At 67.3% G+C, this 55,492-nt stretch carries 57 protein-coding genes and 1 tRNA gene (2 of these 58 only partly in view); 33 read left to right on the top strand and 25 right to left on the bottom strand.

From position 1 onward, the window contains the following. Both KZX42_RS15990 and KZX42_RS17275 read left to right on the top strand, forming a co-directional pair. Positions 1-514, top strand: the 3' portion of a protein-coding gene (locus KZX42_RS15990) for an IS481 family transposase (RefSeq protein ID WP_003168747.1). Its footprint begins 446 nt before the window's first position; 514 of the gene's 960 nt are visible here — the last part of the coding sequence; its start codon lies off the left edge, out of view; its stop codon occupies positions 512-514. After that, positions 514-636: a hypothetical protein gene (locus KZX42_RS17275; protein WP_003168748.1), complete on the top strand. Its 123-nt coding sequence runs from the start codon at positions 514-516 to the stop codon at positions 634-636. The genes KZX42_RS15990 and KZX42_RS17275 overlap by 1 nt, the downstream gene beginning before the upstream one ends. A gap of 254 nt (positions 637-890) precedes the next feature. Here KZX42_RS17275 and KZX42_RS15985 read toward each other — a convergent pair whose 3' ends face one another. Both KZX42_RS15985 and KZX42_RS15980 read right to left on the bottom strand, forming a co-directional pair. Then, entirely contained in the window at positions 891-1,079 is a 189-nt protein-coding gene (locus tag KZX42_RS15985; RefSeq protein WP_003168750.1) for a hypothetical protein, read from the bottom strand. A 252-nt stretch (positions 1,080-1,331) separates the two neighbouring features. Further along, complete coding sequence (locus KZX42_RS15980; protein WP_201099695.1) at positions 1,332-2,621, bottom strand: site-specific integrase; 1,290 nt, start codon at positions 2,619-2,621, stop codon at positions 1,332-1,334. 304 nt (positions 2,622-2,925) lie between these two features. Between KZX42_RS15980 and KZX42_RS15975 the strand changes: the two genes are divergently transcribed. Both KZX42_RS15975 and KZX42_RS15970 read left to right on the top strand, forming a co-directional pair. Further along, positions 2,926-4,464 carry a cryptochrome/photolyase family protein gene (locus tag KZX42_RS15975; protein ID WP_248120987.1) on the top strand — a complete coding sequence of 513 codons (1,539 nt, stop codon included), beginning with the start codon at positions 2,926-2,928 and terminating at the stop codon, positions 4,462-4,464. Positions 4,465-4,532: 68 nt separating this feature from the next. Further along, on the top strand, positions 4,533-5,288 hold the full coding sequence (locus KZX42_RS15970) for a M48 family metallopeptidase (protein WP_248120985.1): 756 nt from the start codon (positions 4,533-4,535) through the stop codon (positions 5,286-5,288). Here the strand turns inward: KZX42_RS15970 and KZX42_RS15965 are convergent, their stop codons facing one another. The 6 genes from KZX42_RS15965 to ccmA are packed head-to-tail and all read right to left on the bottom strand — an operon-like array spanning position 5,289 to position 8,478. Then, a complete protein-coding gene (locus KZX42_RS15965; protein ID WP_248120984.1) occupies positions 5,289-5,567 on the bottom strand; it encodes a hypothetical protein in 279 nt (92 codons plus the stop codon). Between the two features lie 45 nt (positions 5,568-5,612). Further along, positions 5,613-6,173 carry a DsbE family thiol:disulfide interchange protein gene (locus tag KZX42_RS15960; RefSeq protein WP_248120982.1) on the bottom strand — a complete coding sequence of 187 codons (561 nt, stop codon included), beginning with the start codon at positions 6,171-6,173 and terminating at the stop codon, positions 5,613-5,615. Further along, positions 6,170-6,385, bottom strand: a complete 216-nt coding sequence (gene ccmD / locus KZX42_RS15955) for a heme exporter protein CcmD (protein ID WP_248120980.1) — start codon at positions 6,383-6,385, stop codon at positions 6,170-6,172. The genes KZX42_RS15960 and ccmD overlap by 4 nt, the downstream gene beginning before the upstream one ends. Before the next feature lie 3 nt (positions 6,386-6,388). Then, entirely contained in the window at positions 6,389-7,108 is a 720-nt protein-coding gene (locus KZX42_RS15950) for a heme ABC transporter permease (RefSeq protein WP_248120979.1), read from the bottom strand. 39 nt (positions 7,109-7,147) lie between these two features. Then, positions 7,148-7,858, bottom strand: a complete 711-nt coding sequence (gene ccmB, locus KZX42_RS15945) for a heme exporter protein CcmB (RefSeq protein WP_248120978.1) — start codon at positions 7,856-7,858, stop codon at positions 7,148-7,150. Continuing rightward, positions 7,855-8,478, bottom strand: coding sequence for a heme ABC exporter ATP-binding protein CcmA (ccmA, locus tag KZX42_RS15940; protein WP_248120976.1), 624 nt, complete (start codon positions 8,476-8,478; stop codon positions 7,855-7,857). The genes ccmB and ccmA overlap by 4 nt, the downstream gene beginning before the upstream one ends. 367 nt (positions 8,479-8,845) lie before the next feature. Between ccmA and acnA the strand changes: the two genes are divergently transcribed. Beyond that, a complete protein-coding gene (gene acnA / locus KZX42_RS15935) occupies positions 8,846-11,572 on the top strand; it encodes an aconitate hydratase AcnA (protein ID WP_248120974.1) in 2,727 nt (908 codons plus the stop codon). Positions 11,573-11,645: 73 nt separating this feature from the next. Here the strand turns inward: acnA and KZX42_RS15930 are convergent, their stop codons facing one another. Together KZX42_RS15930 and KZX42_RS15925 are read right to left on the bottom strand one after the other, a co-directional pair. Continuing rightward, the gene (locus KZX42_RS15930; protein ID WP_248120972.1) at positions 11,646-11,825 is read right to left on the bottom strand and encodes a hypothetical protein; all 180 of its coding nucleotides are present in this window, start codon (positions 11,823-11,825) and stop codon (positions 11,646-11,648) included. A gap of 80 nt (positions 11,826-11,905) precedes the next feature. Then, positions 11,906-12,805 (bottom strand): hydrogen peroxide-inducible genes activator, encoded by a 900-nt coding sequence (locus KZX42_RS15925; RefSeq protein WP_248120971.1) that lies wholly within the window; start codon positions 12,803-12,805, stop codon positions 11,906-11,908. Positions 12,806-12,951: 146 nt separating this feature from the next. Between KZX42_RS15925 and katG the strand changes: the two genes are divergently transcribed. Further along, positions 12,952-15,222: a catalase/peroxidase HPI gene (gene katG / locus KZX42_RS15920; protein ID WP_248120969.1), complete on the top strand. Its 2,271-nt coding sequence runs from the start codon at positions 12,952-12,954 to the stop codon at positions 15,220-15,222. Between the two features lie 64 nt (positions 15,223-15,286). Here katG and KZX42_RS15915 read toward each other — a convergent pair whose 3' ends face one another. Both KZX42_RS15915 and KZX42_RS15910 read right to left on the bottom strand, forming a co-directional pair. Next, on the bottom strand, positions 15,287-16,063 hold the full coding sequence (locus KZX42_RS15915) for a glutaminyl-peptide cyclotransferase (RefSeq protein WP_248120967.1): 777 nt from the start codon (positions 16,061-16,063) through the stop codon (positions 15,287-15,289). 5 nt (positions 16,064-16,068) lie between these two features. Continuing rightward, positions 16,069-16,896 carry a TerC family protein gene (locus KZX42_RS15910; protein ID WP_248120965.1) on the bottom strand — a complete coding sequence of 276 codons (828 nt, stop codon included), beginning with the start codon at positions 16,894-16,896 and terminating at the stop codon, positions 16,069-16,071. A 458-nt stretch (positions 16,897-17,354) separates the two neighbouring features. Here KZX42_RS15910 and KZX42_RS15905 point away from each other — a divergent pair, with 458 nt between their 5' ends. The 7 genes from KZX42_RS15905 to KZX42_RS15875 all read left to right on the top strand — a co-directional run bounded on the left by KZX42_RS15905 (position 17,355) and on the right by KZX42_RS15875 (position 24,355). Further along, a complete protein-coding gene (locus tag KZX42_RS15905) occupies positions 17,355-17,909 on the top strand; it encodes a F0F1 ATP synthase subunit delta (protein ID WP_248120963.1) in 555 nt (184 codons plus the stop codon). Positions 17,910-17,981: 72 nt separating this feature from the next. Continuing rightward, positions 17,982-19,514, top strand: a complete 1,533-nt coding sequence (gene atpA, locus KZX42_RS15900) for a F0F1 ATP synthase subunit alpha (RefSeq protein ID WP_248120961.1) — start codon at positions 17,982-17,984, stop codon at positions 19,512-19,514. A gap of 33 nt (positions 19,515-19,547) precedes the next feature. After that, the gene (locus KZX42_RS15895; protein ID WP_248120959.1) at positions 19,548-20,426 is read left to right on the top strand and encodes a F0F1 ATP synthase subunit gamma; all 879 of its coding nucleotides are present in this window, start codon (positions 19,548-19,550) and stop codon (positions 20,424-20,426) included. A gap of 16 nt (positions 20,427-20,442) precedes the next feature. Further along, positions 20,443-21,999 (top strand): F0F1 ATP synthase subunit beta, encoded by a 1,557-nt coding sequence (atpD, locus tag KZX42_RS15890; protein WP_248121001.1) that lies wholly within the window; start codon positions 20,443-20,445, stop codon positions 21,997-21,999. 2 nt (positions 22,000-22,001) lie between these two features. Next, positions 22,002-22,271 (top strand): ATP synthase F1 subunit epsilon, encoded by a 270-nt coding sequence (locus KZX42_RS15885; protein ID WP_248120957.1) that lies wholly within the window; start codon positions 22,002-22,004, stop codon positions 22,269-22,271. Between the two features lie 83 nt (positions 22,272-22,354). Next, entirely contained in the window at positions 22,355-23,176 is an 822-nt protein-coding gene (locus KZX42_RS15880; protein WP_248120955.1) for a hypothetical protein, read from the top strand. A gap of 45 nt (positions 23,177-23,221) precedes the next feature. Next, positions 23,222-24,355: a serine hydrolase domain-containing protein gene (locus KZX42_RS15875; protein ID WP_248120954.1), complete on the top strand. Its 1,134-nt coding sequence runs from the start codon at positions 23,222-23,224 to the stop codon at positions 24,353-24,355. Here the strand turns inward: KZX42_RS15875 and rarD are convergent. Then, positions 24,352-25,272 carry an EamA family transporter RarD gene (gene rarD, locus KZX42_RS15870; protein WP_248120952.1) on the bottom strand — a complete coding sequence of 307 codons (921 nt, stop codon included), beginning with the start codon at positions 25,270-25,272 and terminating at the stop codon, positions 24,352-24,354. The two genes, KZX42_RS15875 and rarD, sit on opposite strands and share 4 nt — an antisense overlap. A 157-nt stretch (positions 25,273-25,429) precedes the next feature. Then, complete coding sequence (locus tag KZX42_RS15865) at positions 25,430-26,476, bottom strand: aspartate-semialdehyde dehydrogenase (protein WP_248120950.1); 1,047 nt, start codon at positions 26,474-26,476, stop codon at positions 25,430-25,432. Between the two features lie 143 nt (positions 26,477-26,619). Between KZX42_RS15865 and zapE the strand changes: the two genes are divergently transcribed. Further along, positions 26,620-27,711, top strand: a complete 1,092-nt coding sequence (zapE, locus tag KZX42_RS15860; RefSeq protein ID WP_248120948.1) for a cell division protein ZapE — start codon at positions 26,620-26,622, stop codon at positions 27,709-27,711. A gap of 83 nt (positions 27,712-27,794) precedes the next feature. Here the strand turns inward: zapE and mdh are convergent, their stop codons facing one another. Next, positions 27,795-28,757: a malate dehydrogenase gene (gene mdh, locus KZX42_RS15855; RefSeq protein ID WP_248120946.1), complete on the bottom strand. Its 963-nt coding sequence runs from the start codon at positions 28,755-28,757 to the stop codon at positions 27,795-27,797. A 139-nt stretch (positions 28,758-28,896) separates the two neighbouring features. Between mdh and KZX42_RS15850 the strand changes: the two genes are divergently transcribed. Together KZX42_RS15850 and KZX42_RS15845 are read left to right on the top strand one after the other, a co-directional pair. After that, positions 28,897-29,793: an SIMPL domain-containing protein gene (locus KZX42_RS15850; protein ID WP_248120944.1), complete on the top strand. Its 897-nt coding sequence runs from the start codon at positions 28,897-28,899 to the stop codon at positions 29,791-29,793. Next, entirely contained in the window at positions 29,793-30,194 is a 402-nt protein-coding gene (locus tag KZX42_RS15845) for an HIT family protein (protein ID WP_248120941.1), read from the top strand. The genes KZX42_RS15850 and KZX42_RS15845 overlap by 1 nt, the downstream gene beginning before the upstream one ends. Before the next feature lie 30 nt (positions 30,195-30,224). Here the strand turns inward: KZX42_RS15845 and KZX42_RS15840 are convergent, their stop codons facing one another. Next, positions 30,225-31,061 carry an aldo/keto reductase gene (locus KZX42_RS15840; RefSeq protein ID WP_248120940.1) on the bottom strand — a complete coding sequence of 279 codons (837 nt, stop codon included), beginning with the start codon at positions 31,059-31,061 and terminating at the stop codon, positions 30,225-30,227. A gap of 47 nt (positions 31,062-31,108) precedes the next feature. Between KZX42_RS15840 and KZX42_RS15835 the strand changes: the two genes are divergently transcribed. Further along, positions 31,109-32,086: an alpha/beta hydrolase gene (locus tag KZX42_RS15835; RefSeq protein ID WP_248120938.1), complete on the top strand. Its 978-nt coding sequence runs from the start codon at positions 31,109-31,111 to the stop codon at positions 32,084-32,086. Here the strand turns inward: KZX42_RS15835 and KZX42_RS15830 are convergent. Beyond that, entirely contained in the window at positions 32,083-33,087 is a 1,005-nt protein-coding gene (locus tag KZX42_RS15830; RefSeq protein ID WP_248120935.1) for an LLM class flavin-dependent oxidoreductase, read from the bottom strand. The genes KZX42_RS15835 and KZX42_RS15830 overlap by 4 nt on opposite strands. A gap of 103 nt (positions 33,088-33,190) precedes the next feature. Here KZX42_RS15830 and KZX42_RS15825 point away from each other — a divergent pair, with 103 nt between their 5' ends. The 6 genes from KZX42_RS15825 to recA all read left to right on the top strand — a co-directional run bounded on the left by KZX42_RS15825 (position 33,191) and on the right by recA (position 39,069). Continuing rightward, entirely contained in the window at positions 33,191-33,556 is a 366-nt protein-coding gene (locus KZX42_RS15825; RefSeq protein ID WP_248120932.1) for a ribonuclease, read from the top strand. Between the two features lie 77 nt (positions 33,557-33,633). After that, the gene (locus KZX42_RS15820; RefSeq protein WP_248120930.1) at positions 33,634-34,134 is read left to right on the top strand and encodes a hypothetical protein; all 501 of its coding nucleotides are present in this window, start codon (positions 33,634-33,636) and stop codon (positions 34,132-34,134) included. Further along, entirely contained in the window at positions 34,131-34,934 is an 804-nt protein-coding gene (locus tag KZX42_RS15815) for a phosphatase PAP2 family protein (RefSeq protein WP_248120928.1), read from the top strand. Before KZX42_RS15820 ends, KZX42_RS15815 begins: the two co-directional genes overlap by 4 nt. A 1-nt stretch (position 34,935) precedes the next feature. Next, complete coding sequence (locus KZX42_RS15810) at positions 34,936-35,895, top strand: right-handed parallel beta-helix repeat-containing protein (RefSeq protein WP_248120925.1); 960 nt, start codon at positions 34,936-34,938, stop codon at positions 35,893-35,895. Between the two features lie 70 nt (positions 35,896-35,965). Further along, positions 35,966-37,813, top strand: coding sequence for a M20/M25/M40 family metallo-hydrolase (locus KZX42_RS15805; RefSeq protein WP_248120923.1), 1,848 nt, complete (start codon positions 35,966-35,968; stop codon positions 37,811-37,813). Between the two features lie 173 nt (positions 37,814-37,986). Beyond that, complete coding sequence (recA, locus tag KZX42_RS15800) at positions 37,987-39,069, top strand: recombinase RecA (protein WP_248120921.1); 1,083 nt, start codon at positions 37,987-37,989, stop codon at positions 39,067-39,069. Positions 39,070-39,486: 417 nt separating this feature from the next. Here the strand turns inward: recA and KZX42_RS15795 are convergent, their stop codons facing one another. The 4 genes from KZX42_RS15795 to KZX42_RS15780 all read right to left on the bottom strand — a co-directional run bounded on the left by KZX42_RS15795 (position 39,487) and on the right by KZX42_RS15780 (position 44,596). Next, on the bottom strand, positions 39,487-41,679 hold the full coding sequence (locus KZX42_RS15795; protein ID WP_248120919.1) for a 3-hydroxyacyl-CoA dehydrogenase NAD-binding domain-containing protein: 2,193 nt from the start codon (positions 41,677-41,679) through the stop codon (positions 39,487-39,489). 17 nt (positions 41,680-41,696) lie between these two features. Next, a complete protein-coding gene (locus tag KZX42_RS15790) occupies positions 41,697-42,902 on the bottom strand; it encodes an acetyl-CoA C-acetyltransferase (protein WP_248120917.1) in 1,206 nt (401 codons plus the stop codon). A 167-nt stretch (positions 42,903-43,069) separates the two neighbouring features. Beyond that, entirely contained in the window at positions 43,070-43,294 is a 225-nt protein-coding gene (locus tag KZX42_RS15785) for a hypothetical protein (protein ID WP_248120916.1), read from the bottom strand. Between the two features lie 60 nt (positions 43,295-43,354). Further along, a complete protein-coding gene (locus KZX42_RS15780) occupies positions 43,355-44,596 on the bottom strand; it encodes a PQQ-dependent sugar dehydrogenase (protein WP_248120914.1) in 1,242 nt (413 codons plus the stop codon). On the opposite strand from KZX42_RS15780, the gene KZX42_RS17270 reads away from it, so the two are divergent. From KZX42_RS17270 to KZX42_RS15770, 3 genes are all read left to right on the top strand, one after another. Continuing rightward, positions 44,595-44,717 (top strand): hypothetical protein, encoded by a 123-nt coding sequence (locus tag KZX42_RS17270; protein ID WP_282438975.1) that lies wholly within the window; start codon positions 44,595-44,597, stop codon positions 44,715-44,717. The genes KZX42_RS15780 and KZX42_RS17270 overlap by 2 nt on opposite strands. Positions 44,718-44,783: 66 nt before the next feature. Next, positions 44,784-44,860, top strand: a tRNA-Met gene (locus KZX42_RS15775). Between the two features lie 72 nt (positions 44,861-44,932). Then, positions 44,933-45,238 carry a hypothetical protein gene (locus KZX42_RS15770; RefSeq protein WP_248120910.1) on the top strand — a complete coding sequence of 102 codons (306 nt, stop codon included), beginning with the start codon at positions 44,933-44,935 and terminating at the stop codon, positions 45,236-45,238. Positions 45,239-45,265: 27 nt separating this feature from the next. On the opposite strand, the gene KZX42_RS15765 is transcribed toward KZX42_RS15770, so the two are convergent. After that, positions 45,266-45,925: a TlpA disulfide reductase family protein gene (locus tag KZX42_RS15765; protein WP_248120908.1), complete on the bottom strand. Its 660-nt coding sequence runs from the start codon at positions 45,923-45,925 to the stop codon at positions 45,266-45,268. A 73-nt stretch (positions 45,926-45,998) separates the two neighbouring features. Between KZX42_RS15765 and argH the strand changes: the two genes are divergently transcribed. The 5 genes from argH (at position 45,999) to KZX42_RS15740 (ending at position 50,649) form a co-directional block, all read left to right on the top strand. Continuing rightward, on the top strand, positions 45,999-47,363 hold the full coding sequence (gene argH / locus KZX42_RS15760) for an argininosuccinate lyase (RefSeq protein WP_248120999.1): 1,365 nt from the start codon (positions 45,999-46,001) through the stop codon (positions 47,361-47,363). Then, entirely contained in the window at positions 47,360-47,590 is a 231-nt protein-coding gene (locus KZX42_RS15755) for a hypothetical protein (RefSeq protein WP_248120906.1), read from the top strand. The genes argH and KZX42_RS15755 overlap by 4 nt, the downstream gene beginning before the upstream one ends. A gap of 3 nt (positions 47,591-47,593) precedes the next feature. Continuing rightward, the gene (gene lysA / locus KZX42_RS15750; RefSeq protein WP_248120904.1) at positions 47,594-48,868 is read left to right on the top strand and encodes a diaminopimelate decarboxylase; all 1,275 of its coding nucleotides are present in this window, start codon (positions 47,594-47,596) and stop codon (positions 48,866-48,868) included. Between the two features lie 51 nt (positions 48,869-48,919). Then, a complete protein-coding gene (locus KZX42_RS15745; protein ID WP_248120902.1) occupies positions 48,920-49,576 on the top strand; it encodes a hypothetical protein in 657 nt (218 codons plus the stop codon). A 74-nt stretch (positions 49,577-49,650) separates the two neighbouring features. After that, positions 49,651-50,649 (top strand): cation diffusion facilitator family transporter, encoded by a 999-nt coding sequence (locus KZX42_RS15740; protein ID WP_248120900.1) that lies wholly within the window; start codon positions 49,651-49,653, stop codon positions 50,647-50,649. Between the two features lie 33 nt (positions 50,650-50,682). Here the strand turns inward: KZX42_RS15740 and KZX42_RS15735 are convergent, their stop codons facing one another. Beyond that, positions 50,683-51,540 carry an aspartate/glutamate racemase family protein gene (locus KZX42_RS15735; protein ID WP_248120898.1) on the bottom strand — a complete coding sequence of 286 codons (858 nt, stop codon included), beginning with the start codon at positions 51,538-51,540 and terminating at the stop codon, positions 50,683-50,685. Positions 51,541-51,670: 130 nt separating this feature from the next. On the opposite strand from KZX42_RS15735, the gene KZX42_RS15730 reads away from it, so the two are divergent. Then, positions 51,671-53,866, top strand: coding sequence for a M3 family metallopeptidase (locus tag KZX42_RS15730; RefSeq protein ID WP_248120896.1), 2,196 nt, complete (start codon positions 51,671-51,673; stop codon positions 53,864-53,866). 81 nt (positions 53,867-53,947) lie between these two features. Here KZX42_RS15730 and KZX42_RS15725 read toward each other — a convergent pair whose 3' ends face one another. After that, positions 53,948-54,235, bottom strand: coding sequence for a UrcA family protein (locus KZX42_RS15725; protein ID WP_248120895.1), 288 nt, complete (start codon positions 54,233-54,235; stop codon positions 53,948-53,950). Positions 54,236-54,464: 229 nt separating this feature from the next. Here KZX42_RS15725 and KZX42_RS15720 point away from each other — a divergent pair, with 229 nt between their 5' ends. Further along, complete coding sequence (locus tag KZX42_RS15720; RefSeq protein ID WP_248120893.1) at positions 54,465-55,430, top strand: magnesium and cobalt transport protein CorA; 966 nt, start codon at positions 54,465-54,467, stop codon at positions 55,428-55,430. A gap of 61 nt (positions 55,431-55,491) precedes the next feature. Here the strand turns inward: KZX42_RS15720 and ppc are convergent, their stop codons facing one another. After that, a protein-coding gene (gene ppc / locus KZX42_RS15715; RefSeq protein ID WP_348983643.1) for a phosphoenolpyruvate carboxylase crosses the window boundary here: on the bottom strand, position 55,492 shows a 1-nt sliver of it. The gene runs 2,699 nt beyond the window's last position; just 1 of its 2,700 coding nucleotides falls inside the window; the start codon falls outside the window, past its right edge — the gene reads right to left on this strand; only part of the stop codon is in view: it crosses the right edge, with 1 base visible at position 55,492.

The following is a 55,492-nucleotide window of genomic DNA, read 5'->3' as shown; positions in this document are numbered from 1 at the left end:
CTATCTGTTCGTCGCCATTGATCGCACCAGCAAGTTCGCTGTCACCCAGCTGGTCGACAAGGCCGACAGACGAACCGCCTGGGAGTTCCTCGAACAGTTGTTGGAGGCCGTGCCGTACAAGATCCACACGATCCTGACCGACAACGGCATCCAGTTCGCCGAGCAGCCTCGCAACCGCAACACCGCCTTCTCGCGACAGATGCGCTTCGACATGATCTGCGAAGCCAACGACATCGAGCACCGGCTGACCAAGCCGAACCATCCGTGGACCAATGGCCAGGTCGAGCGGATGAACCGCACCATCAAGGACGCCACCGTCAAACGCTTCCACTACGACAGCCACGACGAACTGCGTACGCACCTCGCCGACTTTATGGCCGCCTACAACTTCGCCCGAAGGCTCAAGACCCTCAACGGTCTCACGCCTTACGAATACATCGCCAGAATCTGGACGTCAGAGCCTGACCGGTTCATCGTCAATCCGATCCACCAGATGCCTGGACTGAACACCTAGTGCCGCTACACGTCATCGACGAGGTGGTGGAGCGGATCACCAACCAGACTATCACCGCCTATGAGTATGACCCGGCGACCGCATCCTTGGTCCAGCACGCGGATGGAGTCGGTCAGTCCTGAGGGTCTTCGGGCATAGCCAGGCGTCGACCGAGGTCGCGCATAGTTTTACGCGACGGACGCGGAAGCTTGGCCTTCAAAGCCTCCAGTTCCTTCGCCTCATCCCGCGTCAGCGGGTGATCGTGATCCACCAAGATTCTGCGGATCGCACGCGCGACGTCAGCGGCGACCGCATCGTCGTCTTCGTCCAAAGGAGGACGGCTCACGAGGGTTCTCGGGTTGGTGACAGCATCTGGCGCAAGTTTAGCACGAGAGGACTAGTAGGGCACGTTCGACGCCGCGCGCCGCAGCAGCGCCTGCACAGCGGCCTCCTTGGTGGGCCAGGTGCCGCAGTCGATGCCGTTCAGGGAACCGACGAACTGGAGGCGGTCTCCGGCCGTCACGCGCCGGACGCCGAAAAGCTGACGGCCACGACGGAAGTGGATATAATGGGGGCGGCTGCGCATGGGCGAACTCCGTTGATCACCCTCCAGCGCTGAAGGCCGCCCAGCGCCTTATCAACCGCCCGAAAACATCTACGTCACCACCCCTTTTAGACGCCGATTGACATTCCTATCATTTGAACACTCATAGTGTCCTAATATGAAGATTGTCAAACATGTTGGTTTGACATTCGGCATATTGGAACACCGCGAGCGTCTTACTACGCTCAAAGTCAAACCATGGCTCCGGATTGATATCGGCCCGTGGACCCGAGTTCAGGCCTTGGGACTGAAACGCTCACCGATCCGCTCTGCAAGCGCGCGAACAGGATCGTCGCTCAGATGGGCATACCGTTCCGTGGCGCGACTGTTGGCGTGTCCCAGCGCCTTGCCGATCATCGGGAGGCTGGCCCCGTCGGCTAGGGCGAAGCTTGCGAAACTGTGGCGCAGGTCGTGGATGCGGACGCCTTCCAGCTTGGCTTTGGGGAGCACCTTGTCCCGCCAGATCTTGGACTCGGAGGTCGCATATCCGTTGTCGCCCTTGGCGGCCGGGAAGACGAATTGGCTTCGACCGCGGGTCTTGTAGAGACGGTGCAGGATTCCGAAGGCCATGTCGTTGAGCGAGATCCGACGATCCCCCGTGCGGCCACCGGCCTTGGTGCGGCTCGGCGGCAGCACGAGCCGACGCCGATCAAAATCGACCTCCGTCCAGCGCAGGCCCGCGATCTCGTTGCGCCTTGCGCCCGTCAGAAGCAGAAGCCGATAGACAGCGCCCTGCCGTTCGGAGATCGTCGCACCCGCTTCCAGGGCGTCCAGCGCTGCGATCAAATCCTGAGCCTGGGACTCGGACAGGAAGCGCTCGACCGCCGGCCTAATCTTGCGTTCGACTTTGGCGCAGGGGTTCGGGCCGGCGAAATGGCCCTTGTCGATCGCCCAGTTGAAGGTCGCCCGCAGGGTGGAATAGGTCCGGTCAGCGATGCCTGCCCCGCCCTTTACGATGGATCGACCACGAAGTTTGGTCTTCACATCCTTGGCGGTCTTCCCGGCCGTGATCGATCGGATCATCCCGGTGATGTGGTCGCGAGTGACCGTATCAAGCGCCATCTTCCCGAGCAGGGGCACGACGTGGCGCTCGAGGTTCGTCCGGTCCATGGCCCATGACGAATCCCGTTTGGTCGGTTTGTCGTCCGGCCCCCTCTCCAGATAGAGCTCAACCAAGCCTTTGACGGTAAGGCCCTCGATGCGCCTGCGGGCTTCGCCGGGATCGATGCCGCGCCGTGCGTCGACCACCACCGATGCGGCCTCCTTGCGAGCGCGGTCCGCGGTGAGCTTGTCCGGACCGTCCCCATGCTCGCCAAGCGTCAGCCAGCGTTGGATCCCGCGGACCCGGTACTTGATGGCGAAGATTCTTCGGACCGGCTTGGCTGCATGGCCCTGTCGGGTCTCGGTCCCTGGATAGATCCGAAGGCAGAAGCCTGCGATCTCGCTGTCCCAGATTCGACCCTCGCCGGTCTCCGGAACGGGCGCGCTCTCAACCACGCGCTTGGTGAGTTTTTGCTTCGTCATGGCGATAGAAATATACGCTCATTTCCGAGCCACCGCTACCACTCCGCTACCAACTCAAGTGAAACCGGCCGAAACGCTCCGCAACCGGATAAACAAGAAACTCTATGCAAAACAACATACAAAGCTGATTTTTGGAACGTCCTGAAAAGCCCGGAAATGCTGATCCCCAACATTGCCAAGGTTGGGGTCGGGCGTTCGAATCGCCTCGCCCGCTCCATGTCGGGACGCAAATAAAAACGGGTCTGGCCAGTCGGTCAGGCCCGTTTTTGCGTTTGGCCCGCACGCGATGACGACGGAGACGGGCGTGGCGGTTCTGAGATTGGTGCTGGGCGACCAGCTGTCGGACGATCTGAGCGCGCTGGACGGGCTGGACCCGGCCGCCGACACCCTTCTGATGGCCGAGGTGCGCGACGAGGCGACCTATGTCCGCCACCACAAGCAGAAGATCGCCCTGATCTTCGCCGCCATGCGAAACCACGCCGAGCGTCTGAGGGCCAGGGGGCTGACGGTGCGATACGTCGCCATCGACGATCCCGACAACACCGGCTCCATCACCGGCGAACTGGCCCGCGCGCTGGACGGCGGGAGTTTCGACGCCGTGGCCATGACCGAATGCGGCGAGTGGCGGCTGGCCGAGCATCTGGCCGCCTTCGCCCGAGGGGCGGGGCTGCCGGTCGAAATCCGGCCCGACAGCCGCTTCCTCTGCTCACACGACAGGTTCCGGCGCTGGGCCTCGGGCAAGTCGCAGCTGCGGATGGAGTTCTTCTATCGCGAGATGCGCCGGGCGACCGGGCTTCTGATGAACGGCGATCGGCCTGAGGGCGGGCGCTGGAACTATGACGCCGAGAACCGCAAAAAGCTGGCGCGCGGTGTGACGCCGCCCGACCGTCTGCGCACCCCGCCCAACGCCGTGGCGCGCCAGGCGATGGCGGATGTGGAGCGGCTGTTTCCCGACCATTTCGGCGCGCTGGACGGCTTCGGCTGGCCCACCACGGTCGAGGAGGCGCAGACGGTTCTGAACGACTTCCTGCGCACCGTCCTGCCCGGCTTCGGCGACTGGCAGGATGCGATGGCGGAGGGCCAGCCGTGGATGTGGCACGGGCTCATCTCGACCTCGATCAACCTGGGCCTGCTGGACCCCCTGGACGTTTGTAGCCGAGCGGAAGGCGTCTATCGCGCGGGCGCCGCGCCGCTGAACGCTGTGGAGGGCTTCATCCGTCAAATCCTGGGGTGGCGCGAGTTCGTGCGCGGCGTCTACTGGCTGAAGGCGCCGGAATATCGGGTGCGGAACTTCCTGGACGCGGATCGCGAACTGCCTTGGTTCTACTGGTCGGGCGAGACGGACATGGCCTGCGTCGCCGATGTGGTGAAGACCACGCGCGACAACGCCTACGCCCACCATATCCAGCGGCTGATGGTGGCGGGCAACCTGGCCCTGCTGCTGGGGGTGCATCCCGACGCCGTCGACGACTGGTATCTGTGCGTCTACGCCGACGCCTACGAATGGGTGGAGATGCCCAATACGCGGGGCATGGCCCTGTTCGCGGACGGCGGGATCGTGGGGTCCAAACCCTATGCGGCGTCCGGCGCCTATATCGACCGGATGAGCGACTATTGCGGGGTCTGCCGCTATGACGTGAAGAGCAAGAGCGGCGACGCCGCCTGTCCGTTCAACCGGCTGTACTGGGGCTTTCTCGAGCGCAACCGCCACCGGCTGCGCGACAATATCCGCTTGGCCATGCCCTACAAGGCGCTGGACGGCTTCGGCGAGGCCAAGCGCGCGGCCCTGGCGGCCGAGGCGGAGGCCTGCCGCACCCTGCTGGGCGCGACGCCGATCGGGTGAGATCGGAACCTGGACCGGGGGGACGGGATTTGCTTGGCTGTTGCGCCAACCGTCCAAGAGGCCGTCTCGTGTTCCTGCCCCGTCGTTCCGCTCTGATCCTGACCGCCGCCGTGGCGGCCTCGGCCCTGTCGGCCTGCGCCTATAACGAGGCGTTGGGGCGCAATCAGTTTCTGCTGGTGGACAATGCCGCCCTGTCGCAGCAGTCGACGCAGGCGTGGCGCGAGGCCATCGCCAAGCCCGGCGTGATGACCACGGGCGCCCAGGTGGACCGGATCCGGCGCGTGGGCGACCGGCTGGTGCAGGCGGCGGGTCTGGGGAACCGGACCTGGGACTATGCGGTCTTCACCGAGGCCAGCCCCAACGCCTTCGTCCTGCCGTCAGGCCAGATCGGGGTGACGACCAGCCTGCTGTCCCTGGTCCAGAACGACGATCAGCTGGCCAGCGTGATCGGTCATGAAATCGGCCACGTCGTCGCCAACCACGCCGCAGAACGGGCGTCCAGCCAGACCGCCACCAGCATCGGCCTGGCGGCGGTCGGGGGCGCGGCGGGACGCTATGGCGATGCGGTCAACGCCTATGGCGGGCTGGCGGCGCAGTATGGTCTGCTGCTGCCCTATTCGCGTCGGGACGAGTTGGAGGCGGACCGGCTGGGCGTCGATTATATGGCCGGGGCGGGGTTCCGGCCCTCGCAGGCCGTGGCCCTGTGGCGGCTGATGGCGGCGCAGCGACAGACCCAGACGCCGCAGTTCGCCTCGACCCATCCGTCGGACGCGACCCGGATCGAGATGCTGCAGCAATATATCGCCAGCCGCGGCTGGAACTGATCAGACGCGGATGTCGAGGTAGGAGCCGGGACGCAGGATGCGCGGCTCCTCGCGCTGAGGTGCTGCAGGCGGCGCCTCCACCGGGCGCGCCGGGTTGGCGGTGCGGATCGCGGACATGACGGCGGCGGCAGGTGTCGGGGCCGGGGCTGGGGCGGGCTGAGGCGCGGAGGCCTGGCTCATGGCGGCGCGGAAGAAGGCCGCCTGGGCGTTTCGCGCGCTGGGCAGATCGAGGCCCTGGGCGGGCGTGTTCAACGGCAGATCGGGGCGAATCGCGCTCATGCCGACATGGTTAACGCATAGGGTCGAAAAAGGGTTAACGCAGCCTCATCGCCGGGTCGGCGCGGGGCGCGCGGGAGCCTGCATGGAGGCGACCAGCCTGTCGATGTCGGCGTCGTCCAGCAGGGGGCCGGACTGTTTGGCGGTGATGCGGCCCAGGGCGTCGACGGCGAAGGTCTCGGGCACGCCGGAAATGCCAAGGTCCAGACCCGCGCGGCCCTCCCGGTCCACCAGAACCATCGCATAGGGATCGCCCATCTCGTCCAGGAAGGCGCGGGTGGCGACCGGCTCGTCCTTGTAGGCGACGCCGACGACGGCGACGCCTCGCGCCTTCAGCGCCAGAAGCTTGGGATGTTCGATTCGGCAGGGGGCGCACCAGGAGGCGAAAACATTGACCAGCATGGGCTTGCCCACCCCGGCGGTCCTCAGGTCCAGGTTGCCCGGACCTGCCTGATCGCCCGACAGCAGGGGCAGGACGGTCTCAGGCACGGCTTGGCCGACCAGGGCGTCGGGCTTGAAGGCGGGGTCGCGCTTCAGCGACCAGCCGATGAACAGGACCGCCAGCGCCGCCAGCACCGCCAGCGGGATCAGGGCCAGCCAGCGGTTCACGGGCGAAGCCCTGTTTCTTTTGGCCCTATCGCGCTTGGCGCTACTTGAGGGCGAGCCGCCTCATCGGCGGCTATATCCAGGCTTTGGAGTTCGCGCTTCCATTTGCGCGAGGCGGTCACGGCGCGGACGGTCAGGGCGCTCAGGACCAGGGCGCTGATCCCCCAGGCGGGCCAGACGAAGGCGGCGTAGGGGGCCATGTCGAGGTCGAGCATCGGTTAAGCCTCCTGGGCCAGACGGGCGCGCAGGGTCATGACGCGGCGGCGGCGAATCTCGGTGCGGATCGCCGTCAGCCACAGGGCCAGGAACAGCACCCCATAGGCCGCCAGCATGGTCAGGAAGGGCGGCAGATAGACGGGATCGAGGCCCGACGATCCGGGGGTCAGGAAGCTGGCGGGCTGATGCAGGGTGTTCCACCAGTCGACCGAAAACTTCACGATCGGCAGGTTGATCAGGCCGACCAGACCGAGGACGGCCGCGGCGCGGCCGGCCTTATGCTCGTCATCGATGGAGGCCCTCAGCGCCATATAGCCGAGGTAGAAGAGGAACAGCACCAGAACGCTGGTCAGTCGGGCATCCCACACCCACCAGGTTCCCCACATCGGCTGGCCCCACAGTGAGCCGGTAATCAGGGCCAGCGCCGTGAAGGCCGCGCCCGGCAGGGCGGCGGCGCGAGCGGCGGCGTCGGCCAGGGCGTGCCGAAAGACCAGGGCGAAAAAGCTGGACACGCCCAGGGCCGCATAGGCGCCCAGGCCGAGGGTCGCGGCGGGGACGTGGACGAACATGATCCGCACCGTGTCGCCCTGCTGATAATCGGCCGGGACGGAGAAGCTGAGCCAGGCGCCGACGCCCAGCAGCACGGCGGCGAGCCCCCACAGGACGGGTGTCAAAGGGCCGGTGAAGGCCATGAAGCGCTGCGGATTGGACAGGCCGAACATCGGTTCAGCGCTTACGCGGCGAAGGGACGACGGGCAAGCTCACCCTTGCGCGTTCCGAACGGCGGCCGCCCCTGCGAAGGGCGCGACGACGGCGGCGAACAGGACGTAGGCGCAGAGCAGGGCGAGGGCCGGTCCGACAGACTGGCCCGAAGCCGCGCGTTCCAGCGCTCCGGCGCCGAAGACGACCGGCGGGATGAACAGCGGCAGGACCACCACGGCGATCAGCAGGCCGCCGCGCCTGGCGCCCAGGGCGAGGGCGGCGCCCAGGGCCCCGGTGAAGGCGAAGCCTGCTCCTCCGATCAGAGCGGTCAGGGCGACGAGCGGCGTCAGCGACACGGGCAGGCCAAGGGCCAGGGCGGCGACGGGGGCGGTCAGGGCCAGGGGCAGGCCGACCGCGATCCATTGGGCCAGGGCCTTGGTCAACACGACCTGCTCCAGCGCCAGATGGCCGAGCGCGAGCAGGTCCAGCGCACCGTCCTCCAGATCGCGCTCGAACAGCCGCTCCAGCGACAGAAGGGAGGCCAAGGCCAGGGCCAACCAGGCGACGCCGCCCGCGACAGGGCCGAGGGTGCGCGGATCGCCGCCGGCCGCAAGCGGCAGGATGGCGGTCAGACAGGCGAAGAAGCCGCAGGCCAGGAGCGGCCCGCCGCCCCCGCCCCAGGCCAGGTCCAGTTCGCGTTCCAGCAGGACGCGGGTTGCGCCCCGCAGGCCGGGCGGGCGGGGTTCGTGATCGTCGGTCGGGCGGCTCATGCCAGCCCCCCCAGGTCCAGGCTGCGCGAGGGCAGGGGCAGGGGGTCGTGGACGGCGGCGACGATCAGACCGTCGGCGTCCAGGTGGCGCTGCATCTGTTCGGCGAAGGCCGTGCGCCAGCGGGCGTCCAGCGGCGCCATGGGCTCGTCCAGCAGCCACAGGGCGCGCGGCGATCCGACCAGGCGGCCCATGGCCAGACGGCGGCGCTGGCCGGCGGACAGGCGGCGGACCTCGAGGTCCAGCAGGGGCGAAAGGCCGAACGCCTGCGCGGCGTGATCGACGCCGTACTGGGTGTGGCCCAGCCAGTCGCACTGGAAGCCCAGTTCCTGGCGCGCCGTGCGCCCCCCTTTCAGCCCGTCCAGATGGCCGAGAAAATGGGTCTCGCGGCCTCGCGCCTGTCGCTCGTCCAGCGAATTGCCGTCGCCGTCGTGGAAGGCGACGGTTCCGGCGTCGGGGCGCAGCAGGCCGGCGATGGCGCGAAGCAGGCTGGTCTTTCCCGCCCCGTTGGCGCCCGTCAGGGCCAGCACTTCGCCGGCGCGCAGGGTGAGATCGAGCCCGTGGAACAGCCGCCGCTCGCCGCGCGAGACGGTCAGGCCGGAAAGGGTGAGGGTGTGGATCATGGCGGGCCCTTCCTCCTCGCGCCGGGAAGGGTGGTCGCGCAGCGACCGGGTGGGGGCGACCCGGCAGGGGCGCACTCCCAGACGCGAGGCGGATCGGCCATGCGGCGGGCCGCCGCCCCCATCCGACCTCGCTGGGCTCCGCCACCCTCCGTGGCGCGGGGAGGGTGGCGGAGGCGCGCGAATCTGCGAACCTTTCTCAATGTCCTCGTCGTGGGTGTGGACACATGGACGGTCGGTTCAGGCGGGGCTATAGGCACGGTCGCCGCAGCAGGCTTTCGCCGCGCGCGCAGGGGCCCTGTGAGCCGCTGCGTCTGTCGCGCGAAGGCGCAACCGGATTGTCGGGCGGCGCTGACCAGAGGAACTCTCCATGCCGTCGATCGACAGCTTCAAGACCCGCCAGGACCTTTCCGTCGGGCGTAAGAAATACGCCTATTACAGCCTTCCCGCCGCCGAGGAAGCAGGGCTTTCCGGGATTTCCCGCCTGCCGCGCTCGATGAAGGTGCTGCTGGAGAACCTGCTGCGCAACGAGGACGGGGTCTCCGTCACCGAGGACGACCTGAAGGCCGTCGCCGCCTGGGTCGAGAACAAGGGCTCGGTCGAGCACGAAATCGCCTTCCGTCCGGCCCGCGTGCTGATGCAGGACTTCACCGGCGTTCCCGCCGTGGTCGACCTGGCCGCCATGCGCGACGCCATGAGCGCCCTGGGCGCCGACGCCGCCAAGATCAACCCGCTGGTGCCGGTCGATCTGGTCATCGACCACTCGGTCATGGTCGACAACTTCGGCACGTCGAAAGCCTTCGGTCAGAACGTCGAGCGTGAATACGAGCGCAACATCGAGCGCTACAACTTCCTGCGCTGGGGCTCTTCGGCCTTCAACAACTTCCGCGTCGTGCCCCCCGGCACCGGCATCTGCCACCAGGTGAACCTGGAGAACCTGGCCCAGACCGTCTGGACCCTGGACGAAGGCAAGAAGACCGTCGCCTATCCCGACACCGTCGTCGGCACCGACAGCCACACCACCATGATCAACGGTCTGGCCGTCCTGGGCTGGGGCGTCGGCGGCATCGAGGCCGAGGCCGCCATGCTGGGCCAGCCGATCCCGATGCTGATCCCCGAGGTCATCGGCTTCAAGCTGACCGGCCGTCTGCCGGAAGGCGCGACCGCCACCGACCTGGTGCTGACCGTCACCCAGATGCTGCGCAAGAAGGGCGTGGTCGGCAAGTTCGTCGAGTTCTTCGGCGACGCCCTGCCGAACATGACGATCGAGGACCAAGCGACCATCGCCAACATGGCCCCGGAATACGGCGCCACCTGTGGCTTCTTCCCCGTCTCGGCCGCCACCATCGGCTATCTGACCGCCACGGGCCGCGACAAGGCGCGTGTCGCCCTGGTCGAAGCCTACGCCAAGGCGCAAGGCCTGTGGATCGACGAGACGAGCGAAGACCCGGTCTTCTCCGACGTGCTGGAACTGGACATCTCGACCGTCGTGCCGTCGCTGGCGGGTCCGAAGCGTCCGCAGGATCGCGTCGAGCTGACCACCGCCGCCTCTTCGTTCGAAACCGCCCTGAGCGAGGTGTTCAACCGCCCGTCCGACGCCCCCCGCGCCGACGTGGAAGGCGAGAAGTTCTCGGTCGGCGACGGCGACGTGGTCATCGCGGCCATCACCTCCTGCACCAACACCTCCAACCCGTCGGTGCTGATCGCCGCCGGCCTGGTGGCGCGCAAGGCCAATGCGCTGGGCCTGAAGGCCAAGCCGTGGGTCAAGACCTCGCTGGCGCCGGGATCGCAGGTGGTCACCGACTATCTGACCGACGCCGGTCTGCAGAAGGACCTGGACGCCCTGGGCTTCAACCTGGTCGGCTATGGCTGCACCACCTGCATCGGCAACTCGGGCCCGCTGGACCCGGCGATTTCCAAGGCGATCAACGACAACGCCCTGGTCGCCACCAGCGTCCTGTCGGGCAACCGCAACTTCGAAGGTCGCGTGAACCCGGACGTCCAGGCCAACTATCTGGCCTCGCCGCCGCTGGTCGTGGCCTATGCCATCGCCGGTTCGATGCGGATCGACATCACCAAGGACCCGATCGGTCAGGACAAGAAGGGCAATGACGTCTTCCTGAAGGACGTCTGGCCGACCGCGCAGGAAATCTCGGACATCCAGCGCAAGTCCGTCACCCCGGCCATGTTCGCCAAACGCTACAAGGACGTGTTCAAGGGCGACAAGCACTGGCAGGCGATCAAGGTCACCGGCGGCCAGACCTATGAGTGGGACGACAAGTCGACCTATGTCGCCAACCCGCCCTATTTCGAAGGTCTGTCGATGGAGCTGACGCCGGTTCAGGACATCGTGGAAGCGCGCGTCCTGGCCATCTTCGGCGACTCGATCACCACCGACCACATCAGCCCGGCCGGTTCGATCAAGAAGACCTCGCCCGCCGGCGTCTATCTGACCAACCACGGCGTCGAGGCGGCCGAGTTCAACAGCTACGGCGCCCGTCGCGGCAACCACGAAGTCATGATGCGCGGCACCTTCGCCAACATCCGCATCAAGAACCGCATCACGCCCGACATCGAAGGCGGCGTGACCAAACACTTCCCGTCGGGCGACACCATGTCGATCTATGACGCGGCCATGCGTTACCAGTCGGAAGGCCGTCCTCTGGTCGTCTTCGCCGGCAAGGAATACGGCACCGGCTCGTCGCGCGACTGGGCGGCCAAGGGCACCAACCTGCTGGGCGTCCGCGCCGTCATCGCCGAAAGCTTCGAGCGCATCCACCGTTCGAATCTGGTCGGCATGGGCGTGGTGCCGCTGCAGTTCAAGCAGGACGGCTGGCAGAAGCTGGGCCTGACGGGCGAAGAGATCGTCACCATCCGCGGACTGACCGACGCCAACATCGGCAAGCTGAAGCCGCGTCAGGACCTGTGGGTCGAACTGTTCCGTCCGTCGGACGGCAAGATGGCCCGCTTCCCGGTTCGTTGCCGCATCGATAACCAGACCGAGCTGGACTATCTGCGCGCAGGCGGCGTCATGCCCTACGTCCTGCGCAACCTGGCCCGCGGCCCCGAAACCGAAGCGCCGATCGCCGCCGAGTAATCGACACGCCGATCTGGCGTAGAAGATCGCCTGTCGTCACCCGAAGGTCGCAAGACCTTCGGGTGATTGCGTTTCAGGCGCGCGCATCGCACGGCTGCTGCGTGGAAATTCGGTCGAGACGTGCGGAGAAGTCAGCCATGGCGTGGCAAAGGGCCGCCATCTGCACGCAGGCCTCGCTCAGCGCGGGCGACGGCTCGTCAAACGATCGCGCCAGCCATTCAGCGGCCAGAGACTCGAAATTCTTCCGATCCATGTCTGCCTGATCCGTTTGGAATACCAATGTCGTCTAACATGCACGGGTTGTGCCATCGACGCATTTCCCTTGCCAGTTGTTTAATCCAGCGTCAGGGCCTCGGCCAGAAGTCGGGCCTCGGCCGCGCGGCTGGAGCCGGCGCGCCAGGCGACCACGATCTCGCGGCGGGGCGGGGCCCCGTCGGCCTGATTCTCGAAGGCGCGGATGGCGACGGACGGGTTGTCGGCGAGACCCGCCTGCACCGCCATCTTGGGCAGGAAGGAGACGCCCAGCCCTGATCCGACCATCTGGACCAGGGTATGCAGGCTGGTGGCGGCGAAGACGTCGTCGCCGCGCGGCGCCTCGATGTCCAGCGCCGCCAGGGCGTGGTCGCGCAGGCAATGGCCGTCTTCCAGCAGGATCAGGTCCTCAGCCCGCAGCGAGCCGGGGCCGATGGGGCCGGGCGCGGCCAGGGCGTGGTCGGCGGGGGCGGCGGCCATGATCTCATCGTCGCCGATACGGGCGTGGGCGATGCCGGGGGCGTCATAGGGCAGGGCGATGACGGCGGCGTCGATCTGACCGGCCTTCAGCGCCGCGATCAGGCGGGGCGTCAGGTCTTCGCGGATGAAAAGCTTCAGGCTGGGGTAGGCGGCCTTCACCGACGGCAGTTTGGCGGGCAACAGGAAGGGCGCGACAGTCGGGATGACGCCAAGCCGGAAGCGGCCGGACAGCAGCCGGCCAGCGTTCTTGGCCGCTTCGACCAGGTCCTCGGTGCGGGCCAGCACGTCCTCGGCCCGGCGCACGGCCTCGGCCCCCACGGCTGTCATGATGACCGCCCCGCGCGCCCGCTCGACCACCGGCGCGCCCAGAATACGCTCCAGTTCCTGGACCCCGGCGCTGAGGGCGGGCTGGCTGACGTGGGCGGCCTCGGCGGCGCGCGAGAAACTACCGTGTTCGGCCAAAAGCTCGAGATACTGAAGCTGTCGCAGGGTGGGGAGCATAGGTGCGACATAGGGTCAGTCTATGAACAAATCAAAGATAATCGATTTGATCTATTTTCTGGCCTGGCCCCAAATGCCCCTGGGATCACCAGGGGCAATGCCGCGCAACGCCGCGCCGCCGTCCCGTCCACTCCGGAGAGACGACCATGAGCGACGAAGCCAAATGCCCCTTCTCGGGCCGCACGACAGAATCCGTCGCAGGCGGCGGGACGCAGAACCGCGACTGGTGGCCCGGGCATCTGCGCACCGATCTGCTGAACCAGCATTCGTCGCGGTCCAACCCGCTGGGGCAGGACTTCAGCTATGCCGAGGCGTTCAAGACGCTGGATTATGAGGCGCTGAAGGCCGATCTGCGCAAGCTGATGACGGATTCGCAGGACTGGTGGCCCGCCGACTTCGGTCATTACGGGCCGCAGTTCATCCGCATGGCCTGGCATAGCGCCGGCACCTATCGCGTCGGCGACGGCCGCGGCGGCGGCGGACGCGGCCAGCAGCGGTTCGCGCCGCTGAACTCCTGGCCCGACAACGTCAACATCGACAAGTCGCGCCGCCTGCTGTGGCCGATCAAGCAGAAATACGGCCAGGCCATTTCCTGGGCCGACCTGTTGATCCTGACCGGCAATGTGGCGCTGGAGACCATGGGTTTCCGCACCTTCGGCTTCGCCGGCGGACGCGAGGATGTCTGGGAGCCCGATCAGGACGTCTATTGGGGGCGCGAGACCACCTGGCTGGGCGGCGACCTGCGCTACGCCCACGGTTCGCATGGGGTGGACAAGCCGGCCGACGAGGCCGTGCTGGTCTTGGACGACGACGCGGACGGCCATGAGCATTCGCGCGATCTGGAGAACCCGCTGGCGGCTGTGCAGATGGGGCTGATCTACGTCAACCCGGAAGGACCGGACGGCAATCCCGACCCGCTGGCGGCGGCGCACGACATTCGCGACACCTTCAAGCGGATGGCCATGGACGACGAGGAGACGGTGGCCCTGATTGCGGGCGGCCATACCTTCGGCAAAACGCACGGCGCCGGGCCGGCCGATCATGTCGGACCCGAACCGGAGGCGGACGGTCTGGAGGCGCAAGGGCTGGGCTGGACCTCCAGCTTCGGCTCGGGCAAGGCCGGCGACGCCATCACCAGCGGGCTGGAAGTCACCTGGACCCAGACGCCGGCCCAGTGGAGCAACTTCTTCTTCGAGAACCTTTTCGGCTTCGAATGGGAGCTGGAGAAGTCGCCGGCCGGGGCGCACCAGTGGGTGGCCAAGGATGCGGGCGAGATCATTCCCGACGCCCACGATCCATCGAAAAAGAAGCGGCCGACCATGCTGACGACCGATCTGTCGCTGCGGTTCGACCCCGAATACGAAAAGATCTCGCGCCGCTTCCTGCACAATCCGCAAGCCTTCGCCGAAGCCTTCGCGCGGGCCTGGTTCAAGCTGACGCACCGCGATCTGGGGCCGCGCTCGCGTTATATGGGGCCGGAAATCCCGCGCGAGGAGCTGATCTGGCAGGACCCGATCCCGGCGGTGGATCATCCGCTGATCGATGCGGCGGACGCGGCCGATCTGAAGGCGCGGATCGCCGAGACGGACCTCAGCCCGGCTGAACTGGTCGCGACCGCCTGGGCCTCGGCCTCGACCTTCCGGGGCGGGGACAAGCGCGGCGGAGCGAACGGGGCGCGCATCCGCCTGGCCCCGCAAAAGGACTGGGCCGTCAACCAGCCCGAACTGCTGGACCGGGTGCTGAAGACGCTGGAGAGGGTGCGGTTCGCCTTCAACCAGGACCAGACGGGCGGCAAGGCCGTGTCCCTGGCCGATCTGATCGTGCTGGCCGGCAATCTGGGCGTCGAACAGGCGGCCAAGGCGGCGGGGCAGGAGGTGTCCGTGCCCTTTAATCCGGGGCGCGCCGACGCCAGTCAGGCGCAGACCGACGTCGAATCCTTCTCCTATCTGGAGCCGGCCGCCGATGGGTTCCGGAACTATCAGAAGGCGCGCTACAGCGTGCCGGCCGAGGCCCTGCTGATCGATCAGGCCCAGCGCCTGACCCTGACGGCGCCGGAGATGACGGTGCTGATCGGCGGCTTGCGCGCCATCAACATCAATACGGGTGGCGCGACGCATGGCGTGCTGACCGACCGGCCGGGCGTGCTGTCGAACGACGTCTTCGTCAACCTGCTGGACATGGACGTGAAGTGGACGGCGACCTCGGACGCCAGGGATGTGTTCGAAGGCCGCGACCGCCGCACGGGCGAGGCGAAATGGACCGGGACGCGGGTCGATCTGGTGTTCGGTTCCAACGCCGTGCTGCGCGCCCTGGCCGAGGTCTATGCCGGGGCGGACGCCCAGGCCAGGTTCACGACAGACTTCGTGGCGGCCTGGACCAAGGTGATGGAGCTGGATCGGTTCGACCTGCTCGGGTGAGCGTGATCCGGTTGCCATCGTCATTCCGGGTTCGTCCTGCGGACGCCCCCGGAATGACGGCAGATTATTTCAGCCTGATCTCGAACAGTTGCGGCCAGCGTTTGCCGGTGACGAACAGGCGTTTGCCCGCAGCGTCCCAGGCGATGCCGTTGGCGACATCGTCGTTGGGATCCAGCCCGGCGTCCTTGGGGACCAGGGCGGCAAGGTCTATGAAGGCCTTGACCACGCCGGTCTCGGGATCGATGCGCGCGATGCGGCTGTCCTGCCAAATGTTGGCGAACACCTCGCCATCGATCCATTCCAGTTCGTTGATCTGATCCAGCGGCCGGCCGTCGGCGGTCACGGAAACGCGGCCGGTCTCGGCCAAGGTGTCCGGATCGAGGAAGCGAATCTGGTCTGTGCCGTCGCTCATGATCAGCCGGCGGCCGTCGGTGGTCAGGGCCCAGCCCTCGCCCGGATAGGAGAAGCCGCCCAGGGGCGAGAAGTCGTCCAGCTTCCAGATGAAGCCAATGTGGTTGCGCCACGTCAGGCTGTAGAGCTTGCCGTTCAGCGTGGTCATGCCCTCGCCGAAATAGATGGTCGGCAGGTCGCGCTGGCGCTGCACCGCGCCCGTCTCCAGATCCACCTTGCGGATGAAGGACGGATACAGGCCGGTGCTCTCGTAAAGGGCGCCATCGTGAAAGAAGAGGCCCTCGGTGAAGGCTGTGCGGTCGTGCGGATAGGCGCGCACGACCTCATAGGACTGGACCGGAACCTCGGCGGCGGCGGGACCGAACAGACCGCCCGCCGCCAGCAGCAGGCCGGCGAAAAGACCGGCGAGGCGGGACGACGGACCGATCATGATCCTCAGCTCCGCTCGGCGGCGGCTTCGGCCTCGGCCTTGCGGGCGCGGGCTTCCGCAGCGTTCGCCTCGCTGCGGGCCAACTCGGCCTTTTCCTTCTTGGACGCGGATCGCCGACCCAGCATGTTCAACGCCTCCACCCCGGCCGAGAAGGCCATGGCGGCGTAGATGTAGCCCTTGGGAACATGGAAGCCAAAGCCGTCCGCGATCAGAACCATGCCGATCATCAGCAGGAAGCCCAGGGCCAGCATGACGACAGTCGGGTTCTTGTTGATGAAGTTGGCCAGGGGATCGGCGGCCAGCAGCATCACGGTCACGGCGACCAGAACCGCCACCACCATGATGGGCAGATGTTCGGTCATGCCCACGGCGGTCAGGATCGAGTCGATCGAGAAGACGATGTCCAGGATGATGATCTGGACGATCGCGGCCCCGGCGTTGGTGATCATGACGTCCTTCTTGTCCAGGACGTCGGGCGTGGGCGTCGGGTCCACCGTGTGGTGAATTTCCTTGGTCGCCTTCCAAACCAGGAACAGGCCGCCCGCGATCAGGATCAGATCCTTCCACGAGAATTCGTTGCCCATGACGGTGAAGACCGGCTGAACCAGTCCGACCAGCCAGGCGATGATCGACAGCAGGGCCAGACGCATGACCAGGGCCAGGCCGATGCCGATGCGCCGCACCTTGGAGCGCTGATGCTCTGGCAATTTGTTCGACAGGATGGAGATGAAGATCAGGTTGTCGATCCCGAGCACCACCTCCATCACGATGAGGGTCACCAATGCGGCCCAGGCGGCCGGATCGGAGAGAAGCGGGGTTATGCTGTCGAGCATCGGGGTTCCTGAGGGGGGTAAAAGCTTGAGCGGAAAGCGCTAGGGCCGACGCAGGTTCCGATCAAGCGGACGGGTGCGGCGTCATGGTCGCACCCCCTGCCTGCGCCTGCTGGGTCGCAGCAAATGCTAAGGCGCTGTCTCCTCCCTGCGGAGCAGAGACACGGAGGGGCTTCCGCCGCATCACAGGCGTTTGTGGGACTTCAAGAGCGCCTCCACCGCTTTGCGGTCCCTCCTCCCCATTGCATGGGAAGGAGACTTTGATCCGGCCTGCGGCATCGACGCGCCTTCACGGAATGTTGCGACTGGCGAAACCCCGTGCTATCAGGCGCCCGGCTTGAAGGGGGCGTGTTCACGGATACGGCCTCTGTCGTGCTTTCCCTAAGCATTTCAAGCTTTTGACCGTTGTGAACCTTCGCAGTCGGTCGCGACCCTGACACAACGACCTCGGACCCTAATCAGTGGCTGATGATTTCAGAACGACGGAAGTCGGCGATCGCTATGCACAGGCGCTGTTTGACCTGGCGTTGGAAACCGGCCGCCTGGACGCCGTTCGGGTCGATGTCGTCTCGCTGAAGACCGCCTGGACCGAGAGCGCCGACCTGCGCCGTCTGGCGACGTCGCCGGTCATTTCGACCGCCGATCAGGCCAAGGGTCTGGTCGCGGTGGCGACCCAGGCCAGGTTCGAGAAGAACACCGTCAACTTCCTGGGTCTGCTGGCCCAGAACGGCCGCGCCAGAGACCTGGGCGCCGTGGTCGCCGGCTTCGAGCGCCTTTACGCCAAACACGCCGGGATCGTCGCCGCAGAGGTGGTGTCGGCCCAGCCGCTGGACGCCAAGCAACTGGCCGCCATCAAGACCGCCCTGAACGCCAGCCTGGGCAAGGCGCCGGAGCTGACCACGCGGGTCGATCCGTCGATCCTGGGCGGCCTGAAGGTCAAGGTGGGGTCGAAGTTGTTCGACGCCTCGCTGAAGACCAAGCTCGACCAGATGAAATTCGCCCTCAAGCGCGCCTGAGCGTTCTGAGCCCCAAAGACTGCAGCGGGTCCGAACGGCTCGCCCCGAAGAAGACCTAGACAGAGAGATCCCATGGACATCCGCGCCGCTGAAATCTCGGCCATCCTGAAGTCGCAGATCGCCAACTTCGGCGTCGAAGCCGACGTTTCCGACGTCGGCAGCGTGCTGTCCGTCGGGGACGGCATCGCCCGCATTCACGGTCTGGACAATGTCCAGGCCGGCGAAATGGTCGAGTTCACCAAGGCCGGCGTCAAGGGCATGGCCCTGAACCTGGAACGCGACAACGTGGGCGCCGTGATCTTCGGCGCCGACGCCGCCATCGCCGAGGGCGACGACGTGCGCCGCCTGGGCGAGATCGTGGACGTGCCGGTCGGCAAGGGCCTCTTGGGCCGCGTCGTCAACCCGCTGGGCGAGCCGATCGACGGCAAGGGCCCGATCCAGTTCACCGAGCGCCGCCGCGTCGACGTCAAGGCGCCGGGCATCATCCCGCGCAAGTCGGTGCACGAGCCGATGCAGACCGGCCTGAAGGCCATCGACACCCTGATCCCCGTCGGCCGCGGCCAGCGCGAGCTGATCATCGGCGACCGTCAGGTCGGCAAGACGGCCGTCGCCGTCGACACCATCCTGAACCAGAAGAACGTCAACAAGACCGACAACGAGAGCGCCAAGCTCTACTGCATCTACGTCGCTGTCGGTCAGAAGCGTTCGACCGTGGCCCAGATCGTCAAGACGCTCGAAGAGTCCGACGCGCTGGAATACACCATCGTCGTCGCCGCCACCGCGTCCGAGCCGGCCCCGCTGCAGTTCTTGGCCCCGTTCGCCGGCACCGCCATGGGCGAGTTCTTCCGCGACAACGGCATGCACGCCCTGATCGTCTATGACGACCTGTCTAAACAGGCCGTGGCCTATCGCCAAATGTCGCTGCTGCTGCGCCGTCCGCCCGGCCGTGAAGCCTATCCGGGCGACGTCTTCTATCTGCACAGCCGCCTCCTGGAGCGTTCGGCCAAGCTGAACGAGGACTATGGTTCGGGCTCCATGACCGCCCTGCCGATCATCGAGACCCAGGCCAACGACGTGTCGGCCTACATCCCGACCAATGTGATCTCGATCACCGACGGCCAGATCTTCCTGGAATCGGACCTGTTCTATCAGGGCATCCGCCCGGCCGTGAACGTCGGCATCTCGGTGTCGCGCGTGGGCTCGTCGGCCCAGACCAAGGCGATGAAGAAGGTCGCCGGCACCATCAAGGGCGAGCTGGCCCAGTATCGTGAAATGGCCGCCTTCGCCAAGTTCGGTTCGGACCTGGACGCCTCGACCCAGAAGCTGCTGGCGCGCGGCGCCCGCCTGACCGAGCTGCTGAAGCAGCCGCAGTATTCGCCGCTGGCGATGGAAGAGCAGGTCGTCTCGGTTTACGCCGGCACGCGCGGCTATATCGACGGCATCGCCGTGGGCGACGTGGGTCGTTTCGAGAAGGAACTGCTGGCGCGCATCCATGCAAACCACGCCTCGCTGCTGGAAGGCATCCGCGCCAAGAAGGACCTGACGCCCGAGCTGGAAGCCGAGCTGAAGGACATCCTGGCCGCCTTCGTGAAGACCTTCGCCTGAGTTCGACCGGATAAGCTGAGAGAGTAGCGCCGGATGGCCAGCCTAAAGGAAATGCGCAATCGGATCGGAAGCGTGAAAGCCACGCAGAAGATCACGAAAGCCATGCAGATGGTCGCCGCGGCCAAGCTGAAACGCGCCCAGGATCAGGCCGAGAGCGCCCGTCCCTATGCGCAGAAGATGGCCTCGGTCATCGCCAACCTGGCCGCCGGCGTGTCGGGCTCCGACGCGCCGCGCCTGCTGGCGGGCACGGGCGGCGATCAGCGTCACCTGATCGTGGTGGCCACGGCGGACAAGGGTCTGGCGGGCGGCTTCTCGACCAACGTCATCCGCGCCGCGCGCGAGCGGATCAACAGCCTGATCGCCAACGGCAAGGACGTGAAGATCATCGCCGTCGGCAAGAAGTCGCGGGACCAACTGTCGCGTCTGTATGGCGACAAGGTGATCCACACCTTCGAACTGTCGGAACACAAGACCATCGGCCTGCCTTCGGCCCAGCCGGTCGCCGAAATGATCGCCACCGCGTTCGAGGACGGTCAGGCCGACGTGGTCACCCTGTTCTACAGCCAGTTCAAGTCGGTGATCCAACAGGTCCCGACCGGCAAGCAGCTGATCCCGGCCGTGGTCGAGGGCGATGCGCAGCCGATCGACCTGAACGGCGCGGTCTATGAGTATGAGCCGTCGGAAGAGGAAATCCTGGAAACCCTGCTTCCGCGCAACCTGACGACCCAGATCCTGGCGGCTCTGTACGAGAACCAGGCGGGCTTCTTCGGGTCGCAGATGGCGGCGATGGACAACGCCACGCGCAACGCCGGCGACCTCATCAACGCCCTGACGCTGCAATACAACCGCAAGCGCCAAGCCCAGATCACCACCGAGCTGATCGAGATCATCGCCGGCGCCGAAGCCCTCTGATCCCGACCGCACAGACATTCCGACACGGACCCCAGCCATGACCGACACCGTCGCCCCCAAGAAGCCCGCCGCCCGCAAGCCCGCCGCCAAGAAGGCCGCCCCGGACGCCGCGCCCGTCAACGCCGCCGCCGCAGGCCGCATCGCCCAGGTCATCGGCGCCGTCGTCGACGTTGAGTTCGACGGCCACCTGCCGGCGATCCTGAACGCCCTGCACACCCAGAACATCGACCAGAAGACGGGCGAGCCCTTCACCCTGGTTCTGGAAGTCGCCCAGCACCTGGGTGAGAACATGGTCCGCACCATCTCGATGGACACGACCGAGGGCCTGACGCGCGGCCAGGCCGTGACCGACACCGGCGCCTCGATCCAGACCCCGGTGGGCCCGGGCGTGCTGGGCCGCATCATGAATGTCGTCGGCCAGCCGATCGACGAGGCCGGTCCGATCCAGACCACGGAATACCGCCCGATCCACCGCGAGGCTCCGACCTTCGAGGAACAGACGACCTCGTCGGAAATCCTGGTCACGGGCATCAAGGTGATCGACCTGATCTGCCCCTACACCAAGGGCGGCAAGATCGGCCTGTTCGGCGGCGCCGGTGTGGGCAAGACCGTCACCATGCAGGAACTGATCAACAACATCGCCAAGGCGTACGGCGGTTATTCGGTTCTGGCCGGCGTGGGCGAGCGCACCCGCGAAGGCAACGACCTGTATCACGAGATGATCGAGTCCAACGTGAACGTGGACCCGGCCAAGAACGACGGCTCGACCGAAGGCTCCAAGTGCGCCCTGGTCTATGGCCAGATGAACGAGCCCCCCGGCGCCCGCGCCCGCGTCGCCCTGACCGGCCTGGCCCAGGCCGAGTATTTCCGCGACGAGGAAGGCAAGGACGTTCTGCTGTTCGTCGACAACATCTTCCGCTTCACGCAAGCCGGTTCGGAAGTGTCGGCGTTGTTGGGCCGTATCCCGTCCGCCGTGGGCTATCAGCCGACGCTGGCCACCGAGATGGGCAACCTGCAAGAGCGCATCACCTCGACCAAGAAGGGCTCGATCACCTCGGTCCAGGCCATCTACGTCCCGGCCGATGACCCCACCGACCCGGCGCCGGCCGCCTCGTTCGCCCACCTGGACGCGACGACCATGCTGTCGCGTGACATCGCCGCCCAGGCCATCTTCCCCGCCGTCGATCCGCTAGACTCGACCTCGCGGATCATGGACCCGCTGGTCATCGGCGAAGAACACTATCAGGTCGCTCGTTCGGTCCAGGAAGTGCTGCAGCAGTACAAGGGCCTGAAGGACATCATCGCCATCCTGGGCATGGACGAGCTGTCGGAAGAGGACAAGCTGGTCGTGTCGCGCGCCCGCAAGATCCAGCGCTTCCTGTCGCAGCCCTTCTTCGTGGCCGAACAGTTCACCAACTCGCCCGGCAAGTTCGTCGAACTGGCCGACACGATCCGCTCGTTCAAGGGCATCGTGGCCGGTGAATACGACCATCTGCCGGAAGCCGCATTCTACATGGTCGGCGCCATCGAAGAGGCCGTCGCCAAGGCCGAGAAGATGGCGGCGGAAGCCTGATCATGGCCGGCAAGCTGAACTTCTCCCTCGTTTCGCCGGAACGCGAGGTCTTTTCGGGCCTCGTGGACCAGGTGGACGCGCCGGGCGTCGAGGGCGACTTCGGCGTGCTCCCCGACCACGCGCCCTTCATGACCGCCCTGCGCGAAGGCCTGGTCACCGTCTATAATGGCGGCGCCAAGACCCAGTATGACGTCCACGGCGGCTTCGCCGACGTGAACGGCGAGGGCCTGACCATCCTGGCCGAACAGGCCACCGAGGTCGTCGCGGGCTGATCGTCGAACGCGCATATTTCAGTTGACGAAAACGGCCCTGGCGTGATCGCGTCGGGGCCGTTTTCAATTCCTCCGAGGCGATCGTGAAGCGCATTACGACCCTGTTTGCGGTTCTGGCGGGGGTCGGCGGAATGTCCGGCTGCGCGGCCATGGTCGAGCCGAACCTGGACGCCAACGGGTGCCGGCCCGCCATGGCGATCTATCAGCCCCCGGTGCGCCTGGGCGGGGCGGGCCAGGTCATTCATATTCCGACGTCGTGTCCTTCGAGCGCGGCCTTGGAGGCGCGGATCGCGCGAGCCAACGCCCAAGCGCGGGCCGTGGCGGCGCAGGGGATTACAGAACAGGCGTCGACCAGCGCGGCTGTAGGTCCCGCGCCTACCCGTCCTGCACCGCCGCCGCCGGTCGAGCCCGTGATCGCCATATTGAACGGCGTCGACGGGTTCTGCGGCTGGTTCCTGGGCGACAAGCCCTATTCGCTGGAGGGGCTGCGCCAAGCCGCCTTCGACGCCGGCTATGGACGCGGTGCGCCGGTGCAGATGATCCCTCTGCCGGAAATGCGCGAGGCGGCGTCCTACAGCACTATGGGCTTTACTGCCATGATCGCCGATGCCCCCAGCGACAGGCACGGCATGGCCGCCTTCGTGACCTTCCACGATCCGGCTTGTCAGGTGCTGGTCTATGGCTATGCCGACGCGGCGCAGATGGCGCTGGAACGGCTGGAAAGCCTGGGCTGGAGGAAGGACGGCGGACCGATAGCCCTGCCTGAAATGACGGCGCAACGCTATCGCGGGCACGGCATGACCCTGACGGCCCACCGTCCCAGCGCGCCTGCGGAGGGGGCGCGGCTGGAGCTGATCCTGAATCTGACGCCGGGCGAAGCCTCTACGCGCGGGTTGCTGGAATAAGCGCGCCCGGCTGACAGATCGGCGGCGGGCGGCTAAGACCGGCGCATGACCGATCTTATCGACATTCACGGCGTCTGCGCGCCCGGTTTCGAGGCTGTGCGGGAGGCGTTCGCCGCCAACTTCACCGACGCGCCCGAGGGGCTGGACGAACAGGCGGCCCGGTTCAGCGTGGTGATCGAGGAGGAGACGGTCGTCGATCTGTGGGGCGGCTGGGCCGATACGGCGAAGACGACGCCGTTCACGAACACCACCCTGACCTCGGTCTTTTCGACCGGCAAGGCGGTCATGGCCCTGTTGATGGCGACGGCGGTCGAGGCGGGGCAGGTGGATTACGACCAGACGGTCGCCTCGCTGTGGCCCGCGTTCGGGGCGGCGGGGAAAGAGGACGTGACCGTGGCCCAACTGCTGAGCCACCAGTCGGGCCTGCCGGGCTTCTCAGAGGCGGTTGAACCCTCCATCTGGTTCGACGCCCAGGCCGTGGTCGAGAAGCTGGCCGCCCAGGCGCCGATGTGGGCCCCGGGAACGGCGTCCGGATACCACCCGATCACGGTCGGCTATCTGGCCAATGCAGTGTTCCGCCGGGCGACGGGCCGGACCATGGGCCACACCCTGCGCGAAGACTTTGCCAATCTGGACCTGTGGATCGGCCTGCCTGACAGCGAACATGGCCGTGTCGCGCAGATGAGAAAGCCGACGGCGGCGCCCAGCCTGGGGACCATCGACCCGATCAAACAGGCGGCCTTCCTGGACCGCGGCTCGGCGCCGGGCGGGCGCGGGTCGGTGGAGTGGCGGCGGATGGAGATTCCCTCGGCCAATTTGCACGGCACGGCGCTGGGACTGGCGAAACTGCTGGGCGTGGTCGCCAATGAGGGGCGGCTGAACGGCCGTTCGATCCTTTCGGGCCAGACGTTGGAGCAACTGACCCGCGAACGCATCCACGGTCAGGACAAGGTCCTGCCCTATGTCATCAGCTGGGCGGCGGGCCTGATGCGCAACGACGGGCTGAATGTCTTTGGCCCGAACGCGGCCTGGGGCCATTACGGCTGGGGCGGGTCGATGGCCATGGCCGATCCGTCGCAGCGCCTGTCGGCAGCCTATGTGATGACGCGGCAGTCGCCGCACCTGATCGGCGATCCGCGCCCGCGGCGCCTGCTGGAGGCGGTTTACGCTGCGCTCTAGACGGTTTCGGACAGGGCCACGGCGCGCCGCGCGGCGCGCGAGCGGTTGAGGGCGCCCAGGGCGAAGACGGCCGCGCCGGTCCAGATGAAGACGAAGGAGACGATGCGCAGCGGCGTCAGGGCCTCGCCGGTCAGGACGCCGCAGGCGAACTGCAGCGTCGGGGCCAGGAACTGGATGAAGCCGATGGTCGACAGAGGCAGGCGCCGCGCCGACCAGGCGAACAGGACCAGGGGCACCACCGTCGCCAGGCCGCTGAAAAGCGCCCAGGCCAGGCCCGTGGGCGAGGCGAAGCCGGCGGCCTGGCCATGGGTGGCCAGCCAGGCCAGGAAGACGGCGCCGATGGGCAGCAGAACGAGGCATTCGACGAAAAGGCCGGTCTGGGCCGAGGCCGGGACACGCTTTCGGATCACCGCATAGGCGCAGAAGGTGACCGCCAGCGTCAGGCCGATGATCGGCACATGACCCAGGGCCACGGTCTGGACCGCCACCCCGACGGCGGCCAGGGCGATGGCGGCGGCGCTCCAGCGGTCGATCTTCTCGCGGAACAGGACGGCGCCCGCCGCCATGTTCAGCAGGGGATTGATATAGTAGCCGAGGCTGGCCTCCAGCGTCGCGTGATGGGTGGTGGCGAAGACATAGAGGCTCCAGTTCGTGCCGATCAGCAGGGCCGACAGAGCCAGCCAGGCCAGGGTGCGCGGGCTGGCCAGCACCTGACGCGCCTCGCCCCACCGCCCGGCCATCAGCAGCACCGCTCCGGCGACGAAGACCGACCAGACCGCCCGGTGGGCCAAGATTTCGGGCGCGCCAAACCCCGCCGCCGCCATGGCCATGAACAGCAGCGGCAACAGACCCCACAGAGTGTAGCAGGCGACGGCGGTGCCGACCGCGCGGGGGTCGTTGGGGGTGGCGGATGTCATGGGCGCTTATCCTTCCACGCCTTCGCCGTCATCCTCGTGCTGGAGCCGAGGATCGGGTGATCGGCCGCTGATGCGAACGGGTAGAGCATGGACGCTTGTCAGGTCCGATCCTTGGGGCAAGCCCGAGGACGACGGTGAGTGTTGAGTTCGAAGCCGCCTACACCGTGATCGAACGATAGCCCGACGAGGACTTGATGACGCCGGTCTCGTCCAGAAGCTGGGCGATCTGGACGGCGTTCAGGGCGGCGCCCTTGCGCAGGTTGTCGGACACGACCCACAGGTTCAGGCCGTTCTCGACCGTCGGGTCCTTGCGGATGCGCGACACATAGACGGCGTGTTCGCCGGCGGCGTCGACGGGGGTGATATAGCCGTCGTGCTCCTGCTTATCGATGACCAGCACGCCCGGCGCCTCGCGCAGGATGGCGCGGGCTTCGTCTGGGGCGAGGGGGCGGTCGAACTGAATGTTCACGGCCTCGGAGTGACCGACAAAGACCGGCACGCGCACGCAGGTGACGGTGACCTGGATGTTCGGGTCCAGCATCTTGTGCGTCTCGTCCGACATCTTCTGCTCCTCGTCGGTCGAACCGTCTTCCAGGAAGGCGCCGATGTAGGGGATGACGTTGAAGGCGATCTGTTTGGGGAACTTCTTGGGACGCGCATCGCCCAGGCCGTAGATGGCCTTGGTCTGGTTCCACAGCTCGTCCATGCCTTCCTTGCCGGCGCCGGATACCGACTGATAGGTCGAGACGACCACGCGCTTGATCTTGGCCGCATCGTGCAGCGGCTTCAGCGCCGTGACCAGCTGGATGGTCGAGCAGTTGGGGTTGGCGATGATGTTCTTCTTGGTCGCGTCCTTGATGGCGTCGGGGTTCACTTCCGGCACGATCAGCGGCACGTCGGCGTCCTTGCGGAAGGCCGAGGAGTTGTCGATGACGATGGGACCGGCCTTGCCGATCTTTTCCGACCATTCCCTGGACACCGCGCCGCCGGCGGACATCAGGACGAGATCGACGGAGGAGAAGTCGAACTGTTCGATGTCCTGGCATTTGATGGTCTTGTCGCCGAAGGAGACTTCCACGCCCTTGGACTTGCGCGAGGCGATGGCGTGAATCTCATCCACGGGGAATTCGACTTCCTCCAGGATGTTCAGCATTTCGCGGCCCACATTGCCCGTGGCTCCGACGATGGCGACGCGATAACCCATTTTTGTTGGTCCTTCGGACGCGCTGACGCTCGGCTCAGCGGAGCCTTGCTGCTTGAGCGCGGTTTGGTGTGTGCTGTGCATTTAGGCGTTCGCAGCCGCGAAGCAATCGCTTTTCGGCGCGGGGGACTTTAAGCAGGGCCGCCATGACCTCCCGCATCCGCAACGCCTACGATATCCGCGTGGAAGAGGGCGTTCTGACGCCCGATCCGGCGCAGGCCGACGTGATCACCGCGCTGGAACGCCTCGAGGTCGATCTGGGCAAGCGGGGTCTGTTCGGAAAGCCGCCCGAGGTGCGCGGCGTCTATCTGTACGGGCCGCCCGGACGGGGCAAGTCGATGCTGATGGACCTGTTCTATTCGGCGACGCCCGAGCCGCGAAAGACGCGGGCGCACTTCCACGCCTTCATGGCCCGCATCCACGATCTGGTGAAACAGTGGCGCGAGGGGGACGCCAGGACCCGGAAGGCCGTGTTCGGAACCCATAAGGGCGACGACCCGATCCCGCCGATCGCCAAGCTGATCGCCTCGGAAGCCCGGCTGCTGTGCTTCGACGAGCTGCAGGTTACAGACATCGCCGACGCCATGATCCTGGGGCGGCTGTTCGAGGCCCTGTTCGAGGACCGCGTGGTGCTGGCCATCACCTCGAACCGCGCGCCGGAAGACCTCTACAAGAACGGCATCAATCGCCAGCTGTTCACCCCCTTCATCGACATCATCCGCCAGCGCTGCGTGGTGGTGGAGACGGCCGGGGCGCGCGACTGGCGGCTGGACCGGATGACCTCGGCCCAGGTTTGGCACACGCCCGAAGACCGCGCGGCGTTCGAGGACCTGTGGCGCGAACTGAAGGGGGGAGAGCCGGAGGAACCGGCGCACCTGACGGTGCTGGGCCGCGACGTGGTGGTGGAGCGAACCGTGGGGTCGATGGCGCGGGCGACCTTCGCCGACCTGTGCGCCCGGCCGCTGGGGCCGCAGGACTATCTGGCCATCGCCCAGCGGTTCCACACCCTGTTCCTAGAGGATGTGCCGATCCTGAGTTCGGCCAACCACCACGAGGCGCGGCGTCTGGTGACCCTGGTGGACGCGCTTTACGAGGCCAAGACCAAGCTGATCGTGCTGGCGGCGGCCAAGCCTGAGGCCCTCTATACCGAGGGGGTGGGGGCGTTCGAGTTCGAACGCACCGTTTCGCGCTTCAACGAGATGCAAAGCAAGGACTGGCTGGCGCACGTGCGGGATTGAACCTCCCTCCCAACGGGAGAAGGGAGAAAGAAAAAGGGCCGCGGATTGCTCCGCGGCCCATTGTTATTCGATTGACGCTTGGCTTAGGCCAGCGAAGAATCAATGTCCTTGCAGGCCTGCAGCAGGCCCTGGACCGAGGCGACGGACTTTTCGAACATCGCCTTTTCTTCGTCGTTGGTGGTGAACTCGACCACCTTCTCGACGCCGCCGGCGCCGATCAGGGCGGGGACGCCGACGTAGAGGTCCGACAGGCCGTATTCGCCCGACAGCCAGACGGCGCAGGGCAGGACGCGCTTCTGGTCAAGCAAGTACGACTTGGCCATGGCGATGGCGGATTCAGCCGGGGCGTAGAAGGCCGAGCCGGTCTTCAGCAGGGCCACGATCTCGCCGCCGCCCTTGCGGGTGCGGTCGACGATGGCGTCCAGATCGGCCTGGCTCAGGAAGCCGGCGGCGACGGCGTCCGGCAGGGGTAGGCCGCCGACGGTCGAGTGACGCACCATCGGCACCATGTCGTCGCCGTGACCGCCCAGGGTCCAGGCATGGATGTCCTGAACCGACACGCCGGTCTTTTCAGCCAGGAAGTAGGCGAAACGCGCCGAGTCGAGGACGCCAGCCATGCCGACGACCTTCTCCTTGGGCAGACCCGAGAACTTCTGCAGGGCCCAGACCATGGCGTCGAGCGGGTTGGTGATGCAGATGACGAAGGCGTTGGGGGCGTGGGCCTTGATGCCTTCGCCGACGGCCTTCATGACCTTCAGGTTGATGCCGATCAGGTCGTCGCGGCTCATGCCCGGCTTGCGCGGCACGCCGGCGGTGACGATGCAGACGTCGGCGCCCGCGATGTCGGCATAGTCGTTGGCGCCCTTCAGGGCTACGTCCTGGCCGAAGACGGCCGAGGCCTCGGCGATGTCCAGCGCCTTGCCCTGCGGCGTGCCTTCGGCGATGTCGAACAGGATCACGTCGCCCAGGGCTTCGCGAGCGGCCACGTGGGCCAGGGTGCCGCCGATCATGCCGGCGCCGATAAGGGCGATCTTCGCGCGAGCCATGGATGTCTCCGTTTATTGCGTGTGCGAAATGGGGATTAATCGTGCGGGCGGCATAGACCCCTCGCGCGCCTGTCGCAAGAACCTCGCTTTACGGCCTTGGTCAGGCTTGCGAAGGTCGGGCGACAACCGGAGGATTTCGATGCGCCGTTCATTCGCTTTCGCCCTGCTGCTGGCCTCGGTCGCCGCGCCTGCGCTGGCCCAGACGCCGCCCGCGACCGTCGGCGACCGCTATATCCCCGCGCCCTGGTGGATGCGCGATCCGGTCATCGCCTCGGTCGGCCAGGTGCGGGTCGAAATCCAGGCCAACCGCGCCTTCGTCTCGGCCAGCTTCCAGTCGGTGGATCGCAGCGTGACGGAGGCCTCGCGCGCCGCCGCCGACCAGGTGCGGGCGCTGAGCCAGGCGCTGTCGGCCTATGGCGCGGACAAGGTGCGGGTCGAGACCAGCGTCACCACCCAGCCCATCTATGACCAGTATCGCGATGGCGACGGGGTGATGCGCGACAACACCCGCGCCGACCGGATCGCCCGCTATCAGGCCGATGCGTCCGTGCGTGTCACCGTGCGCGACGTGACGCTGATCGAGCGGGTTTACGCCACCATCGTCGCCTCGCGTCCGACCTCCATCAGCCAGGTGAACTTCAACCTGGAGCCGGAAAACGGCTGGAAGGCCAATCTTCAGGCCGAGGCGATGAAGGATGCGCGGCGCCGGGCCGAAGCGGCGGCGACGAATGCGGGCGCCACCCTGGGCCGGGTCAAGATCATCGATCCGTCAGGTCGCGTCTGTCAGACAGACGTGTTGGCGGGTTGGCCCTCCTACGCTGCCGGGAGCGGTCAGGAGACGACGGTGGACGAGGTGGTGGTGACGGGATCGAGGGTGCAGAGGCGCATGGAATATGCAGCGCCGCCGCCGCCGCCCGCCCCGGCGGCAGGCGGACCTGGCCCCAGCGAAACGGACATCGCGGCGGCGCGACTGGCGTTGCAGCCCCCGTTGCAGACCCTGACCGACAGCGCCTGCGTCATCTACGGGCTGAACTGATGGGGTTTTCCGTCGCGCCGGCCTTCGAGGCCGGATCGGTCGCGGCCGCCGACTGGCCGCTGTGCCATGTGCGGCTGCAGGACGATGCGCGGTTTCCCTGGCTGATCCTGATCCCGCACGTCGAAGGGGCGGTGGAGCTGGAGGATTTGAGCGCGGATCAGCGGGTGATGCTGATGGAGGAGACGGTGCGCGCCGGAGCGCTGTTGCGGCGGTTGAGGCCGGTCGACAAACTTAACGTCGGCGTCATCGGCAACATCACCGCTCAGTTGCACGTTCATGTCGTGGGCCGCCGCCGCGACGACGACCTGTGGCCCGATCCCGTCTGGGGGCGAGGGCCGGCTGTTCCGTATACGGAGGATGACCGGGCGCGGCTGTTGTCCATCCTCCGTTCGTCATCCTAGCCACAAGGTCTAGGATGATGGCGGATAGTCTCAGATGATATCCAGCGGCACAGCCTGGGTCGGTGGGGGGAAGGCCTGGTCCAGCCGTTCCAGGTCCTCCGGGTCGAACTGGATGTCCAGGGCGTCCGCGTTGGCCTCGACGTGTTCGACGCTGCCCGCCTTGGGGATGGCGATGACGCCGTCGTGGCGCAGGACGGCGGCCAGGGCCACCTGGGCCGGCTCGGCCGAATGCCGGTTGGCGATGTCCAGGATGAGGGGATGCTCCAACAGGCCGCCGCGTCCCAGGGGCGAATAGGCCATCATCGGCATGTCGCGCGCCTGCATCCACGGCAGCAGATCGTATTCCACCCCGCGCGAACCCAGGTTGTAGAGCAGTTGGTTGACGGCGCAGTCCTCGGCCCCTTCGATCTGCATCAGCCGCTCCATCGCATCCAGGTCCAGGTTGGACACGCCCCAGCGGGCGATCATCCCCTCATCCACCAGCTCGCGAAACGCCTCCACCGTCTCCTCCAGCGGAATGTGGCCTTCCCAGTGCAGCAGATAGAGGTCCAGCCGGTCGACCTTGAGCCGCTCCAGCGAGCGTTCGCAGGCCAGCATCATCTTCATCTCCGAGGCGTTCTCGGGCCGCACCTTGGAGACTATGAAAACCTCGTCGCGGCGACCGGCGATGACCTCGCCCACCAGCCGTTCCGAGCGGCCGTCGCCATAAAGTTCGGCCGTGTCGATCAGGCTCATGCCGAGGTCGATCCCGCGCGACAGGGCCTGCTGATCCTGGTCGCGCCGGGCGGGGTCGTCGCCGATCTCCCAGGCGCCTTGGCCGAGGGCGGGAACGGTCGTACCGTCGGCGAATGTGACGAGGCGGGTCATGTCCGTCCTGAGCGAAGCGTGGTGCGAACACCACCGGGAGGGTTGGAATGCGAACGCGGCTTATCAAGACCGACGGGCTTGTCCAACAGGTGCTGGAGGCCGGGTTCGACGACGACAACGCGCCGCTGGTCCTGCTGATCCACGGTTTTCCCGAACTGGGCGTCAGCTGGCGCGCCCAGGTCCAGGCGCTGAGCCAAGCGGGCTATCACGTCGCAGCCCCCGACATGCGGGGCTACGGCGGGACCGAAAAGCCCGAAGGCGCGGCGGCCTATTCAATCCTGAACCTGGTCGGCGACATGGTCGATCTGGTCCGGGCGCTGGGCAAGACGTCCTGCGCCGTCGTGGGCCACGACTGGGGCGCGCCGGTGGCCTGGCATTGCGCCCTGCTGCGGCCGGACGTGTTTCGCGCTGTCGCGGGCCTGTCGGTGCCGTTCCAGCCCCGCCGGACCAAAGGACCGCCGACGGCGGCCATGGCGGCGATCGCGAAGCGGGCGGGGCTGGGCGACCTCTATATCGTGCGCTTCCAGGCGGCGGACGCGCATCGGGCGCTGGAAGCCGATCCGGCGACGACGCTGAGAAAGCTGTTCTACGCCTATGACGGGGCGACGCCGGCGGGGCTGAAATCGACCGGCTTCATGCCTGAGGGCGTGGCCTTGCTCGACACCATCGCCGACGATGCGACCCTGCCGCCTTGGATGGGCGCGGATCATTTCGCGGAATATGTGCAGGCCTTTTCGGACAGCGGGTTCGCTGGGCCGTTGAACTGGTATCGGGCGCTGGACCTGAACTGGTCGCAGACGGCCTTTGTGCAGGATCAGAGGATCACGCCGCCCGCCCTGTTCGTGGTCGGGGAAGACGATCCGGTGCGCCACTATGCCGGAAGCGCGGAGGCGGGGCTGAAGGACTGGGCTCCGGGGTTGACGCGCTCGGTGGTGGTGCCGGGAGCGGGCCACTGGATCCAGCAGGAGCGCGCGGACGAAGTGAACGCTCTGCTGCTGGAGTTTCTGGCCGGTTTGGACCGCTAGACGGCCTGTCCCCGCGTCATCTGCTCGCGCACCTCGGCGACGATCTCCAGGCTGCGGATGCGGGCGGCGTTGTCGAAGGCCATGCCGGTGACCATCAGTTCGTCCACCCCGGTCAGGGCGATGAAGTCGGCCAACGTCTTCCTGACCGTCTCCGGCCCCCCGATGGCGGAATAGAGAAGGCGGCCTCTGGCGGCCTCGATCTGTTGCGGGGTCAGGACCGTGGCGATGTCGTCCACCGGAGGGGGCAGTTTGCCGGGCTTGCCGGTCGAGAGGCGGGCAAAGCTCTGCTGCATGGACGTGGACAGGCGCACCCCTTCGGCGTCCGTATCGGCGGCGAAGACGTTGATGGCGGCCATGGCGTGGGGCTGGGCCAGGCGGTCGGAGGGGGTGAAATTGCGGCGATACAGCGCCAGGGCCTCCAGCAACAGTTCCGGGGCGAAATGGCTGGCGAAGGCGTAAGGAAGCCCCAGTTGTCCCGCCAGCTGGGCGCTGAAAAGGCTGGAGCCCAGAAGCCAGATCGGCACGCGCAGGCCGGCGCCGGGCACGGCGCGGACGGGCTGGTTCTCGGCCGCCGGCTCGAACCATTGAATCAGTTCGACCACGTCGCGCGGAAACTGGTCGGCGCCTTCGAAATAGCGACGCAGAGCACGGGCGGTGGCGCCGTCCGTGCCGGGCGCGCGGCCCAGGCCCAGGTCGATCCGGTCGGGGAACAGGGTCTCCAGCGTGCCGAACTGTTCGGCGACGACCAGAGGCGCATGGTTGGGCAGCATGACGCCGCCCGAGCCGACGCGGATGCGCTGCGTTCCGGCCGCCACATGGCCGATGACGATGGCGGTCGCCGCGCTGGCGATGCCGGGCATATTGTGGTGTTCGGCCAGCCAGAACCGCCGGAAGCCCAGGCGGTCAGCGGCCTTGGCGAAGGCTAGGGTCTCGTCGAGGGCGCGGCGGGCGTCGCCGCCTTCGACGATAGGCGACAGGTCGAGGACTGAGAACGGGATCATGACGCCTAGATCGGGGCTGGCGCGCGGCGTTCAAGAGCGAGCGCGCGGGAACCGCAACGGCGTCGGGCGCTTTAAATCGTCTCCACCATGAAAGAGCTGCGCCATGACGGACGCCGACCCCACCCCGCCCGAAAACGCGAAATCCGAAGCCGAGTGCGACGACGCGCGCGAAGCCGCCGACATGGGCGAGCGCCCGGACCTGGGCCATAAGGCCGACACCCTGATCGACGCCCTGGACGGCAGCGATTCGGGCTCCGACACCCGCGCGGGCTCGTTGCGCGGCGGATCGGCCGGCGGTTCGGACGACGACCCGGATTCGCGCAAGATCAACGAGACCCTGGCCGAGGAAGGCCGGTCCGAGGCCGATCCCGATTCGCCATCGGACGCCGGACCGGACGCAATCGCGGGTTCGGGACGGGATTTCGAAGGCGCTGGCGGCGATCCGGCCGAGGGCGGTCGCAAGGAATAGGCGCGCCACGCCTTGCCGCCGCCGCAAGCCTGCGCCACGGTGGCGCTTAGACCCTTTGGTCCAGGGACGCTTCTTCGATGATGCTTCGTTTGGCGGCGGTTTCCGCCGTTGTTCTGTTCGGCCTCGCTGGCTGCGACCGGGCGAACGCCCCGGCTAAACCTTCCGCCACGGCGGAAACGGCCGCGCCGGCGGTCCCGCCCAAGACGGCGGAGGCAGGATCCGCCGCAGCCGTGGGGGCGCGTGCGCCAGCCGCAGAGCCCGCGCCTGCCGCTCCGGCGTTCGCCCCCCTGTATCCCGGCGCCCGGATCGACGGCGCGCCCCTGGCGGCTGACGGCGCGGCCGGGCCGGGCGGCCTGGTCACCTTCACCACCGACGCCTCGCCGGACGAGGTTGTGGCCTTCTACCGCCAGCGAGCCGAGGCCGCCGGGCTGAAGTCGGTGACGGGCATGAATCAGGGCGAGGCGCGGGCCTATGGCGCGGCCGGCGACGCCGCCGACGGCCCCTCGCTACAGGTCGTCGCGGCCCCCAGCCCCGACGGCGCAACCTCGGTGCATATGAACTGGAGCGCCGGGTCGTGATCGGACGCGCGGCGCGGCTGGCGGCAGGGGCGGGCGCCGTCCTTGTCCTGGCCGCCTGCGCCGGATCGCCGAAGTCGGTCGTGACGATGCCGAAGGACGGCTATCTGTCGGCCGCCGTGCTGTCGGACATGGCCGCCGCCGTCCCCGCTCCTCCGACGCCGGGTTCGACCCAGGATGTGGCGGACAAGACGGCTTCGGCCCGCTACGCGGCGTTGGAGGACGGCGACCGCTGGCTGCTGGCCACCTCCCACGCCGAGGTGCGGCCGCCGCTGGCGCTGCAGCATTTCGACTGCGCTCTGGGGGTCCGGCTGGGCTCGGCCGAGACGCCGGCGCTGGACCGGATGATGAGCCGCGTCTTCCATGACGCCGCCAGCGTGGCCGAACAGGTCAAGGCGCGTCAGATGCGCCCCCGTCCGATCGCGGACGATCCCCAGCGCCGCGCCTGCCAGACCCTGGACGCGGCCGCGCGCCGCAGCGGCTCCTATCCGTCGGGCGGCGCGGCGGTCGGCGTGGCCTATGGCGAGGCGTTCGCGGCGCTGGAGCCGGATCGCGCCGAGGCCGTGCGCCGGATCGGACATGAAATCGGGATCAGCCGCCTGGTCTGCGCCATGCACTATCCCAGCGACGTGGCGGCGGGCGAGACGATCGGCCGTCAGGTCGCCGCCCAGGCCATAGCCGACCCTGCCTTCCAGGCGGATATGGCGGCGGCGCGCGCCGAACTGGCGGCCGCCCGCCGCACGGGCCTGACCAATCCCGGATGCGCGGCCGAGCGGGCGGCCCTGGCGACCGTCCTGCCCTGAGATGGCGGGCTGGTTCGCCCTGGCGGTCGCGCTCCAGTCCGCCTCGGACTTGCCCGCCGCCCGACCCTGCACGGCGCAGGAGTTGGCGGACCTGATCACGCCCTCGGGCCAGCCCTATCGCCTGGCCTGCCAGGCCGACACAGGCGGGCGCGACATTCGCCGTCGGGTGTTGATCGAGGGCCAGGCTGCGTCCGGCGCCGCGCTGGATTGCGGCGGGGGCGAGATCCGCGCGCCGGGCCAGGCGACCACCGGCGCCCCGACCGTGGCCGTCTGGTCGCACCGCCAGGGCGACGGCTGGTCCAGGCCCAGCGATGTGGCCATCCGCAACTGCGGCGTCGCGGGCAATGTCCGCATCTGGGGCATGGGGGCGGGCGGGTCGATGCGGGACCTGCTGGCCTCGTCGCGCACGGCCGGGCATACACTGGCGGCCCAGTCGGCCGCGCCGATCAGGGTGGTGCTGGACCGGGTGCGGTTTCAGGGCGTGGGAACCATTCCCCTCTATGTCGGGCCGGGGGTCACGCAGACCACGGTGACGCGGTCGCGCTTTTCCGGCCGATCAACGTCGGTGGCCATCTATCTGGACGCAGAGAGCGCCGGCGCCCTGATCCAGGACAACGATTTCGACATTCGCACCGGGCGCGAGCAGATCGCCGTGGACGGATCGGGCGCCAACCGCATCGTCGGCAACCGGCTGGCGCTGGACGGGCGCGGCGGGGTCTTTCTGTACCGCAACTGCGGCGAGGATGGGGTGATCCGCCACCAGACGCCCTCCTATAATCGGATCACGGACAATGTCTTCACCGGCGCCGGCTGGTTCAGGCCCCGCGCGGTGGTGATCGGGTCGCGCGAGGGGCGCAGGTCCTATTGCGGTGACGACCGGGGCTGGCCCTTCGGGTCCAGCATCGACGACGGGGACGGCGCCACGGGCAATCTGACGGCGCGCAACAGCGTGCGTCGCTGATCGGCTCGCCCCTTGCGCCGGTCGTCCGCGCAGGGCTGACTGGACCGATCGCGATCAGGGGGACAAGACGATGCGGCTGATCCTGTTGTTCACGGCGCTGGCTGTCGCCCTGGGTCTGGCCGTGATCGCCAGTCAGACGCCCGCGCCGCGGCCGGTCTCGACCCCGGTCGAAGCCTTTTCCGCCGCGCGGGCGATGGCCGATGTGCGCGAGATCGCCCGCGCGCCACATCCAGTCGGGTCCGACGACCACGCGCGGGTCCAGGCCTATCTGATGCAACGGATGACAGCCCTGGGCCTGGCGCCCAGGATACAGACCGGCCCCCTGTCGCCAGGGGCTGTGCAACGGCTGGAGCGCGAGGGGCGAAGCCCTCACGGGTTGGCGGCGGCCAACATCGTCGGCGTCCTGCCCGGCCGCGACCCCGACCGGCCCGCCGTCCTTATGATGGCCCATTACGACAGCGTGCCCGGTTCGCCCGGTGCGGCCGACGATGCGACGGGCGTGGCGGCCATTCTGGAGGCGGTGCGGGCGATCAAGGCGCGCGGCGGGGCGGACCGCGATCTGATCGTCCTGCTGACCGACGCCGAGGAACTCAATCTGGACGGTGCGCGGACGTTCTTCGCCGCCCATCCGTGGCGCGACCGGATCGGGGCCGTCGTCAATCTGGAGGCGCGGGGCGGCGGCGGTCGGGCCATGATGTTCGAGACAGGGCCGGGCAACGCCGGCGTCATCGCTGACTATGCGCGGGCCGCCGGCGCCGTGACGGGCGGCCCGTCCAGCAACGCCTTGGCGATCTTCGTCTATCGACTGATGCCGAACGGCACCGACTTCACCGTGACGGCGGCCAAGGGGCTGGCGGGGATCAATCTGGCCTTCATCGGGCGGCCGGATCAGTATCATTCGCCCGCCGCCACGCCGGACGCCCTGGATCAGGGCAGTCTGCAGCATATCGGATCGCAGGCGCTGGAGGTGGCTGACGCCTGGCTGCGCGCCCCGACGCTGCCCCAGGCGACACAGAACGCCGTCTATGCCGACCTGTTCGGCCTGGCGGTCGTGCGGCATCCGCCGGTCGTGGGGTGGGTCCTGCTGGCCATCGCCGCCCTGGCGACCGGCTTGGCGGTCTGGCGGGTGCGTCGCGTTCAGGGCTTGAAGGTGGGCGCGGTCTTGGGCGGCGCGGCGGACGGCCTGTGGCTGCTGGCCGCCGCCGTGGTCGCGGGCCAGGCGGTGCGGGTGCTGGCCGGACCGTTGGGCGGACGGGTTCAGTCGCCCGAGACCTATTACACCCTGCTGCGGCGTCTGCCGGCGCTGGAGATCGGCGTGGCGCTTGCCTTGTCGGGCCTGGCGCTGCTGCTGATTGCGGGGCGCGCCGGCGGGCGGACGGTCGCGTTTGGCCTGGTCGCGGCGGCGGCGTTGACGACCGTCCTCGCGGGTGTCGATCCGGTCGTCCTGGGCGCGGCGGCCGTCGCGATCGGTCTCAGCCTGTGGCCGCGCGCGGCGGAGGAAACGCCCTGGGGCGGGTGGCTGGGCTTGATCGGCCTAGTGCTGGTTCTGGGCGTCGCCGTCCAGGCCGTGGCGCCCGAGGCCGCCTTCCTGCTGATCTGGCCCGCCCTGATCGCCGCCGTGACGGCCGCGACCGCGGCCCTGATCTCCGCGCGTCTGACCACCTGGACCGTCCTGATCCCGGCGGCGCTGGCGACGGCCGTCGTCGGCGGGTGGCTGCTGGTGCAGGGACATGGCGTGTTTATGGGCGTCGGCATGGACCTGCCGGGTGTTCTGGGCGTGATCGCTTTGCTGATCGTGCCCCTCTGCCGACCACTGTCGCCTGGCGCCGCTGGCGGCATCCGGGCGTTGAGCCGGATTGCGGGAGGGTTGGTCGTGGCGGCGATGGTCGCCGGGCTGGGCGCGCGACTGATCGCCTGACTTGGATGCGTCAGAAACGGTCGTGTTCGATTTTATGTTCTCGTTTTGATCGAGAGAACATCTTGTGAACTAGAACAAACCGTGCCCATAGTCGGCCTCACGAAACGGGGGCGGGTCCAGGCGGGTCTCTCCCAAGCTTAATGACGGGAATCATGGCAAGGGAGACGAAGGCAATGGCTTCGCAGGCGGCATTGAAATTGGTGGGCAAGGACGACGGCGACAAGCAGCGCGCCCTGGAGGCGGCGATCGCGCAGATCGACCGCGCCTTCGGCAAGGGCTCGGTGATGAAGCTCGGCAAGGCCGGGCAGGTGAACGAGATCGAGAGCGTCTCGACCGGCTCGCTGGGTCTGGACATGGCCCTGGGCATCGGCGGCCTGCCGGTCGGGCGGGTGATCGAGGTGTTCGGCCCTGAGTCGTCCGGCAAGACGACCCTGGCCCTGCACACGGTCGCCGAGGTGCAGAAGAAGGGCGGGGTCGCCGCCTTCGTCGACGCCGAACATGCGCTGGACCCGGTCTATGCCCAGAAGCTGGGCGTCAATCTGGACGATCTTCTGGTGTCGCAGCCGGACGCCGGCGAACAGGCGCTGGAGATCGTGGACACCCTGGTCCGTTCGGGGGCTGTGGACATCGTGGTCGTGGACTCCGTCGCCGCCCTGACCCCGCGCGCCGAAATCGAGGGCGAGATGGGCGACAGCCTGCCGGGCCTGCAGGCGCGCCTGATGAGCCAGGCGCTTCGCAAGCTGACGGCCTCCATCTCCAAGTCTAAGTGCATCGTCCTGTTCATCAACCAGATCCGTCACAAGATCGGCGTCATGTACGGCAGCCCCGAGACGACGACGGGCGGCAATGCGCTGAAGTTCTACGCCTCGGTGCGTCTGGACATCCGCCGCACCGGTGCGATCAAGAACCGCGACGAGGTGGTCGGCAACACCACCCGGGTCAAGGTGGTCAAGAACAAGGTCGCCCCGCCGTTCCGCGAGGTCATCTTCGACATCATGTACGGCGAGGGCATCTCCAAACTGGGCGAGGTCATCGACCTGGGCGTCAAGGCCGGAGTGATCGAAAAGGCCGGCAGCTGGTTCAGCTATGACTCCACCCGGATCGGCCAGGGCCGCGAGAATGTGCGCGAGTTCCTGAAACAGAACCCCGACATCGCCGCCTCCATCGAAAAGGCCGTGCGCCAGTCCACCAACAAGATCGCCGACGACATGCTGGGCGCGCCCGAGCCGGACGAAGGCCAGGATCTGGAAGGCTGACGCCAGAACGAGGGGCTGGGCGCGGTCGGGCGGGCTTTGAGCGTTCGCTTCGGCTGCGGCCCGGTCTTTTCACCGCTACTCCGTCGCCCCTAGCGACCCGCCACCGACCCCGCGAAGGGCGGCGGAGCGACCCGCTCGACCTCGTGTCGGGCGGGTCTTTTTCTTTTTTGGATTAGCAGGGTTCGCGGGACTTGAGTTCGATTGTTCAACCTATCCGCTCATCTCAGCGAAAGCCGGGACCCAGTGCTTTGGCAGATACGGCTTGTGCATTGGCCGGGGCAATCGATCCAACGCACTGCTGAGCGACAGAACTGGGTCCCGGCTTTCGCCGGGATGAGCGGGAGAGAGGTAGCGCTCAAACCAAAACGGGCGGCCCGAAGGCCGCCCGTTCCGTAGACCAGCGATGTCCGAGACCGATCAGGCGGCGGCCTTCTCCGGGGCGAACTTGCCGTAGAAGGTCTCGTTCTTGGCGGCCATGTCGCGCAGCAGCTGCGGGACCTTGAAGCGGTCGCCGTACGACGCCGCCAGACGGTCCGCCGTCTCGACGAACTTGGCCAGGCCGATGCCGTCGATGAAGCTGATCGGGCCGCCGGTCCAGGGCGCGAAGCCCCAGCCCAGGATGGCGCCCAGGTCCGCCTCACGCGGGTCGTCGATGACGCCCTCTTCCCAGCAACGCGCCACTTCGACGGCTTGGCGATACAGCAGGCGCGTTTTCAGCTCGTCGATCTGGGCGAATGCGGTCGGCTCTTCCGGCTGGTCGATGCCCTTGGTGACGGGCGCCAGGTCGGACAGACCCTTCCAGAGCGTCTTGGGCTTGGTGTCGTAGTCGTAGAAGCCCTTGCCGTTCTTGCGGCCGAAACGTCCCCCCTCGACCATCTTGGCGACGATGTCGGCGCCTTCCGACGGGACGTATTTGTCACCCAGGTCCAAAGCCGTCTGTTTGGCGATCTTGTAGGACAGGTCCAGGGCGACGTCGTCGTGCATCTCCAGCGGGCCGCGCGGCATGCCGGTCATCCGGCCGACATTGTCGATCAGGGCCGGGCCGTAACCCTCCTCCAGCATCGCCATGCCCTCCATCAGGAAGGTGGAGAAGCAGCGCGAGGTGTAGAAGCCGCGGCTGTCGTTGACGACGATCGGCGTCTTCTTGATCTTCAGCACATAGTCCAGCGCCTTGGCGATGGCGGCTTGACCCGTCTTTTCGCCCAGGATGATCTCGACCAGCATCATCTTGTCGACCGGCGAGAAGAAGTGGATGCCGATGAAGTCTTCAGGGCGGACCGAGGCCTCGGCCAGACCGGTGATCGGCAAGGTCGAGGTGTTGGAGCCGAACACGGCCCCCTCGGCCAGTTGCGCCTCGGCGCGCTTGGTCACATCGGCCTTGATCTCGCGGTTCTCGAACACGGCCTCGACGACCAGGTCCGAACCCTTGATCAGATCATAGTCGGTGGTCGCCGTGACGGAGCCGAGCAGGGCGTCGTACTTCTCCTGCGTCAGCTGACCGCGCGACAGACGCTTCTTCAGCAACTCCTCGACATGGGCCTTGCCCTTGTCGGCGGCTTCCTGGGTCTGGTCGATCAGGATGGTCTCGATGCCGGCCAGCGCCTGCACATAGGCGATGCCGGCGCCCATCATGCCGGCGCCGATGACCGTGACCTTCTTGGGATCGGACTTGGGCACGCCAGCAGGCCGCACGGCGCCCTTGTCCAGTTCCTGCTTGGACAGGAACAGCGAACGGATCATGGCCTGGGCCTGGGGCGTCATCAGGGTCTTGATGAAATAGCGCGTCTCGATGCGAAGCGCGGCGTCCATCGGAACCTGCGTGCCTTCGAACACGGCCTTCATCAGGTTCACCACGGCCGGATAGTTGCCGTAGGACTGTTTGCGCAGCATGGCGTTGCCGACCATGAAGTTCTGGATGCCCGCCGGATGGAAGGGACCGCCGCCGGGCAGTTTGAAGGACTTTTCGTCCCACGGCTGCATCGCCTTGCCGCCATTCTTGATCCAGGCCTTGGCCGCCTCGACCGACTGGCCCTTCTCGACCACTTCGTGGACGATGCCGGCGCCCTTGGCGTCGTTGGGACGGAAGGACTTGCCCTCGCTCATGGCCATCATGGCGTTCTGGACGCCGACCAGGCGCGTCAGGCGCTGGGTGCCGCCGCCGCCGGGGAACAGGCCGACCTTGATCTCGGGCAGGCCCAGCTGAATCTTGTTGTCGTTTTCCACCACGCGATAGTGGCAGGCCAGGGTGAACTCCAGCCCGCCGCCAAGGGCCAGGCCGTTGATGGCCGCCGCAATCGGCTTGCCCGAGGTTTCCAGCGCTCGGAAGGCGCCGTTCAGCGTCCAGCCGGCGTCGAACGCCTTTTGCAGGTCGCCCCCGCCCGCCAGCATGCCGCCCGCCATGTCGCCCAGGTCCGCGCCGGCGCAGAAGCCCGACGCCTTGCCCGAGGTGATGACCGCGCCCTTGATGGCGTCGTCGGTCTTGATGCGTTCGACCAGTTGCGGGACCTCTGCGATCACCTTGCCGGTCAGGGTGTTCATCGAACGGCCTGGCACGTCGAAGGTGACCAGGGCGATGCCGTCGGCGTCGACGTCGATCTTGAAGTTTTCCATAGTCTTTCGCTCCCGGATCAGACGCGTTCGATGACGGTGGCGGTGCCCATGCCGCCGCCGATGCAGAGAGTGATCAGGGCTGTCGACTTGTTCGAGCGTTCCAGCTCGTCCAGGGCGATGCCGGTGATCATGGCGCCGGTGGCGCCCAGGGGGTGGCCCATCGAAATGCCGCCGCCGTTCACGTTCATCTTGGCGTGATCGATGTCCAGGGCCTGCATGTAGCGCAGGACGACGGCGGCGAAGGCCTCGTTCAGCTCCCACAGGTCGATGTCGTCGGGCGTCATGCCCAGCTTGCCCAGCAATTTGCGAGTCACATACTCAGGGCCGGTCAGCATGATCGAAGGCTCCGAGCCGATCGAGGCGCCGCCCAGGATCTTGGCGCGTGGCTTCAGGCCCAGGGCCTGGCCGGCTTCCAGCGAACCGATCAGCACGCCGGCCGAACCATCGACGATGCCGGACGAGTTGCCCGGCGTGTGGACGTGATTGACGCGCTCAACCTCGGGGTAGCGTTGATTGATCACGGCGTCGAAGGCCATTTCGCCCATCATGGCGAAGGAGGGGTTCAGTCCGCCCAGCGTCTGCATGTCCGTGTTCGGACGAATGGTCTCGTCGTGGTCCAGGATGGTCAGGCCCAGCTGGTCCTTGACCGCCAGAACCGAATTCTTGAACCGGCCCTCGGCCCAGGCCTTGGCGGCCCGCTTGTGGCTCTCGACCGAATAGGCGTCCACGTCGTCGCGGCTGAAGCCGTATTTGGTGGCGATCATATCCGCCGACACGCCCTGGGGCACGAAATAGCTGGGGAAGGCCGAAGACGGGTCGGTCGGCCAGGCGCCCATGTCCGAACCCATCGGCACGCGGCTCATGACCTCGACCCCGCCGCCGACGGCGAAGTCGGCCTCGCCGGACTTCACCTTGGCGGTGGCCATGTTCACGGCTTCCAGGCCCGACGCGCAGAAGCGGTTGATCTGGACGCCGGCGGTGGTCTGGGCCCAGCCCGCGGTCAGGACGGCGGTGCGGGCGACATCGGCGCCCAGTTCGCCCACCGGGGTCACGCAGCCCAGGATCACGTCGTCCACCTTGGAGGTGTCCAGATCGTTGCGGTCGCGCAGCGCTTCCAGAACCTGGGAGGCCAGCGACAGGCCGGTGATCTCGTGCAGCGAGCCGTCCTTCTTGCCCTTGCCGCGCGGGGTGCGGACGGCGTCATAGATATAGGCGTCAGCCATGAGAATACGTCTCCGATAAAGGACGGGTCTAAGCTCGGACGCCAAGAACCCTACGTTTACGTCAACGTCAAGTAATAAGCCGCGTGATGCGGCGCCAGGGCGGTGCCGCACAACGTCGTCGTCTTGACAGGATGTCGGGCCAAAGACATCGCTTCGGCCCCCGAGGGTCAGTTGGCGCGGTGGATCCGGGTGGCGCCGCCGGTGATCTTGCAGGCGTACTCGGTTTGCGGTCGACCCGTCTGAAGGCCGGTGGGCGTCAGGATGCCCTGGTCGCGGGTGCAGGCCGCCTCCAGCACGTCCAACTCCTGCTGATAGGTGTTGGTCGCGCCGGTCGTGCCACAGGCCGCCAGCAATGGCAGGGCGAGGGCGGTGGAGAGGATCAGGATACGCATGGCTCGGTTGCTCCCTTTTGGACGCGCACGCCCCGACTTCGCCCCCTGGCGATGAAAACCCTACTGCGCCGCCGCCAGCCTGACCAGCTTGCCGTTCTGCTCGTCGGTGATGGCCCAGACGGATCCGTCGGCGGCGACCGCCACATCGCGGATACGCTCGCCCAGATCGGTCAGCAGGCGCTCCTCGCCGACCACGCGGTCGTTCCGGATCACCAGACGGGCGATGTGCTTTTCCTTCAGCCCCGCGACCAGCAGGTTCCCGTCCCACCCCGGGAACATGGCCCCCTGATAGAAGGTCGCCCCGCCGGGCGCGATGACCGGATCCCAATAATAGACGGGCTGCTCCGTGCCCGGCGCCTGGGTCGCCCCGGTGTTGATCCGGCCGCCCGCATATTCGACGCCGTAAGCCGCATCGGGCCAGCCGTAGTTCAGTCCGGCCTTGTCGATATTGACCTCGTCCCCGCCGCGCGTGCCGTGTTCGATGGTCCAGACGGCGCCGGTTCCCGGTTGGATGGCTATGCCCTGGACATTACGGTGCCCCAGGCTCCAGATCTCCGGCAGGGCCCCCGCGCGGCCGACGAAGGGATTGTCCCGGGGCGCCGAGCCGTCGGCGTTGATGCGGATGGTCTTGCCCATGTGCGAGCCCAGATCCTGGGCCTGGGGCCGCATGGGCTTGTCGGATCGCTCGCCCAGGGTGACGAACAGATGCCCGGCGGGATCGAAGGCCAGGGAGGAGCCGAAATGTTTGTCGCCGTCATAGATCGGCAGCGCGCGGAAGATGACCTGGACGTTCTCCACCCTCGATCCGTCATCCGACAACCGCCCACGCGCGACAGAGGTGGCGTTTCCACCCTGGCGGGGCTCGGCGTAGCTCCAGTAAATCATGCGGTCCTGGGCGAAGCGGGGGCCGACAATCACGTCCAGCAGGCCGCCCTGGCCGCGCGCATCGACGGCGGGCAGGCCCGCGATCGGCTCGCTCACCTGGCCCTGGGCGGTGACGACGCGCAGGCGGCCGGGCTTTTCCGTCACCAGCCAGTGACCGTCCGGCAGGGCGGCGAGCCCCCAGGGATGCACCAGGCCCGAGGCGACGACGGTGTGGCTCATGGCCTGTTCGCTCTTTACGCCCGGCGCTCGGGTTTGCCCATCGAAGGCCGGTCGCTGGTCGGGATTGTTGGCCGGACGGGTCTCCAGCGGGGCGCCAGGGTGGGACTGAGGCGCCGAGGACGCGCTTTCGCCGCTGGCCCCGCAGGCGGCGGCGAGGACGAGCAGCGAGGTGGACGCGGCCGCGACGATCAGGCGCATGGCGCAGGCTCCGAAAAGACAGGGGGCGGTATCGGCCGAAAACGACGGTCCCATCGTCACCGTTCCGGCCGGCGGCTATCCTGCGCTCTATCGCCGCACGATCTCGCCCAAGACGACTTGAACACGACGCCCGACGGCGATATAGGCACGCCTCCTTCGCGGCCGGCCCCGGCCCCGCGACGCCCGGGACTGGGTAGCTCAGATGGTTAGAGCGGTGGATTCATAACCCACAGGTCGGCGGTTCGATCCCGCCTCCAGTCACCACCTTTTTTGCTGCAACCCGCATCCCCATCCTGCGTTTACGGTCGAGCTTTCAACCTTGACTGGAGAGACGCCGTGACGATCCGCACCACAGCCCTGATGGCCGCCGCCGTTCTGACGTTGGGCGCCGCCGCCTGCACCCAGGCCGAGCAGGACAAGGCCGAGGTCCATGCCGAGGCCGCCGCCGACAAGACCGCCAGCGCCGCCTCTCAGGCCGGCGAGGTTATCGAGGGCGGGGCGATGAAGGCCGCTCAGGCCGTGGAGACGGGCGCGGGCAAGGTCGCCGACAAGCTGGAGAACGAACAAGCCCAGGCCGCCGCCGAGGGCAAGCCCGGCGCCATTGACCCAGCGACCGATACGCGGGTTCCGGCCAAGAACTGATCCAGCCCGGCCAGGCGGGCGCGGCCGTCACCGGGGCTTGGGGCCTTCCGCCAGCAGGGCGTCGATCAGGGCGCGGGCCTCTGGGCCGGACCAGTCGGCCTCGCCCGTTTTGACGGCGCGGATGCGGCCTTCGCGATCCAGCAGGATGGTCTGGGGCATGGCGCCCTTGCCCGGAAACTCGAACGGCAGCTGGAACTTGGCGTCGCTGTAGAAGGGCAGGGGCGCGTGGTCGTCGAGGAAGCGCCTGGCCTCAGCCGCCGCGTCCGGGGTGGCGTCGACGTTGATGGGCAGGACCACCAGATCCTCGTTGGCCGCATAGGCTTTAGCCAGCGCCTGGAGCGTCGGCATCTCGGCCTTGCACGGCGCGCACCACATGGCCCACAGGTTCACCAGCACCACCTTGCCGTGAAAGGCCGAGAAGCGGGCGGCCGTGCCGGTGCGGTCGCGAAATGCGTATTCGGGCGCCAGGGCGTGGTCGGCCGGGGTCGATAGGGTGGAAAGCGACCCGACAGCGAAGCGCGCCAGATCGCTTTTCGACGCCGCATTGGCGTTTGCGGCCTCTTGCACTTGCGCGTCCTGGCGGTGATTGGCGTATAGCGACATCGCCATGCCGCCGACGCCGGCGATGGTGCTGACCACCACGACCGCGCCGATTATCGCCCAGATCGCCTTTCTAGAGCCGCTCATGACCCAATCCACTCCTGCCGACGCCACGTCATCCGCCGGTTCGACTGCGCCGGTGAAGCCGGCGGGTCAAGACATGTGGGGCGGACGCTTTTCGTCGCGCCCGGCCGAGATCATGCAGGCGATCAACGTCTCCATCGGCGTGGATCAACGTTTGTGGCGTCAGGATCTGGCCGGATCGCGCGCCCATTGCCGGATGCTGGCCAAGCAGGGGATCATTCAACAGGCTGACGCTGACTCCATCCTGGGCGGCTTGGACGCCATCGAATCCGAGATCGTGGACGGGACATTCCCCTTCCGCGACCAGTTCGAGGACATCCACATGAATGTGGAGGCTCGACTGAATGAACTGATCGGCGAACCCTCGGGCCGTCTGCACACGGCGCGCAGCCGCAACGATCAGGTGGCGCTGGATTTCCGCCTCTGGGTGCGCGACGCCTGCGATCGCTCCGTCGCCCAACTGAAGGCCTTGCAGGCCGCCCTGTTGAACCGGGCTGAACAGCACGCGGGCGACCTGATGCCGGGCTTCACCCATCTGCAGACCGCCCAGCCGGTGACGCTGGGTCACCATCTGATGGCCTATGTCGAGATGTTCGGCCGTGACGCAGGCCGCTTCGCCGACGCCCGCGCCCGCATGAACGAAAGCCCGCTGGGCGCCGCCGCGCTCGCCGGTTCACCCTTCCCCATCGACCGCCATATGACGGCGCAGGACCTGGGCTTCGAGCGCCCGATGGCCAACAGTCTGGACGCCGTGTCCGACCGCGACTTCGCGCTGGAAAGCCTGGCCGCAGCCTCGATCACCGCGGGCCACCTGTCGCGCCTGGCCGAGGAGATCGTGGTCTGGATGACGCCGATGTTCGGTTTCGCCTCCCTGCCTGACGACCTGACCACCGGCTCGTCCATCATGCCGCAGAAGCGCAACCCCGACGCCGCCGAACTGGTGCGGGCCAAGACGGGCCGGATCATGGGCTCTCTGGTCGCCCTGTCCACGGTGATGAAGGGTCTTCCGCTGGCCTATTCCAAGGACATGCAGGAGGACAAGCCGCCGGTGTTCGAGGCCTTCGACGCCCTGGACCTGGCCCTGAACGCCATGACCGCCATGGTCGCGGCGTTGCGTCCCAACACCGAACGGATGGCCGCCGCCGCCGGCGCGGGCTTCTCGACCGCGACCGATCTGGCCGACTGGCTGGTGCGCGAACTGAACCTGCCGTTCCGCAAGGCGCACCATGTCACGGGGGCGGCCGTCAAACAGGCCGAGGCGCTGGGCGTGGACCTGTCGCAACTGCCGCTGGCCGAACTGCAGAAACTGGAGCCGGGCGTCACCGAAACAGTCTACAAGGTGCTGACCGCCGAGGCTTCGTGCCAGAGCCGCCAAAGCTATGGGGGAACCGCGCCGGAACAGGTCCGCGCGCGCATCGCCGACTGGAGAGATCGCCTGTGAAAAAGACCCTGATCCTCATGGGCGCGCTCGCCCTCCTGACCGCCGCCTGCGGCCGCATGGCCGATCTGGAATCGCCGGTGCGCCAGACAGAACGGGCGCCGCGCGACAGCCGCGCGCCGCATCTGCCCGAGCCGGCGACGATAAACCGTCCGTCCAGCAGCCTGCCGATCGACGGCGGCCCCTCCAACCCCATCGGCGCCGGCGCCGCCCAGAACGATCCGCGATAGACCTTGCACCATTTCGACCTGAAGGACGGCGCCCTGCATGCCGAGGGCGTGCCGCTGGAGCTGATCGCCGACGAGGTGGGCACGCCCGCCTATGTCTATTCGACCGCGACGCTGAAGCGGCATTACGGCCTGCTGCGCGCCGCCGCCGACGCGCATCGCGATGCGTTGGGCGAGGCCCTGATCGCCTTTGCGGTCAAGGCCAACTCCAACCTTTCTGTCCTGGCGACCCTGGCGAGGCTGGGGTCTGGCGCCGACACCGTGTCCGAGGGCGAAATCCGGCGCGCGCTGGCGGCGGGCGTGCCGGCCGACCGGATCATCTTTTCCGGCGTGGGCAAGACCGACGTCGAGATGGCCTTCGCCATCAGCGTCGGGGTGCGCCAGATCAACATCGAATCCGGGGCCGAGCTGGACCGGCTGATCGCTGTCGCGGCGATGATGGATGCGGCGCCGGCCATCGCCATCCGGGTCAATCCGAATGTGGGGGCGGGCGGTCACGCCAAGATCACGACCGGCGGCAAGGGCGACAAGTTCGGGGTGCCGGTCGAGGAGGCGATGGACCTCTACGCCCAGGCCTCGGCCTCGCCGCATGTCACGCCGGTCGGTCTGGCCTGCCACATCGGCAGCCAGATCACCGACCTGGCCCCGCTGGAGGCCGCCTTCACCGTTCTGGCGGAGATGACCCGCGCCCTGCGCGGCCAGGGCCACGCCGTGACCCGGCTGGACCTGGGCGGCGGCCTGGGCGTGCCCTATTCGGGCGGCGTCGAGCCGCCGTCGCCGGCCCATTATGTCGCCATGGCCGCGCGGGTGCTGAACGGGCTGGACGTCGAGGCGGCGTTCGAGCCGGGCCGGCTGCTGGCCGCCAACGCCGGGGTGCTGTTGAGCCAGGTGATCCAAGTCAACGAAAGATCGGACGGGCGCCGGTTCCTGGTGCTGGACGCGGCGATGAACGACCTGATGCGGCCGGCGCTGTATGACGCCTTCCACGACATCCGACCGGTGGCGCCGCGCGGCGGCGCGGCCCTGGCCTACGATGTGGTCGGGCCGGTGTGCGAGACGGGCGACACCTTCGCGCGCGATCGCGACCTGGCGCCGCTCGAGGCCGAGGATCTGGTTGTCTTCACCGGGGCGGGCGCCTATGGCGCGGTCATGGCCAGCGAATATAACAGCCGGCCGCTGATCCCCGAGGTGCTGGTGGACGGGGATCAGTGGGCCGTGATCCGTCCGCGTCCGACCTATGAAGAAATGCTGGACCGGGAGCCGTTCGCCGACTGGCTGTAAAGAGTCGAATTCCGCTCGACTGTTATAAAGTAACACGCTATAGGCCGGCTCATGTCCCCCGGCGCCGAACAGTCCGTGCTCTTGTCCCTGCTGGGGGGCGGCTTCGTCGCGGCTTTTCTGCACGCCGCCCTGCCGACCCACTGGCTGCCCTTCACTTTGGTCGGACGGGCGCAAGGCTGGCGGCCGCATCGCATCCTGCTGGTCGTGACGGCGGCGGGCCTGGCCCATATCGCCACGACGGCGGTGGTCGGCGGGCTGATCGTGGCGGCGGGCCTGGCGCTGGACCAATGGATAGAGGGGGTTTTGCCGCATCTGGCGGCGGTGCTGCTGTTCCTGTTCGGCGCCTTCTACCTGGCGCGCTCGGCCCTGCGGCGGCCGGCCCTGGCCGGCGGCCCGGCGCTGGCGACGCCTGAGCCGGCCGTGTCGGACAAGGCGGCCTTCCTGGGCCTGGTCGCCATGATGGCGCTGTCGCCGGGCGAAGTTCTGCTGCCCATCTATCTGTCCTCGGCCTCTGCGGGGATCGGCGCCCTGGCTATGCTGACGGTGATGTTCGCGGTCGGCACGGTCGCCGGCATGGCGGTGTTCACGGCCTTGGCTAGCGCCGGCGCCTCCATCCTGCGGCTGGAGCGTTGGGCGCGTTACGAAGGGGCGGTCCTGGGTCTGGCCCTGATCGCGCTGGGTCTGGTCGTGGCCATGCATCAGCACTGACATTATGTGATAACATTCAATCTGTTATCAAGTAGCAGCTTGGCTGTTCCGATAAAGGGCGTATAGGCGAAACCATGAACGCCGCGCACGATCACAGCTCCGACCCTGATCACGGCCCAGATCACGACCACGGTCATGCCGATCACGGCCACGGCCATTCGCACGCGCACGGTCACAGCCATGGTCATGGCGGCCACAGCCACGGGCCAGTCGATACGGGCGACTGGCGTTATGCGGTCGGGCTGGTGGTCAATCTGATCTTCGTAGCGTGCGAGTTCGGGGCCGGGCTGATGGCGGATTCCACCGCCCTGCTGGCCGATGCGGGGCACAATCTGTCCGACGTCCTGGGTCTGGCCATGGCGGGCGGGGCGGCCTGGCTGGCGCGGCGTGGGGCGCACGGGGCGGCAGGCGGTCGGCGGACCTATGGGTTCGGCAAGGCGACGGTGCTGGCCGCGCTGGGCAATGCGCTTCTGCTTATCTTCGCCTGCGGGGCCATCGCGTTCGAGGCCGTGCGGCGTTTCAACGAACCGGCGCCGGTAGGGTCGGCGACCATCATGCTGGTGGCCGGGATCGGCTTCGTCATCAACCTGGGCACGGCGCTGCTGTTCATGAAGTCCCAGCACGACCTGAACGCCAAGGGGGCCTATCTGCACATGATGGCCGACGCCGGCGTGTCGCTGGGCGTCGTGATCGCGGGCGCGGTCATCCTGGCCACGGGCTGGTCGGTGGTGGATCCGCTGGTCAGCCTGGTGATTGTGGCGGCGATCCTGTGGTCCACCTGGGGTCTGCTGAAGGATTCGGTCAATCTGGCCTTGGACGGGGCGCCCAGCGGGGTGGACGTGCCGGCGCTGGAGAAGGCATTGGTGGGTTTGCCGGGCGTGCGGGCGGTGCACGACCTGCACGTCTGGGCCCTGTCGACCACGGACACCGCCCTGACCGCGCATCTGGTTCACGACCGTACGGATTCAGGCGTGCTGATCGCCGAGGCCCAGGCGGTGGCGCGGCGCTACGCCATCAACCATACGACCCTGCAGCTGGAGAACGAACCGCTGCCGGATTGTCCGGGGTGTTGATGCTCGACGGGATGAAGGGGCGCGAACGCCGCCTTACGCCTGCTCGAAGGTCACCGGCGCACCCCAGAACTGGGCGACCAGTTCGGATTGCGGGCCGGCCTGGCCGGTGGTCAGGAAGTCGCGGCGGCCGCTGTCGCCCAGGTCGTACTCGGGGTGCGCCTTGAAATAGCGTTCCAGGGCGTCGGCCACGGCCGTAGGCTGTTCGATCAGCACGGTCCCCGCCGGCAGGGCCTGAGCGAACAGTTCGGCGACGATCTCATAGTGGGTGCAGCCCAGGATGGCCTTGTCCGGGTGGCGGCCGATGCGGCGACGCAGCGCATCGACGTGGTCGTCGATCACCACCTTCAACTCCTCGGCCGGGGCGCCCAGTTCGATCAGGCCGGCCAGGCCGGGGCAGGGCTCGCAGAAGACGGCGATGTCCTCGCGTCGCTTGTCGATCTCGATCTCATAGACGCGGCTGATGGCGGTGGCGGCGGTGCAGAAGACGCCGGTGATGTCGATGGAGGCGACCTTTTCGCCCTCTTGCGGGCGCTCGGCCTCGAAGCTCCAGGGCTTGCCGGTCGCCGCCTCGATGGTCGGCACTATGATGCCCAGGATGTTGACGGGGCGGCCCAGCCGCTCGCGCAGACCCGGAAGCCAGGACTGTTGCAGGCGGCGCAGCGCAATGGCGCTGGCGGTGTTGCAGGCCAGAACGACGATGGAGGCCCCGGCCTCGAACAGACGCTCGCAGCCCGCCTTGGTCAGTTCGACGATGTCCTCGCCGCCGCGTCCGCCATAGGGGGCGTGGGCCTGGTCGGCCAGATAGACGAAGTCCCGCTGGGGGAAACGCCGCGTCAGTTCGCGGTGGACGGTCAGACCGCCCACGCCGGAGTCGAAAACACCAATGGCCATGGCCCGCCTTTAAAACAGTGCGACGACGTATCCAACCGGATTGGAGCGAAGATTACGTCTCCATCAGGTGACGGGGCCGTTTCGTGCGCCTAAGTGTGTGACCAACCATGATCATGTTTCGGAGCATTCCATGCATAGACGCCAGCTTCTCATCGCGGGCGGCAGCCTGATGGCCCTGTCGGCCTGCGCCTCGACGGGGGCCGCGACCGGCGCCGCCTCGGGCGGGTCCGCCGCCGCGCCGTCGGCCGCCAGCGTCGCCGAGGAAGCGCGCATCGCCCGCGCCGTCCTGCCCGCCCAGGCGCCGCGCGCCGAACTGCTTCAGGTCTGGACCGGCAAGTACGACGGCGTGCCGCCGTTCGACAAGGTGACGCCGGCCAAGCTGCGCGAAGCCATGCTGGAAGGCATCGAGCTGCAACGCGCCGACATCGCCGCCATTGCGAACAACCCCGAGGCCCCGACCTTCGCCAACACCATGGCGGCGCTGGAGCTGGCCGGCGAGCCGCTGGACCGGGCGTCCAATGTCTATGGCGTCATGACCTCCAACATCGGCGGCGAAGCCTATGATGCGGTTGACACCGAACTGTCGCCCCTGCTGTCGGCGGCTTCGGACGAGATCACCTTCAACGAAAAGCTGTTCCAGCGGGTCAAGACCGTCGCCGACACCGCCGACGCGGCGGGCCTGAGCGCCCAGCAGAAGCGTCTGGCCGAGCGCCGTCGCGACGCCTTCATCCGTTCGGGCGCCAATCTGGACGCGGCCGGCAAGGCCGAGCTGGGCCGGATCAACACCGCGCTGTCCAACGCCTTCACCCGCTTCGGTCAGAAGGTCGTCGCCGACGAGAACGCCTGGACGGTGATCCCGAACGAGGCGGGTCTGTCGGGCCTGCCCGAGTCCAACAAGGCCGCCGCCGCATCGGCCGCGCGCAGCCGCAACATCCAGGGCTGGGCCATCCTGAACACCCGTTCGGCGGTCGATCCCTTCCTGACCTTCGCCGACGACCGGGCCCTGCGCGAGCAGGTCTGGAAGAAGTTCGTCAATCGCGGCGACAACGGCGACGCCAACGACACCAACTCGACCATCGCCGAGATCGTGAAGCTGCGCGATCAGCGCGCCAAGCTCCTGGGCTATCGCAACCACGCCGAACTGCGCATGCAGGACACCATGGCCAAGACCCCGGCTGCCGCCGAGGCCCTGATGAACCGCGTCTGGGCGCCGGCCAAGGCCCGCGTCGCCGAGGAGGTCGCCGACATGAAGGCGATCGCCGGTTCCGACATCGAGCCGTGGGACTACCTCTACTTCGCCGAGAAGGTCCGCAAGGCCAAGTACGACCTGGATCAGAACCAGCTGAAGCCCTATTTCGAACTGAACGCGGTCCGCGCCGGCTCCTTCGCCATGGCCGAGCGTCTGTACGGCTTCAAATTCACCAAACTGCCCAAGGGTTCGGTCCCGACCTTCGAGCCGGACGTCGAGGTCTATGAGCTGCACGACAAGGCCACCGGCAAGCTGATCGGCCTTTACTACACGGACGACTACGCCCGTCCGGGCAAACGTTCGGGCGCCTGGATGACCACCTATCGGTCATTCTCCACGCTGGATGGATCGAAGGTGATCCTGGGGTCGAACAACAACAACTTCACCAAGCCCGAGCCGGGCCAGCCCGTCCTGATCTCGCTGGACGACGCCGAGACCCTGTTCCACGAGTTCGGCCACACCCTGCACTATTTCTCGTCGGTGGTGACCTATCCGTCGTTCGGCAATACGCCGCGCGACTTCGTGGAGTATCCGTCGCAGGTGCATGAGCACTGGGTGCTGAGCCGTCCGATCCTGGACGGCTATCTGAAACACTATCAGACCGGCGCGGCCATGCCGCAGGCGCTGGTGGACAAGATCGAGGCCGCCGCCACCTTCAACCAGGGCTATGCGACGGTCAGCTATCTGTCCTCGGCCATCGTGGACATGGACCTGCACACCCAGGCCGTGCCGCCGACCGATATCGACGCCTTCGAAAAGGCCAGTCTGGCCCGGATCGGCATGCCCAAGGAGATCGTGATGCGGCACCGCCTGCCGCAGTTCAATCACCTGTTCACGTCCGACGCCTATTCGGCGGGCTACTACAGCTATCTGTGGTCCGAGACGATGGACGCCGACACCTGGGCGTACTTCGAGGAGTCGGGCGACGTGTTCAATCCGGACATCGCGGGCCGCTTCAAGTCGATCATGCTGGCGCCGGGCAACACGACCGACCGCGCCGAGGCCTATCGCGCCTTCCGTGGTCGCGACCCGGACGTGGCGGCCTTGCTTAAGGTTCGCGGCTTCCCCGTTTCCTGATGGGGGCGCCGCCCTTCGGGCGGTCTTTAGCGTCATGAATGCGACGCCGTCGGACGATCCGTCCGGCGGCGTCCTTTCGTTTCAGGCGTCGAAGGCGATGCGGCCGCGCGCATAGTCGGCGCGGGCGCGGTCGGGCAGAAGCGACAGGGCTTCGTCCCTCACCTTTTCCACGCAACTCAGCCTTTCGACGGGCCGCCGGCCGGTGCAGAGGTTTCGCGCAATACGCTGAACCCTGTTGTCGAACGCTGTCGCCCCCGCGCGGCTCGACAGGTCGAGGTCGCCATAGGGAATGCGGGCTTCGATCGGGGCGGCGGCGGCCGAGCCTGCGGCGAGGACAGCGGCGGTCGTCAGAGAGGCGATCCTGAACATGATCCTGTTTCCATTTTTCCGCCCCTTGTCTTCCGGGGCAGGGAACGGTGAAGCTGGATCGGATCGAAATGGCGAAGCTTCCGGGGCGGAAAGACGGCGCATTCATAATTCGACGTCATGACATTTCGGTCAGGTTCGACCGGCAGATCGCGCGGGTCGGAACCATGCAGGCGCTTCAACTGCGCCGCCGCACCCTCTAAGTCTGAGGTCGATCATCTACGGAGCGTCCATGCCGGTCGTCGCCTCTTATGTCTATCGTGACGGTCAACGCTTGCGCGCGGCGCCGCTGACGGCCGAGGGGCTGGCCCTGGAGACGGGCGAGTTCGTCTGGGTCGGTCTGGTCGATCCGACCGACGCCGAGTTCGACGTCCTGGTCCAACGGTTCAAGCTGCACCCCCTGGCGGTCGAGGACGCCCTGGCCGCGCACCAGATGCCCAAGGTCGAAGTCTATGGCCGCGAACTGTTCGTGGTGGCGCGAACGGCGGCCCGGATCGACGAACGGATCATCTATGGCGAGACCCACATCTTCGTCGGCCCGGACCATGTCATCAGCATCCGCCACGGCTCGTCGCGCACCCACGACAGCCTGCGCGCCCAGCTCGAAGCCTCGCCCGACGAACTCAGGCGCGGACCGGATTTCGTCCTGCACGGCATTCTGGACTTCATCGTCGACGCCTACGCCCCCATCGTCGATGAGTCCGAGGACAGCGTGCTGGAGATGGAGCAGAAGACGCTGGACGCCTTCCTGTCGCGCGTTGAGATCCGGCGCCTGTTCACCCTTCGCCGCGAACTGCTGAAGTTCCGCCGGATCCTGGGGCCGATGGAAGAGGTGGCGCGGCGGCTGCAGTCGCTGGACCTGCCCTGTATCGACGTCGATGTCCGACCCTATTTTCGCGACGTCAGCGACCATGTGCAGCGGGTGAACAGCCGACTGGGCGGGTTGAACGACATTCTGTCGTCGGTGTTTGAGGTCGCCAATCTGCTGGAACAGCAGCGCCAGGGCGTCATCACCCGCAAACTGGCCTCCTGGGCCGCCATCCTGGCCGTGCCCACCGCGATCGCTGGCATCTACGGCATGAATTTCGAGTTCATGCCCGAACTGCACTGGCGTTACGGCTACCTCGCCGCCCTAGCTCTGATGGGCGCCATCTGCGCCGGCCTGTTCGTCACCTTCAAGAAGACGAAGTGGCTGTAGCCTTTAACCGCCGTCATCCTCGGACTTGACCGGAGGATGACGGAGGCGGTGCGGCCCTGCCT

It is taken from the genome of Brevundimonas sp. EYE_349 (assembly GCF_023147505.1).
Taxonomy (GTDB): Bacteria; Pseudomonadota; Alphaproteobacteria; order Caulobacterales; family Caulobacteraceae; genus Brevundimonas.
The sequence above is the reverse complement of the archived record's forward strand: the minus strand, read 5'-3'. Positions and strand labels throughout refer to the sequence as shown.

Bases quoted from the DNA above. Each gene is read 5' to 3' on its own strand.
- KZX42_RS15985 (WP_003168750.1), bottom strand. From the start codon at position 1,079: ATGCGCAGCCGCCCCCATTATATCCACTTCCGTCGTGGCCGTCAGCTT.
- KZX42_RS15980 (WP_201099695.1), bottom strand. From the start codon at position 2,621: ATGACGAAGCAAAAACTCACCAAGCGCGTGGTTGAGAGCGCGCCCGTT.
- KZX42_RS15965 (WP_248120984.1), bottom strand. From the start codon at position 5,567: ATGAGCGCGATTCGCCCCGATCTGCCGTTGAACACGCCCGCCCAGGGC.
- ccmD (WP_248120980.1), bottom strand. From the start codon at position 6,385: ATGCTCGACCTCGACATGGCCCCCTACGCCGCCTTCGTCTGGCCCGCC.
- KZX42_RS15950 (WP_248120979.1), bottom strand. From the start codon at position 7,108: ATGTTCGGCCTGTCCAATCCGCAGCGCTTCATGGCCTTCACCGGCCCT.
- ccmB (WP_248120978.1), bottom strand. From the start codon at position 7,858: ATGAGCCGCCCGACCGACGATCACGAACCCCGCCCGCCCGGCCTGCGG.
- ccmA (WP_248120976.1), bottom strand. From the start codon at position 8,478: ATGATCCACACCCTCACCCTTTCCGGCCTGACCGTCTCGCGCGGCGAG.
- acnA (WP_248120974.1), top strand. From the start codon at position 8,846: ATGCCGTCGATCGACAGCTTCAAGACCCGCCAGGACCTTTCCGTCGGG.
- KZX42_RS15930 (WP_248120972.1), bottom strand. From the start codon at position 11,825: ATGGATCGGAAGAATTTCGAGTCTCTGGCCGCTGAATGGCTGGCGCGA.
- KZX42_RS15925 (WP_248120971.1), bottom strand. From the start codon at position 12,805: ATGCTCCCCACCCTGCGACAGCTTCAGTATCTCGAGCTTTTGGCCGAA.
- katG (WP_248120969.1), top strand. From the start codon at position 12,952: ATGAGCGACGAAGCCAAATGCCCCTTCTCGGGCCGCACGACAGAATCC.
- KZX42_RS15915 (WP_248120967.1), bottom strand. From the start codon at position 16,063: ATGATCGGTCCGTCGTCCCGCCTCGCCGGTCTTTTCGCCGGCCTGCTG.
- KZX42_RS15910 (WP_248120965.1), bottom strand. From the start codon at position 16,896: ATGCTCGACAGCATAACCCCGCTTCTCTCCGATCCGGCCGCCTGGGCC.
- atpA (WP_248120961.1), top strand. From the start codon at position 17,982: ATGGACATCCGCGCCGCTGAAATCTCGGCCATCCTGAAGTCGCAGATC.
- KZX42_RS15895 (WP_248120959.1), top strand. From the start codon at position 19,548: ATGGCCAGCCTAAAGGAAATGCGCAATCGGATCGGAAGCGTGAAAGCC.
- KZX42_RS15885 (WP_248120957.1), top strand. From the start codon at position 22,002: ATGGCCGGCAAGCTGAACTTCTCCCTCGTTTCGCCGGAACGCGAGGTC.
- KZX42_RS15875 (WP_248120954.1), top strand. From the start codon at position 23,222: ATGACCGATCTTATCGACATTCACGGCGTCTGCGCGCCCGGTTTCGAG.
- rarD (WP_248120952.1), bottom strand. From the start codon at position 25,272: ATGACATCCGCCACCCCCAACGACCCCCGCGCGGTCGGCACCGCCGTC.
- KZX42_RS15865 (WP_248120950.1), bottom strand. From the start codon at position 26,476: ATGGGTTATCGCGTCGCCATCGTCGGAGCCACGGGCAATGTGGGCCGC.
- zapE (WP_248120948.1), top strand. From the start codon at position 26,620: ATGACCTCCCGCATCCGCAACGCCTACGATATCCGCGTGGAAGAGGGC.
- mdh (WP_248120946.1), bottom strand. From the start codon at position 28,757: ATGGCTCGCGCGAAGATCGCCCTTATCGGCGCCGGCATGATCGGCGGC.
- KZX42_RS15850 (WP_248120944.1), top strand. From the start codon at position 28,897: ATGCGCCGTTCATTCGCTTTCGCCCTGCTGCTGGCCTCGGTCGCCGCG.
- KZX42_RS15845 (WP_248120941.1), top strand. From the start codon at position 29,793: ATGGGGTTTTCCGTCGCGCCGGCCTTCGAGGCCGGATCGGTCGCGGCC.
- KZX42_RS15840 (WP_248120940.1), bottom strand. From the start codon at position 31,061: ATGACCCGCCTCGTCACATTCGCCGACGGTACGACCGTTCCCGCCCTC.
- KZX42_RS15835 (WP_248120938.1), top strand. From the start codon at position 31,109: ATGCGAACGCGGCTTATCAAGACCGACGGGCTTGTCCAACAGGTGCTG.
- KZX42_RS15830 (WP_248120935.1), bottom strand. From the start codon at position 33,087: ATGATCCCGTTCTCAGTCCTCGACCTGTCGCCTATCGTCGAAGGCGGC.
- KZX42_RS15825 (WP_248120932.1), top strand. From the start codon at position 33,191: ATGACGGACGCCGACCCCACCCCGCCCGAAAACGCGAAATCCGAAGCC.
- KZX42_RS15820 (WP_248120930.1), top strand. From the start codon at position 33,634: ATGATGCTTCGTTTGGCGGCGGTTTCCGCCGTTGTTCTGTTCGGCCTC.
- KZX42_RS15810 (WP_248120925.1), top strand. From the start codon at position 34,936: ATGGCGGGCTGGTTCGCCCTGGCGGTCGCGCTCCAGTCCGCCTCGGAC.
- KZX42_RS15805 (WP_248120923.1), top strand. From the start codon at position 35,966: ATGCGGCTGATCCTGTTGTTCACGGCGCTGGCTGTCGCCCTGGGTCTG.
- recA (WP_248120921.1), top strand. From the start codon at position 37,987: ATGGCTTCGCAGGCGGCATTGAAATTGGTGGGCAAGGACGACGGCGAC.
- KZX42_RS15795 (WP_248120919.1), bottom strand. From the start codon at position 41,679: ATGGAAAACTTCAAGATCGACGTCGACGCCGACGGCATCGCCCTGGTC.
- KZX42_RS15790 (WP_248120917.1), bottom strand. From the start codon at position 42,902: ATGGCTGACGCCTATATCTATGACGCCGTCCGCACCCCGCGCGGCAAG.
- KZX42_RS15785 (WP_248120916.1), bottom strand. From the start codon at position 43,294: ATGCGTATCCTGATCCTCTCCACCGCCCTCGCCCTGCCATTGCTGGCG.
- KZX42_RS17270 (WP_282438975.1), top strand. From the start codon at position 44,595: ATGGCGCAGGCTCCGAAAAGACAGGGGGCGGTATCGGCCGAAAACGAC.
- KZX42_RS15780 (WP_248120914.1), bottom strand. From the start codon at position 44,596: ATGCGCCTGATCGTCGCGGCCGCGTCCACCTCGCTGCTCGTCCTCGCC.
- KZX42_RS15765 (WP_248120908.1), bottom strand. From the start codon at position 45,925: ATGAGCGGCTCTAGAAAGGCGATCTGGGCGATAATCGGCGCGGTCGTG.
- argH (WP_248120999.1), top strand. From the start codon at position 45,999: ATGTGGGGCGGACGCTTTTCGTCGCGCCCGGCCGAGATCATGCAGGCG.
- KZX42_RS15745 (WP_248120902.1), top strand. From the start codon at position 48,920: ATGTCCCCCGGCGCCGAACAGTCCGTGCTCTTGTCCCTGCTGGGGGGC.
- KZX42_RS15740 (WP_248120900.1), top strand. From the start codon at position 49,651: ATGAACGCCGCGCACGATCACAGCTCCGACCCTGATCACGGCCCAGAT.
- KZX42_RS15735 (WP_248120898.1), bottom strand. From the start codon at position 51,540: ATGGCCATTGGTGTTTTCGACTCCGGCGTGGGCGGTCTGACCGTCCAC.
- KZX42_RS15730 (WP_248120896.1), top strand. From the start codon at position 51,671: ATGCATAGACGCCAGCTTCTCATCGCGGGCGGCAGCCTGATGGCCCTG.
- KZX42_RS15725 (WP_248120895.1), bottom strand. From the start codon at position 54,235: ATGTTCAGGATCGCCTCTCTGACGACCGCCGCTGTCCTCGCCGCAGGC.
- KZX42_RS15720 (WP_248120893.1), top strand. From the start codon at position 54,465: ATGCCGGTCGTCGCCTCTTATGTCTATCGTGACGGTCAACGCTTGCGC.